Source organism: Treponema sp. UBA6852 (assembly GCA_002449305.1).
GTDB lineage: Bacteria > Spirochaetota > Spirochaetia > Treponematales > Treponemataceae > Treponema_D.
On the sequence record DKDI01000037.1, the window covers coordinates 1 to 55,291 of the forward strand.

At 40.4% G+C, this 55,291-nt stretch carries 50 protein-coding genes and 2 pseudogenes; 39 read left to right on the forward strand and 13 right to left on the reverse strand.

Annotation, left to right across the window (positions count from 1 at the left end):
* Positions 1–299 precede the first annotated feature (299 nt).
* The 6 genes from B3209_RS08265 to B3209_RS08290 all read left to right on the forward strand — a co-directional run bounded on the left by B3209_RS08265 (position 300) and on the right by B3209_RS08290 (position 7,995).
* Positions 300–1,304 carry a hypothetical protein gene (locus B3209_RS08265; protein WP_296690423.1) on the forward strand — a complete coding sequence of 335 codons (1,005 nt, stop codon included), beginning with the start codon at positions 300–302 and terminating at the stop codon, positions 1,302–1,304.
* Between the two features lie 21 nt (positions 1,305–1,325).
* Complete coding sequence (locus B3209_RS08270; protein WP_296690424.1) at positions 1,326–2,207, forward strand: hypothetical protein; 882 nt, start codon at positions 1,326–1,328, stop codon at positions 2,205–2,207.
* Positions 2,208–2,312: 105 nt separating this feature from the next.
* Complete coding sequence (locus B3209_RS08275; RefSeq protein WP_296690452.1) at positions 2,313–4,724, forward strand: SUMF1/EgtB/PvdO family nonheme iron enzyme; 2,412 nt, start codon at positions 2,313–2,315, stop codon at positions 4,722–4,724.
* Between the two features lie 137 nt (positions 4,725–4,861).
* Positions 4,862–6,241 carry a hypothetical protein gene (locus tag B3209_RS08280; protein ID WP_296690453.1) on the forward strand — a complete coding sequence of 460 codons (1,380 nt, stop codon included), beginning with the start codon at positions 4,862–4,864 and terminating at the stop codon, positions 6,239–6,241.
* A gap of 22 nt (positions 6,242–6,263) precedes the next feature.
* Positions 6,264–7,202, forward strand: a complete 939-nt coding sequence (locus tag B3209_RS08285) for a formylglycine-generating enzyme family protein (protein WP_296662951.1) — start codon at positions 6,264–6,266, stop codon at positions 7,200–7,202.
* A gap of 247 nt (positions 7,203–7,449) precedes the next feature.
* Positions 7,450–7,995, forward strand: a complete 546-nt coding sequence (locus B3209_RS08290; protein WP_296662954.1) for an HRDC domain-containing protein — start codon at positions 7,450–7,452, stop codon at positions 7,993–7,995.
* Positions 7,996–8,115: 120 nt separating this feature from the next.
* Here the strand turns inward: B3209_RS08290 and B3209_RS08295 are convergent, their stop codons facing one another.
* On the reverse strand, positions 8,116–8,328 hold the full coding sequence (locus tag B3209_RS08295) for a hypothetical protein (protein WP_296662959.1): 213 nt from the start codon (positions 8,326–8,328) through the stop codon (positions 8,116–8,118).
* A 126-nt stretch (positions 8,329–8,454) separates the two neighbouring features.
* Between B3209_RS08295 and B3209_RS08300 the strand changes: the two genes are divergently transcribed.
* A complete protein-coding gene (locus B3209_RS08300; protein WP_296662962.1) occupies positions 8,455–9,402 on the forward strand; it encodes a reverse transcriptase/maturase family protein in 948 nt (315 codons plus the stop codon).
* 73 nt (positions 9,403–9,475) lie between these two features.
* Positions 9,476–10,570 (forward strand): hypothetical protein, encoded by a 1,095-nt coding sequence (locus B3209_RS08305; RefSeq protein ID WP_296662965.1) that lies wholly within the window; start codon positions 9,476–9,478, stop codon positions 10,568–10,570.
* A gap of 91 nt (positions 10,571–10,661) precedes the next feature.
* Here B3209_RS08305 and B3209_RS08310 read toward each other — a convergent pair whose 3' ends face one another.
* From B3209_RS08310 to B3209_RS08325, 4 genes are all read right to left on the reverse strand, one after another.
* Positions 10,662–11,807, reverse strand: a complete 1,146-nt coding sequence (locus tag B3209_RS08310; RefSeq protein ID WP_296662968.1) for an ATP-binding protein — start codon at positions 11,805–11,807, stop codon at positions 10,662–10,664.
* Between the two features lie 122 nt (positions 11,808–11,929).
* Positions 11,930–12,130 (reverse strand): hypothetical protein, encoded by a 201-nt coding sequence (locus B3209_RS08315; protein WP_296662971.1) that lies wholly within the window; start codon positions 12,128–12,130, stop codon positions 11,930–11,932.
* A gap of 15 nt (positions 12,131–12,145) precedes the next feature.
* Positions 12,146–12,613, reverse strand: coding sequence for a zeta toxin family protein (locus B3209_RS08320; protein WP_296690473.1), 468 nt, complete (start codon positions 12,611–12,613; stop codon positions 12,146–12,148).
* Between the two features lie 64 nt (positions 12,614–12,677).
* Positions 12,678–12,899 carry a hypothetical protein gene (locus B3209_RS08325; RefSeq protein ID WP_296662981.1) on the reverse strand — a complete coding sequence of 74 codons (222 nt, stop codon included), beginning with the start codon at positions 12,897–12,899 and terminating at the stop codon, positions 12,678–12,680.
* Between the two features lie 210 nt (positions 12,900–13,109).
* Between B3209_RS08325 and purM the strand changes: the two genes are divergently transcribed.
* Both purM and purN read left to right on the forward strand, forming a co-directional pair.
* Positions 13,110–14,219, forward strand: a complete 1,110-nt coding sequence (gene purM / locus B3209_RS08330; protein ID WP_295798022.1) for a phosphoribosylformylglycinamidine cyclo-ligase — start codon at positions 13,110–13,112, stop codon at positions 14,217–14,219.
* Positions 14,212–14,838 carry a phosphoribosylglycinamide formyltransferase gene (gene purN, locus B3209_RS08335; protein ID WP_296662984.1) on the forward strand — a complete coding sequence of 209 codons (627 nt, stop codon included), beginning with the start codon at positions 14,212–14,214 and terminating at the stop codon, positions 14,836–14,838. The genes purM and purN overlap by 8 nt, the downstream gene beginning before the upstream one ends.
* Here the strand turns inward: purN and B3209_RS08340 are convergent.
* Positions 14,835–15,551 (reverse strand): tRNA threonylcarbamoyladenosine dehydratase, encoded by a 717-nt coding sequence (locus tag B3209_RS08340; protein WP_296662987.1) that lies wholly within the window; start codon positions 15,549–15,551, stop codon positions 14,835–14,837. The genes purN and B3209_RS08340 overlap by 4 nt on opposite strands.
* A 1-nt stretch (position 15,552) precedes the next feature.
* Entirely contained in the window at positions 15,553–17,025 is a 1,473-nt protein-coding gene (locus tag B3209_RS08345; protein WP_296662989.1) for an OmpA family protein, read from the reverse strand.
* 180 nt (positions 17,026–17,205) lie between these two features.
* Here B3209_RS08345 and B3209_RS08350 point away from each other — a divergent pair, with 180 nt between their 5' ends.
* From B3209_RS08350 to B3209_RS08375, 6 genes are all read left to right on the forward strand, one after another.
* Positions 17,206–19,254: a methyl-accepting chemotaxis protein gene (locus B3209_RS08350; RefSeq protein ID WP_296690455.1), complete on the forward strand. Its 2,049-nt coding sequence runs from the start codon at positions 17,206–17,208 to the stop codon at positions 19,252–19,254.
* Positions 19,255–19,494: 240 nt separating this feature from the next.
* Positions 19,495–19,740: an OadG family protein gene (locus tag B3209_RS08355; RefSeq protein WP_296013290.1), complete on the forward strand. Its 246-nt coding sequence runs from the start codon at positions 19,495–19,497 to the stop codon at positions 19,738–19,740.
* A gap of 29 nt (positions 19,741–19,769) precedes the next feature.
* The gene (oadA, locus tag B3209_RS08360; RefSeq protein WP_296662995.1) at positions 19,770–21,836 is read left to right on the forward strand and encodes a sodium-extruding oxaloacetate decarboxylase subunit alpha; all 2,067 of its coding nucleotides are present in this window, start codon (positions 19,770–19,772) and stop codon (positions 21,834–21,836) included.
* A 110-nt stretch (positions 21,837–21,946) separates the two neighbouring features.
* Positions 21,947–23,317 (forward strand): sodium ion-translocating decarboxylase subunit beta, encoded by a 1,371-nt coding sequence (locus B3209_RS08365; RefSeq protein WP_414718100.1) that lies wholly within the window; start codon positions 21,947–21,949, stop codon positions 23,315–23,317.
* A 69-nt stretch (positions 23,318–23,386) separates the two neighbouring features.
* On the forward strand, positions 23,387–23,728 hold the full coding sequence (locus tag B3209_RS08370; protein ID WP_295795560.1) for a hypothetical protein: 342 nt from the start codon (positions 23,387–23,389) through the stop codon (positions 23,726–23,728).
* A gap of 66 nt (positions 23,729–23,794) precedes the next feature.
* Complete coding sequence (locus B3209_RS08375; protein ID WP_296690459.1) at positions 23,795–24,190, forward strand: hypothetical protein; 396 nt, start codon at positions 23,795–23,797, stop codon at positions 24,188–24,190.
* Between the two features lie 119 nt (positions 24,191–24,309).
* On the opposite strand, the gene B3209_RS08380 is transcribed toward B3209_RS08375, so the two are convergent.
* Complete coding sequence (locus B3209_RS08380; RefSeq protein WP_296690461.1) at positions 24,310–25,155, reverse strand: DUF5718 family protein; 846 nt, start codon at positions 25,153–25,155, stop codon at positions 24,310–24,312.
* A gap of 210 nt (positions 25,156–25,365) precedes the next feature.
* Between B3209_RS08380 and rplU the strand changes: the two genes are divergently transcribed.
* The 8 genes from rplU (at position 25,366) to rsfS (ending at position 30,374) form a co-directional block, all read left to right on the forward strand.
* Positions 25,366–25,680: a 50S ribosomal protein L21 gene (rplU, locus tag B3209_RS08385; protein WP_013701108.1), complete on the forward strand. Its 315-nt coding sequence runs from the start codon at positions 25,366–25,368 to the stop codon at positions 25,678–25,680.
* Positions 25,681–25,695: 15 nt separating this feature from the next.
* On the forward strand, positions 25,696–26,013 hold the full coding sequence (locus B3209_RS08390; protein ID WP_296663811.1) for a ribosomal-processing cysteine protease Prp: 318 nt from the start codon (positions 25,696–25,698) through the stop codon (positions 26,011–26,013).
* Positions 26,014–26,043: 30 nt separating this feature from the next.
* Entirely contained in the window at positions 26,044–26,304 is a 261-nt protein-coding gene (rpmA, locus tag B3209_RS08395) for a 50S ribosomal protein L27 (RefSeq protein WP_295800265.1), read from the forward strand.
* A 101-nt stretch (positions 26,305–26,405) separates the two neighbouring features.
* A complete protein-coding gene (gene obgE, locus B3209_RS08400; protein ID WP_296690463.1) occupies positions 26,406–27,527 on the forward strand; it encodes a GTPase ObgE in 1,122 nt (373 codons plus the stop codon).
* A 2-nt stretch (positions 27,528–27,529) separates the two neighbouring features.
* The gene (nadD, locus tag B3209_RS08405; protein WP_296690465.1) at positions 27,530–28,186 is read left to right on the forward strand and encodes a nicotinate (nicotinamide) nucleotide adenylyltransferase; all 657 of its coding nucleotides are present in this window, start codon (positions 27,530–27,532) and stop codon (positions 28,184–28,186) included.
* On the forward strand, positions 28,170–28,778 hold the full coding sequence (yqeK, locus tag B3209_RS08410; protein ID WP_295800274.1) for a bis(5'-nucleosyl)-tetraphosphatase (symmetrical) YqeK: 609 nt from the start codon (positions 28,170–28,172) through the stop codon (positions 28,776–28,778). Before nadD ends, yqeK begins: the two co-directional genes overlap by 17 nt.
* 18 nt (positions 28,779–28,796) lie before the next feature.
* Positions 28,797–30,020, forward strand: a complete 1,224-nt coding sequence (locus tag B3209_RS08415; RefSeq protein ID WP_296663806.1) for an LCP family protein — start codon at positions 28,797–28,799, stop codon at positions 30,018–30,020.
* 6 nt (positions 30,021–30,026) lie between these two features.
* Positions 30,027–30,374, forward strand: a complete 348-nt coding sequence (gene rsfS, locus B3209_RS08420) for a ribosome silencing factor (protein WP_296091287.1) — start codon at positions 30,027–30,029, stop codon at positions 30,372–30,374.
* Between the two features lie 4 nt (positions 30,375–30,378).
* Here rsfS and B3209_RS08425 read toward each other — a convergent pair whose 3' ends face one another.
* The gene (locus B3209_RS08425) at positions 30,379–31,371 is read right to left on the reverse strand and encodes a lytic transglycosylase domain-containing protein (RefSeq protein WP_296663804.1); all 993 of its coding nucleotides are present in this window, start codon (positions 31,369–31,371) and stop codon (positions 30,379–30,381) included.
* On the reverse strand, positions 31,371–32,435 hold the full coding sequence (locus B3209_RS08430) for a tetratricopeptide repeat protein (protein WP_296663803.1): 1,065 nt from the start codon (positions 32,433–32,435) through the stop codon (positions 31,371–31,373). The genes B3209_RS08425 and B3209_RS08430 overlap by 1 nt, the downstream gene beginning before the upstream one ends.
* Positions 32,436–32,558: 123 nt before the next feature.
* On the opposite strand from B3209_RS08430, the gene B3209_RS08435 reads away from it, so the two are divergent.
* The 9 genes and pseudogenes from B3209_RS08435 to tnpA all read left to right on the forward strand — a co-directional run bounded on the left by B3209_RS08435 (position 32,559) and on the right by tnpA (position 44,317).
* On the forward strand, positions 32,559–33,005 hold the full coding sequence (locus B3209_RS08435; protein WP_296663801.1) for a hypothetical protein: 447 nt from the start codon (positions 32,559–32,561) through the stop codon (positions 33,003–33,005).
* The gene (locus B3209_RS08440; protein ID WP_296663799.1) at positions 32,992–34,803 is read left to right on the forward strand and encodes a tetratricopeptide repeat protein; all 1,812 of its coding nucleotides are present in this window, start codon (positions 32,992–32,994) and stop codon (positions 34,801–34,803) included. The genes B3209_RS08435 and B3209_RS08440 overlap by 14 nt, the downstream gene beginning before the upstream one ends.
* Before the next feature lie 166 nt (positions 34,804–34,969).
* The gene (yajC, locus tag B3209_RS08445; RefSeq protein ID WP_296663797.1) at positions 34,970–35,395 is read left to right on the forward strand and encodes a preprotein translocase subunit YajC; all 426 of its coding nucleotides are present in this window, start codon (positions 34,970–34,972) and stop codon (positions 35,393–35,395) included.
* Positions 35,388–37,124: a protein translocase subunit SecD gene (gene secD, locus B3209_RS08450; RefSeq protein ID WP_296663795.1), complete on the forward strand. Its 1,737-nt coding sequence runs from the start codon at positions 35,388–35,390 to the stop codon at positions 37,122–37,124. Before yajC ends, secD begins: the two co-directional genes overlap by 8 nt.
* Positions 37,124–38,374 carry a protein translocase subunit SecF gene (secF, locus tag B3209_RS08455; protein WP_296663793.1) on the forward strand — a complete coding sequence of 417 codons (1,251 nt, stop codon included), beginning with the start codon at positions 37,124–37,126 and terminating at the stop codon, positions 38,372–38,374. Before secD ends, secF begins: the two co-directional genes overlap by 1 nt.
* Before the next feature lie 139 nt (positions 38,375–38,513).
* Positions 38,514–39,368 carry a 4-hydroxy-3-methylbut-2-enyl diphosphate reductase gene (gene ispH / locus B3209_RS08460; protein ID WP_296663790.1) on the forward strand — a complete coding sequence of 285 codons (855 nt, stop codon included), beginning with the start codon at positions 38,514–38,516 and terminating at the stop codon, positions 39,366–39,368.
* 63 nt (positions 39,369–39,431) lie between these two features.
* On the forward strand, positions 39,432–40,502 hold the full coding sequence (locus B3209_RS08465) for a hypothetical protein (protein ID WP_296663788.1): 1,071 nt from the start codon (positions 39,432–39,434) through the stop codon (positions 40,500–40,502).
* Between the two features lie 3 nt (positions 40,503–40,505).
* Positions 40,506–43,667 (forward strand): FlgD immunoglobulin-like domain containing protein, encoded by a 3,162-nt coding sequence (locus B3209_RS08470; RefSeq protein WP_296663786.1) that lies wholly within the window; start codon positions 40,506–40,508, stop codon positions 43,665–43,667.
* A 183-nt stretch (positions 43,668–43,850) separates the two neighbouring features.
* Positions 43,851–44,317 (forward strand): annotated as a pseudogene (tnpA, locus tag B3209_RS08475) (IS200/IS605 family transposase).
* A 162-nt stretch (positions 44,318–44,479) separates the two neighbouring features.
* Here the strand turns inward: tnpA and pepF are convergent.
* On the reverse strand, positions 44,480–46,279 hold the full coding sequence (pepF, locus tag B3209_RS08480) for an oligoendopeptidase F (RefSeq protein ID WP_296663914.1): 1,800 nt from the start codon (positions 46,277–46,279) through the stop codon (positions 44,480–44,482).
* Positions 46,280–46,364: 85 nt separating this feature from the next.
* Here pepF and B3209_RS08485 point away from each other — a divergent pair, with 85 nt between their 5' ends.
* From B3209_RS08485 to B3209_RS08500, 4 genes are all read left to right on the forward strand, one after another.
* On the forward strand, positions 46,365–47,690 hold the full coding sequence (locus B3209_RS08485; protein WP_296663912.1) for an SH3 domain-containing protein: 1,326 nt from the start codon (positions 46,365–46,367) through the stop codon (positions 47,688–47,690).
* A 70-nt stretch (positions 47,691–47,760) separates the two neighbouring features.
* The gene (locus tag B3209_RS08490; RefSeq protein ID WP_296690468.1) at positions 47,761–49,695 is read left to right on the forward strand and encodes an ABC-F family ATP-binding cassette domain-containing protein; all 1,935 of its coding nucleotides are present in this window, start codon (positions 47,761–47,763) and stop codon (positions 49,693–49,695) included.
* Positions 49,696–49,949: 254 nt separating this feature from the next.
* On the forward strand, positions 49,950–50,930 hold the full coding sequence (gene galE / locus B3209_RS08495) for a UDP-glucose 4-epimerase GalE (protein ID WP_296664282.1): 981 nt from the start codon (positions 49,950–49,952) through the stop codon (positions 50,928–50,930).
* 76 nt (positions 50,931–51,006) lie between these two features.
* Positions 51,007–52,236 carry a M20 family metallo-hydrolase gene (locus tag B3209_RS08500; protein WP_296664283.1) on the forward strand — a complete coding sequence of 410 codons (1,230 nt, stop codon included), beginning with the start codon at positions 51,007–51,009 and terminating at the stop codon, positions 52,234–52,236.
* Between the two features lie 2 nt (positions 52,237–52,238).
* Here the strand turns inward: B3209_RS08500 and B3209_RS08505 are convergent, their stop codons facing one another.
* Positions 52,239–53,036 (reverse strand): DUF4491 family protein, encoded by a 798-nt coding sequence (locus B3209_RS08505; RefSeq protein WP_296664284.1) that lies wholly within the window; start codon positions 53,034–53,036, stop codon positions 52,239–52,241.
* Positions 53,037–53,172: 136 nt separating this feature from the next.
* On the opposite strand from B3209_RS08505, the gene B3209_RS08510 reads away from it, so the two are divergent.
* The gene (locus B3209_RS08510; RefSeq protein WP_296664285.1) at positions 53,173–54,003 is read left to right on the forward strand and encodes a hypothetical protein; all 831 of its coding nucleotides are present in this window, start codon (positions 53,173–53,175) and stop codon (positions 54,001–54,003) included.
* Positions 54,004–54,125: 122 nt separating this feature from the next.
* On the opposite strand, the pseudogene B3209_RS11750 reads toward B3209_RS08510, so the two are convergent.
* Positions 54,126–55,070: pseudogene (locus tag B3209_RS11750) on the reverse strand (formylglycine-generating enzyme family protein).
* A gap of 31 nt (positions 55,071–55,101) precedes the next feature.
* Here B3209_RS11750 and B3209_RS08525 point away from each other — a divergent pair.
* A partial coding sequence (locus tag B3209_RS08525) for a hypothetical protein (RefSeq protein WP_296690471.1) occupies positions 55,102–55,291 on the forward strand: 190 nt, incomplete at its 3' end.

Genomic DNA, 55,291 nt, shown 5'->3' on the forward strand with positions numbered 1-55,291 from the left:
GATCTCATGTCCGATTTTGAAATATTTCTGAACAATGAAGAAATAAATGTTCCGCATATTTTGTGTATTCTGCAAATATTGACATGGAAATATTTTTGCAATAAAATAGGGCTATGGACTTGACGAGAATTTATCAGTTTGCTAGCCTCTACTGCTCTACTGCTCTACTGCTCTACTGTGGCAGGCGAAGTCTCTTCTAATGTAAATTCTTATAACACATCTATAAAAATTCTTTTAAATGCGGAATCCGCGCGCTTTGGCGTGCGGATTCCGCATTTTTTGTCCCCGGAGAAAATCCAATGAAAAAATCTTTCCTCATTTTGACGGCGGTTCTTTGCTGTCTTGTGCCGCTCTATGCAAAAAAAGCGGCGATGCCGCAATGGGTTCAGAACTACAGAACTGTATATCCGAATTCTGAATATCTTGCCCAGCGCGGAAGCGGCGATACAGCCGAAAAAGCAAGGACTGATGCAACCGCCGCGCTCTCGCGCTACTTCAAGACAAGCGTGAACGCGAATCTTTCAACGACAATGACTTCCGTTACAGCGGCAAATTCTGCGGAGGAGAAAACTCTTGTTGTGGACGATGTGAACGTGCAGTCCGAGGTGGAGCTTTTCGCGCTTGAATACACAGAGCCGTTCTACTACAAGGCGGAAAAAAAGTGGTACTGCGTGGTCTACATGAGCCGCAATGACGCGTGGCAGCAGTACAAGCCTCAGATTGAAATCAAGAAGAACAGCTTCAACGGTCTCTACAAAAATCTTGAAAATGAGCCGGACTATTTTTCCAAAGCCGGAATGTGCGGAAAAGTGTGGCGGAGCGCGACAGAGCTTCTGGAAAAACTTGAGTACGGCAGAATCATAAATCCGAATGAGGAGGCTGCTTATCAGGACGAGCGCGATAAAATCTCAAAAGTTCCGGTGACTTTTGAGGAAAGCAGGCAGAACTGTTCTATATATATCCAGACGCAAAACGACTATGACCGCCTTGCAGAAAGCTCGGTTTCTTCCGCATTTTCGGACTGCGGGCTTAAAGTCTCCAAAAACATTGAGCAGGCAAGCTACATTGCGGAAGTCATCATAGAACTGAATGTGTCGGGCAGCGATCCTGTATCTATAAAACCCGGACTGGAACTTAAAATCCAGAACAAAGAGGAAAAAACGGTTTATTCGTGCGAGGTTCAGACCGCGGAAAAGTCTGTCGCATATTCGCTTGAAAACGCCCAGAAAAAGGCGTTTTCAAAACTGGCAAAGGAAACTGAGGAGGCTGTAAGAAAAGATTTGAGCAGCTTTCTTGAGTTATAGAATTTTCACTTGGAGGAAAAAATGAAAAAGGTAATTTTTGTATGCGCAGCGGCCGCGCTCGCTCTTGGAATGTCAGGCTGCGGTAGCACCAATGTTGTGCCCGACCCGTCGCTCAAGGTGAGCGTTGACGACGATGTGGACAAGGTTGTTGTCATTGACTGGACGGACAGGACTTTGGGCGAAGTTGCAGCTCCGCAGTGGCTCAAGAACATGAGGCGTGGAAATTCCGACACGTTCAAGCAGGCATGGGGAACAGACGCAAACCGCGTTGTAAAGGTGAGCATGGCAACAGGAAAAACAGAAGCGACCGCCCAGGCATTGAGCCGCGCAGGATTTGCCTACACTCAGGCAGCGGAGCTTAGCCAGAAAGTAATCGGACGCGTTGGTCAGGGCTTGAACGATGTGGGGCAGCTCGAGGCGGTTTATGTGGCTGCCAGCGAAACGAAGGCTGACATGACAGGCTTGCGTGAGGAAACAGGATTCTTCCAGAAAGTGCGCACAACAAAGGCAGGAACAAAGGAGCAGAGCGAGCAGTATATCTACTACACAGTGTTCTCCATGGATAAAGGCACTTGGGACAACCTCTGCAAAAAGTATCTTATGGACGTTATGGGCGGCGCAGACTTGACTACAGAAACACAGAAAAAAGTCGGTGCTCTTTTTAGCGAGATGAAGGAAGATGCGGACAAGAAGGACGCTGCAAAACAGGCAGAAGAAGAGGCTCTTTACAAAGCCCAGATGGCGCGTCTTGAAGCGGAGCGCGCAAAAGCAAATGCCGATGCTGCGGCAAGCAACGCCGAGACAGCAAAGACCGCGTTAAAAGCAAAAGAAATGGACGCGCAGGAAGCGCAGACGAAGGCAGCAACAGAAGAAGCTGCGGACTTGGCAAGCTACCTGATGTAGCAATATAACTATGCCCCTGCGGAAACGGCTGGACAAGCCTCCGCAGGGCTTTCTTTAAGAATAAAGAGCAAGAAAAAGCATTATCTTACGAACTAGGAACAGACAATGAAAAAGACAATCCTGCTGGTGAGCGCAATTCTTCTCGCCGGCTTTATATATGCGCAAAATATTGAAAATGGTGTGGCTGTGCAGGTTCTTACGCCTGAAACCGTGAACCTTCCTGCCGGGGACGCAGCATGGCTTCCGGGGCAGATTCAGGATAAGGTAAAAAGCAATGTTCAGGACTACCTTGAGCTTAAGACCGTGGTTGACTCAAAGGCAGAGGCCGCAGTAAAGAAGCTTCAGGCTGAGGCGGAGGGCAGCGCACGAGACGAGAGCACCGCGATAGAGCTTGGCAAGCTCACAACCGCAAAATATGCCCTGTTCACAAAAATCAGAAAGACTGCAAGCGGCTATGTTGTGAGCGCTGACTTCACAGACCTTACAACAGGCGTTCAGAAAGCGAGCGCGACATCAAAGGAATACACCCAGGCTTCTTCGCTTTACGGCTCGACCGGAGCTGTTGACGAGATTACACTGGCGCTTGCAGGCAAGCTTGGAATAAAAATAAGCGACCTTAACAAGAACCTTCTTTCCACAGGCTCGTCGTCGTTCAGCGTGGACGAGCAGCTGGAGCTTGCAAAGCAGAATGAGGCTCAGTTCCAGAAGATGATGAACGAGTACGATGCTGAGCTTTCCAAGCTTATGACAAGCAACGACATAAACGCCATCCAGAACAAGAACCGTATTGAGGCGGAAAAAGCCCTGCTTAAAGAAAAACAAAATGCGGAAAAAAAACGACAGGAAGAACTGAAGGCACAAAAGGCACGTGCCGACGCGGACTCAAAACTTGAGGCGGAACGAAGCATTGCCCTAAAGACACAGCGCGACAAGCTGGCAAAAGATGCCGCGGCAAAAGCTGCGGAGGTGCGCAAGCTAAAGACAGAAAAGCAGGGAGTGCTCGGCCTTATAAGCATGCTTGAAAGCAAGAAGAAGGCGCTCGTGGAGATACGGCAGGGTGTGGAAGCGCGCAGTGTGGAGCTTCATACGCAGATGAAAGAGGACGAGACAGAGCAGACGCTAAAAATCCTTGAGGCAAACTGGGCGAGCGTCGAGATGAAGGACGGAAAGCCCACCGAGGCCGCAAAGCAGCGCAGGGCAAACAAGGTGCTTTCGAACAACGACGCTCTTCTTGCAAAGTTTCTTGCCGACTGCGAGAGCGTAAAGCAGTCTACAATGGCGCAGCAGAACGCGCTTTTGCAGAGCATCAACGCAGACTACAAGAAGCTTGCCGCAGTAAAGACTGTGAGCAGCATGGGAGGCGAGCTAAAGGTGGGCTACGGAACATATGACGGCGACAAGTGCGGCTGGAACGCCTACCTTTCGCTGTACTCGGACGGAATCCTGCTCTTCCAGGACACATTCATTGTAAAGTACGAGACACTCGCAGGAAAGGCAGCCCCTGACATGGCAACGGCGAGCGACGCGCAGCTTGAAGAGTATATAAACAACACCGACATGTACACGTCTCTTTTGGTGCGCGGAGACCCTATTTTGTACTTTGAGCTTGACTACAACGCCATAGCCGCAGCGAAGGACAAGCCCAGCACCTACACATTCTACTTTACAAAGCTGCGCGCAATAAACACCGTGAGCGGCAAAGTTGTACAGACAAGCACGCTCAACGAGGAGCTTGTGCGCGAGATGAAGCCAGTGCAGGATTTGCGGGAGATTCAAGGCGTTGTGGCGGAAGAGAAGGCAATAGACAAAATAGTCAAGGATTTAAGGAGCCAGGGAAAAGGCATAGAGCAAGCTGAAAAATTGGCTGACGATAAATCTTTTTTTGAAAGGTATTATTTTGCAGAGGACTCTAAAAAACGCAGCGGCATTGATTTTGCCGTTATTCCAGGACAAGATTTTGTAATGTCAAAGACAGAGATAACGCAGGCTGTGTATAAGGCTGTCATGGGGAAAAATCCGAGCAGGTTCACAGGCGACAGCTTGCCGGTGGAAAATGTGAGCTGGTATGACGCGGTGGAGTTCTGCAACAGGCTGAGCAAGAAAGCCGGGCTTAAGCCTGCCTATTCTATCAATGGAAAGGATGTTGAATGGAATGACGATGCCGACGGCTACAGTCTGCCTACAGTGGATGAATGGCAGTATGCGGCAAGGGGCGGAGAGAACTATAAGTACAGTGGCAGCGACAATCTGGATGAAGTTGGATGGTATGACGGCAACAGCGGATACAAGACACATCCAGTTGCGCAGAAAAAGCCTAATGGCTACGGCCTGTACGACATGAGCGGCAACGTTTGGGAGTGGTGCTGGGATTCCTACCGCATCAGCTTTCGCTATTACTGCGGCTGCGGCTGGTACAGCGACGCCAACAACTGCGAGGTGGGCGATCGGGACTACTACGACGCCTACCTCAGGTACAACGACCTGGGCTTCCGCATTGTCCGCTCGATAGGCAAGTAATAGGCGAGCTGCGGCGGTGTAGAGCCAGCGAAATGAGGCGTTAAGCCGAATGGAGCAGGCTCGGAACAGCGGCAGCGAGCAGGATGCGGAGGGAGAAATTTTTTATGTTAATTTATTGAAAAAGGAAAATAATAATCATGAATGGAAGAACAGGAATTCTTTTTGGAGCGGGTGCTGAAGTTTGTTTTGGTATGCCAAGCGGAACTGAGTTTGCAATGATGATATTTTCTCCAGAAGAGAAAATTATCGAACAGGCAAAAAAGAATTTTAAAAATTATTATGACAAAGATGACAATGACGAAAAGAAATTTAAAACTTTTGGGGTAACAGAATACAATCTGGTGCTGAAATCGATAATTGAAAATCATATCGACAAATTTCCTGACTATAATGATGAGAATAAAAAGAATCTTGAGAAGTTCATTGACAGCATAAAAAAATTTAAGGAAGAAAAAGAATTAAATAAAAATGCAAAGCCAAGAGCAAAAAAGTCAATTTATACACAGGAAAACTTTTTGTCGCTTGTGCAGACATTGGCTGCATTTTATTTAATAAGAAAAGCGGATGCGATAAAGCAGAATGCTGTAGCAAACTTAGATTTGGGCGATAAGGTTCAAGACCTGTTTAAGGATTCAGTGAACAGCATTTTTTCAATTGACCATGAAAAGTTCCTTAAACTTAAAGCTGAGACTCTTTCGGTCCTGCTGGCGAAAAAAGATAATGAAGAAGTAGAAAATGTTGGCGAAGAACAAATAAATTTGTTTATAGAACTTCGTGATAAAGTAAAGAAAATATATTCAGAAATTTTTGACTATCAGTTTCTATTGAATGAGTACTATGGTTATCTTTTCAAGGAAAACTCTTGCGACAAAAAAGCAAGTTCCTCTGAGACTAAGAAAAACAAAATTGTTTCATTCCTGTTTATAATACAGCAGTGCATAGAGCAGCTTTTTAATGAGAAGAAACCATTTGAAAACACATATTACTCAGATATAAAGAAAAACGATTTGAATCGGTTTGATATTGCTTCTACAAATTATTCTGAGATTGATGGCTTGAATATAACGTTCTTAAACGGCGCAACAAATAAGTATCTTGATTTGAAAAGTTTTGACATTGTTTGCGGTGAGCAGGCAGAAAAAGTTAAGTCCTGCGTTCCGTTTATCTTTCCGCAGACAGCGCTAAAGCCGTTGGTTTCAATAGATTCCATCTCTCCTTTTGTTGATGTTTATAGCAGATTCAAAGAGTGTGAAAAAATCGCTGTTGTTGGATTCGGGTTTAACTATGATGATGTCTTACTAAAATCAATGTTCCATAAACTGATTTTAGAGGGGAAAAGGGTTGTTTATTTTAGCTATGGGGAAAAAGAAGAGGAAGTCCTTAAGAATTTGGAGAAAAAGTTAAATATCGTAGAAAATAGCTCATCTCTGAAAGTAAAGAAAATTGACAAAAATCGAAATGTTATCAAAGACAATAAAAACTGCCAAAACTGGCTTGAATATCTTGAGCAAAACTAATTAACAAGGAGTGTAAACAACTATGAAACTAAAAAAAATATTTTTGATTTTAGCAGGTCTTGTGGCTTTTTCATCAGCTTTAACCGCGAAAAGCGACTATGAGTATTTGCTTGGCAAATTTGGGCCACTTATGGAAGCACGAAAAGCAGAACGAGAAGCAGCCGAAAGAGAAGAAAAAGAAAGGCAAGAAGCAGAGGAGAAACAAAAGAGACTTGCAGAAGAAGAGCGAATTGTAGCTGAAAAAAGAGCTGAGTTAATAAAAAACGCTGAGCATATAAAATCCATAGATGTTTGCTTTGTAAAAATACCAAATCAGAACTATTCGATGATGATGACAGAGATAACTCAAAAGCAATGGCAGACAGTCATGGGAAATAATCCGAGTGAATTTATGGGCGATGACTTGCCTGTAGAAAGCGTGAGTTGGATTGATGCCGTTGTGTTCTGCAATAAGCTGAGTGAAAAAGAAGGCTTGAAGCCCTGCTATTCGTATGAGGAAACTTCAAGTGTTAGAAAGTGGAAATTCTTAAAAGAAGATTTTCGGGAATGGTCTGATAAAAAATGGAAGAAATTTAATGAAAACTTTGTCTGCAATTTCAACGCCAACGGCTACCGCCTGCCTACAGTGGAAGAATGGCGCTATGCGGCAGAAGGCGGAATAAGCTATAAATACAGTGGCAGCGACAATCTGGATGAAGTGGGCTGGTATGATGGCAATAGCGGAAATAGGACACATCCAGTTGCGCAGAAAAAGCCTAACGGCTACGGACTGTACGACATGAGCGGCAGCGTGTGGGAGTGGTGCTGGGATTCCAACAGCGACGGCCTACGCTATTACTGCGGCGGCAGCTGGATCAGCCGCGCCAGCTACTGCGAGGTGGGCGATCGGATCAACAACTACGCCTATATCACCAACAATTACCTGGGCTTCCGCATTGTCCGCTCTTCCAGCAAAAAATAGGCGAGCTGCAGCGGTGCAGAGCCGGTGTAGCGCAGGCGGCAAGCCGTAGCGTAACAGGCACGGAACAGCTGCAGCGAGCAGGCGGTGTTGTAAAAAAAAGACAGATTCCCGCATTGAATGCGGGAATGACATATAACCAATAGCGGGAATGACAAATTAGCAAGAGTGTGAATGTCATATAAGCAAGCCTTATAAAGTTGTATGTCATTCCCCGGCTTGACCGGGGAATCTATGTGGAGGAGAATTTATGGCCTTACTGACCCAGTTCATGACGTTTTTTGTAAGCCCGTTCAGCGAGCCTTCAAGCCACGCGGAGCTTAACAACTTTCTTAAGTCCTGCCGCATAATAAATGTGGAAAAAAGGCTCATAGATGGCGAGCGCGGCACAGGCTGGATTTTTCTTGTGGAGTATTCGGACAACGCAGGAACAAAGCCTTCATACACGATGAGTTCAAAAGTTGACTGGCGCGATGTCTTAAATCCGAGCCAGTTTGCAGTCTATGACCTGCTCCGCAAAAAGCGCAAGGAAATCGGCGAAAAGACAAAAATTCCCCTCTACGGAATCTTGAGCAACGAGCAGCTTGCGCTTATGGCGCAGAATCCGCCAAAGACAAAAGAGGAGTTCATAAAGATAAAAGGAGTGAGCGAGCAGAAATACAAGCAGTTCGGAGAAGAGTTTCTGGAAACAGTAAAATCGGCTTTGCTTTGCGCAGAGCAGACGGAAACAGCTTCGGCGGCTGACAGCGCAAAAGAAGATTCCGCTGAAAATAAAAATCAGCTGGATATATTCTAGGAGATCGAGTGTCATTATCGGGCTTGACCCTGCGATGTTTCTGAAAGAAACTCGGTTGATAATCTATTGCAAATAAAAAAAGCAGATTGTCGTATCAAGGTACGACAATGACAATGAGCTTTAAATATTTAGGAGCAAGCCTCTGGAAAAGTTTTCGGCTGGGATTCCAACAGCAACAGCAAACGCTATAACTGCGGCGGCAGCTGGAACAACAACGCCAACAACTGCGAGGTGGGCAATCGGAACAACAACAACGCCTATAACACCAACAACAACCTGGGCTTCCGCATTGTCCGCTCTTCCTCTAGCTCCGCAATAAACATGATTTGTCAATTTTGCGGAACCGGCTTGTTCCTGTAAACAGATGTTTACGAAAAACAGAATGTTTACGAACAGTTTTTTGCCGTGCTGTGCTGGTAGCGGTAAGAATAAACGCGAACGCTCAGCAGGGCAGCTTTTATGAAACGTGCAGGAAATTTATTTGAGCAGATTACAGACTTTAACAATCTTAGGGCGGCTTACCTGAAGGCCCTAAAAGGTAAGCGGCTTTCAAATTCCGCCCTGATTTTTGACTTAAAGACTGATGAGAATCTTTACAGGATAAAAAAGGAGCTTGAAAGCGGAGAGTATAAAATTGGAAAATACCGCCAGTTCAAAATCTACGACCCCAAGGAGCGGATTATAACCGCCGCACGCTTTGAGGACAGAATTGTTCATCACGCAATAATGAATGTGCTTGAGCCGGTTTTTGAAAAGCAATTTGTTTTCCATACCTACGCCTGCAGAAAACAAAAAGGCACGCACAAGGCTATTCAATATGCGTTTAAAAAGGCTGGAAGCTGCAAGTATTTTCTGAAGCTCGATGTGCGGAAATATTTTGACTCTGTTCCGCATAAAAAGCTCAAGGAGCTTCTTTTTAGAATTATAAAGGACAGAAAATGTCTGGCATTGCTTTTTGGGGTTATAGATTCCTACAGCGTTTCAGACGGACTCGGGCTTCCGATTGGAAACCTTACAAGCCAGTTTTTCGCGAACTATTATCTTTCGCCGCTCGACCATTTTGTACTGGAAAAGCTAAAGCCTAAAGGATACGCGCGCTACATGGATGACATTGCTGTTTTTTCGGACTCGAAGACCGCACTAAAGAACATTCTTTTCGAAATGCAGAAGTTCATAGAGCCGTTCTCGCTTTTGTTCAAGCAGCCGGTGATTAGCTCGTGCAGGGCCGGCGTTCCGTTCTTGGGATATTCAGTCTCAGGCAGGGGAATTTCGCTTTTGGGCAGGACACGCAGAAGAAAGGCAAGAAAAATCAGGTGGCTGGCCTACGAGTTCAGACAAGGCTTGATTGACGGGGAGAAACTTGCGGACAGGATAAGCTGCATGGGGATTTGCAGTTCTTTAATATAGAAAGAAACGTGCGGATTTGTTGAATTCCGTGTGTTTTTAATAGATACAATTTCATTTTAAAAGGAGTAAAAAAATGAAGAATGTAAAAGAGTATTTGAGCAAGGCTGGCGGCTTTATAAACAGGCTGCCTTTTGCAAATCTTGCAGAAAAGTATCTGGGAAAGGTTTCAGCCTTAAAAAAGGTTATTCCGTATGCAAACTATATTGCCTGCGGTGTTGCGGCTTTAATAGTTGTTGCAGTTGTAAGCAACATTGTTGCGCCGGGAATTAAATTCAACAAGTGGATGAAGGTCATTGAAGGCGCTTACGAGGAGGAGACCAGCAATTTTCAGTCTGTTGACTTTATGGGCGAGTACAGCAAGGCTCTTGATGAAGCTGTTTCCCAGATGAACGAATGTTCAGACGACAGAAAAGGCTTGGAAGAGCTAAGAGAAAATAAAAAAGACTATCTTGAGCAGCTTTCAGATGTCAGGGACAGGCTTGAGAAAATGTCAAATGAGTTCACGGACAAGTTTTCCGCCAAAATGAATGAGGCGGGAAACCCGAGCTTTAAGATGTCAAACAAGATGATAAAAGAGTACCAAGACAAGCTTGCAAAGCTTGTTCCAGCTTCTTCTGACTTGATGGAAAATTATTTCACAATCAACTCAGAAATATATGACGACTTCTGCGACAAGTTTGAAGAAAAGTATGCTGAAAAGCTCAATAAAATAAATGAAGCCATAAAAGAAGCTGACAGACAGGCGTATTTGAGCTATCTAAAAAGAACGCTGCCGGGAAAATGGAGATTTGATGATAACAAAGACGACATAAAAGGCTTTGCGGAACTTGTTTTCAAAGGCGACGGAGCGTCCGGAGAGTTCTCTTATTACTATCATAAAGATGCTGGCACAAGGAAAGAAATAGATCTTAGTGATCGTTTGGTTTTTTCTGTAGTTGATGCTCCTATTGAACGAGGATATATCTTGATAAAAGTACCAGAGGAAGAATTCAAATATTCCGGCACATATACAATGCCTGAAAATACTGCATATCTAAAGATTGGTTCTTCTTCTAGCAAAAATACGCCAGAAAAGAAAGCAGGAGATACATTGCAGTCCCGTGTAAGCTTTGAGGATTCGAACACCCTCTATTTTGACGGAAAAATGTTCAAGCGCGCTAGAAAGTAGAAGCTGATTTGTGCAAAAAGAAATTCCCGTGCTGCTTGCACGGGAATGGAAAAACGTTCTGCTATTTATGTTCCGGCTTCAGAGTGCCGAGTTAATTTTCCGTAATAAATCCGATGTAGTTTTCTTTGGTAATTACTGAAAATGGAATCTCAGGATAATTGTTGGAGAATGTAAGCGGACACTTTGCGCCGGATTTTTTTGAACTGTATTTGAATTCAAAGGCGGAAAAAACTCCGTCCTTTTCTTCTATAAAATCAATTTCCTGTTTTTGGGTTGTGCGCCAGAAATAGTACTTTTCCTTTCTGTTGTGAAATGCATTATTCTTGATGCGTTCGCTTATTAGAAAATTTTCCCAAAGTCCGCCGATGTCTGTGCGCAGGCTGCACGGAGAAAAATTATTAATGACAGCGTTCCTTACTCCGTTGTCGTAAAAATAAATCTTTATGCTTTTCTTCAGTTCATTTCGCACATTCCGGCTGTAAGAATGAAGATGAAAGATGACAAATGCTTTTTCCAGCAGATCAATATATCTTTGTACAGTCAGGCTATCAATTCCAAGTAAGCTGCTTAGCTCGTTGAAAGAAACCTCGCTTCCTACCTGCAAGGCTAGTGCCTGAACAAGTTTTTCTATAATAGCGGGTTTTCGTATATCCTGAAATTCAAATACGTCTTTATAAAGATAGCTTGAGACAATGTTTGAGAGAATCTCCTTTTCATCACCGGGATTGTTAACAACATCTGGATAAAATCCGTAGACTAAGCGGGTTTCCAGTTGCCTGATTTCATCAAGCATGGATGAATTATGGACAAGCTCGTTCGTGGAAAACGGAAAAAGATTGTACTCAAATTTTCGCCCAGTCAGAGGCTCATTCAATGTATTGGAAAGATCTAGGGACGAAGAGCCTGTTACCGCGAACTGCACATCTTGGAAATTTTCGTAGAGGATTTTCAAAATAAGCCCGATATTTTTTACACGTTGCGCCTCGTCAATTACAATGAATTTTGACTTTCCGATAAGCGGCCTAAAGTACGCAGATGATTCTTTAGTAAGCATAGAGCGTACATCGCTTTCATCGCAGTTCCAATATTGCGCCGTGTCTAAAAAGCCTGCTTCTGAAATCATTGACTTAAAAAGAGTTGTCTTTCCTACTTGGCGAGGTCCAATTAATATTATAATTTTCCCTTTTCCGATTCTTGATTTAAGAATGCTCTTTAAATCGCGTTGAATTTCACTCATGATGCTAATATAGATGAAAAAGCCCGGCTAATCAATAAATATTATAATATTTTTCGATTATATTCTTAAATTATTATAATATTTTTCGATTAGGCTGACATTGCTCGTTTGACCGGGTAATATTATGACATTTTATTATACTTGGATTTTCCCTCAAGGACATCTTCAATCATTTTGACATCAAACGGTTTTCCGCCTTCAGAAGAAAATATTTTTCTTACAACAAACGTATTTCCTTTCGGAAAACGCTCATATATTTCAAGGCTGTCGGCAAAGCCTGACTCGTATACTGCCTTTATCTTTTCTGGAATCTGTCTTATCACAATGTCATGGTGGACCTAGTCAACTGCCCTTGCAAGAAGCGGATTCGTCTCCCTCATTTTTTCATAGCGTTCCTGGCATGACTTCCAGCTGGTCTCCCTGTCGCATATCTGAATCGCAATTCCTGTCCTGTATCCGGCCTGCTTCATCTTTTTCAAAGTCGAGACAGGTGTCGCGGAAGTGCGGAATGTTCCCTCGACAACAATGTTGTATTTTTCAGATACAGCCTTGTCTATAAGCACTTCTGTCATTCGTCCTGAAAATTTCGATGTGTATTTTTTTTGGGGGGGGGATTCCTCTTTGTAAAGATTCTGGATTTCCTCAAAATGAGGATGATAAGGACGGAAATCATCGCCTGATATGGAAATTATATTCTTGTTCAGCCTTGCAGAAAGCATATTTGTAAGCGTTGTTTTTCCAGCTCCCGGCTGACCGCCTAGAACAAAGCCTTCTGGAGACACCTCTGCCTCAAGAAATGGATTCATCAATTTTATCTGATTCCAGACAATCTTGAACTTGTCATTAAACTATTCATTTGTGCAATTCAGTTCATTGATAAGATACATGGCTACATGCTCCCAGCTGCTTGATTCTTGTGGTCGTGGCCTTATAATCAATATCATTGAAATCTGTATTTATCAGAGTGTGCTTCAGCCGGCACAACGCTCTTTCTGAGTCTGTCCGCTCATCGCTATTATTCCTGTTGTGCAGCATGGCAAGGCTGTAAGAAACAAGCTCCAAGAGAACATCCTTTTCCATTATTGTAGCCATAGGCACGCCTCCAAACACAAATTCTATTCTCCACAGTATTATTTTGTCAAGTTCTGTTTTTAGGGCTCCAAGCGCAGACATGAAGCTGTGGCTTTTGTTTTGCGCAGATTATCTTGATATTCCCGATTTTAATGTGTCAATTTTCTTGTAATTGAACAATAAATAAATAAACTGTATATTATAAAAACAATTTTTTTAAGGAACGGAATCATGGCGGAAAAATTTGACTACAAGAAGGCTGGCGTTGATGTTAACGAAGGCTACAAGGCTGTTGACAAATACAAGAAACAGTCTGAGCGCGCAAGAATCCCAGGGCAGCTTACAGAGCTTGGCGCATTCAATGGAATGTTTGCAGTTCCAAAGAATATGAAGAATCCTGTGATGGTTTCTGGAACAGATGGAGTTGGAACAAAGCTGGACATTGCTTTTCAGATGGGAATCTATGATACAGTTGGAATTGACTGTGTTGCAATGAGCGTTAATGACATTCTTTGCAGCGGCGTAAAGACTTCATTTTTCCTTGACTATATTGCCTGCGGAAAGCTTGATTCAAAGGTTGCCGGCGAGCTTGTAAAAGGCGTAACTGACGGCTGCGTAGATGCGGGCTGTGCTCTTCTTGGCGGCGAAACTGCTGAAATGCCAGGTTTTTACGATGACGGAAAATACGATTTGGCTGGCTTTGGAGTTGGCGTTGCAGATAAATCTGACATTATTAATGGAAGCAAAATAAAAGAAGGCGATGTTTTAATCGGTCTTTCTTCCACAGGTCCGCATTCAAACGGATACTCTTTAATAAGAAAGCTTGTTACAGACTTTGAAGAGAAAATTACAATCGGCGGAAAAGAAAGAAAAATCGGAGAAGTGCTTCTTACTCCTACACGCATTTATGTGCGCCCTGTTATGGACGTTTTGAGCAAGTTCAGGTCAAGTGTTCACGGAATGGTTCATGTTACAGGCGGCGGATTCTATGAAAATGTTCCGCGTATGTTCCCTCATGCAAAAGAAGGCAAAAAGCAGCTTGTTGCAATGATAAAAAAGGATTCTTGGGAAGTTCCTGAAATTTTTGATGAGCTTATAAAGCGCGGCGCAGATCCGGAAAATGTTTTCTCAACTTTCAATATGGGAATAGGATTTGTTCTTGCGGTAAGCAAAAAAGATTCTGCGGAAATCCTAAAAAGATTCAATGCAAATGCAAAGAAATTCGCTGTAAAAGGCGCTCCTGTTATGAAAGCCTATGAAATCGGCTACGTTGGCCACACTGACAAAGTTATCAAGGGCGAGTTCAAGGGCAGCAAGGAAATGACACAGTTCTATGTTTAAGACTGCTGTTTTGGTTTCCGGCGGAGGAACAAATCTTCAAGCTCTTATAGACTATCAGAACTCTCATGCGGACTGTCCTTACAAGATTGACGTTGTTATTTCAAGCACAAAAAATGCCTATGCGCTTGAGCGTGCAAAAACTGCCGGAATTGACTGCGTTGTAAAAAGTCCTTTTTCTGTTATGGGAAAAGAGGCGGCGCAAAAAGCTTTGCGTGAAGAAAAAAATGCTGCGGTTTCTGATGCGATTCTTGAAGAGTGCAAGTTCCGTGGAATTGACGGAATTGTTCTTGCTGGCTACTTGAGCGTTTTGCAGGGAAAAATAATTCAGGAATATAAGAATAAGATTATAAACCTTCATCCAGCTCTTTTGCCTAAATTTGGTGGAGTAGGAATGTGGGGGCATAATGTCCATGAGGCTGTTCTTGCTGCAAATGAAAAGGAAAGCGGATGCACGGTTCATCTTGTGGACGGCGGATGCGATACAGGAAAGATTCTTGTGCAGAAAAAAGTTCCTGTAATGCCCGGCGACACTCCGGAATCCTTGTATGCAAGAATCGCTCCAAATGAACACGAAGCCATTGTTGAAGGCCTTCTTATGCTTTGTTCCGCAAGTCTCTAGGACTTTACAAGGTCTTTTATTACTTCACCTGCGATTATCAAGCCAGCTACGGGTGGTACAAATGATGTGCTTCCGGGAGCTGGTCTTCCTGCATTTCCTTTTGTTTCTGCGGAACTGTCATAGATTATTTTTACAGGCTCTTCCTTTGAGTAAACAACTTTAAGTTTTTTTATTCCGCGTTCTTTTAAGGCTTTTCGCATTGCGCGGGCAAGAGGACAGACGCTGGTTTTGTAAATATCTGAAACTTCAAGCTGTGTCGGGTCGATTTTGTTTCCGGCTCCCATGCAGCTGATTATTTTTGTTCCGCATTTTTGCGCTTCTTCTGCAAGCGCGATTTTTCCTGCGACTGTGTCAATTGCATCTATTATATAGTCGTAGTCTGAAAAGTCGAAAGTTCCTTTTGTTTCCTGCGTGAAAAAAACTTTGCGTGTTTTTACTTGTGCCTGCGGATTAATTTCAAGAATGCGCTCTTTTGCAACGTCAACTTTGTAAAGTCCTATTGTTTTGTGAGTTGCTATAATCTGGCGGTTTATGTTTGTGAGGCTTACAGTGTCGCTGTCGATTAAATCAAAACTTCTGATTCCGCTTCTTGCCAAGGCTTCAACTGCGTATCCTCCAACGCCGCCGATTCCGAACACTGCTACTTTTGAGCGCTTCAGTTTTTCAATTCCGGCCTTGCCAAAAATAAGTTCTGAGCGTGAAAACTGGTTCATGCTATTCTCTTAGAATGTAGCTGCCTTTTGGCATGATTATGATTTCTACACGACGGTTTAATGCTCTTCCCTGCGGAGTGCTGTTGTCTGCCACTGGCTTTGTTCCGCCGAATCCTCTGTACGTGAATAAATTTTTGTCTATTCCGTTTGAAACAAGCTCCTTGATTATTTCCTGCGCGCGCTGAATGCTCAAGGTCATTTGTCCGTTCGGCTTGTTTACGTCTGCTGTGTGCCCTTCAATCAGGATTGTGTATTCGCCTGAAGACGTGGCTTTTTTGAGTGATTCTGCAATTTGTGCGATGCGTGGTTTTTCCTGCGGAAGAAGTTCGTAGGAGTCAGCAATAAAGCGTAAGTTCTGCATTGTAATTTGAATTCCTGTGAGAACTTCGTTCAGGTCAACATCTGGAATTTTGCGCTCAAAGAAATATTTTTTTATCTGGTGATATGCAATGTAATAATTCTTGTCTTTTTGCGGCACAGAAACTTTATGCTCAAGCTGCTCCTTGTCCAAAAGAATTACAACTTTTCCCTTTTTTAGAAGCTCCACATTTTTTTCAACGGAAGCAATTCTTAAATAGTCTTCTTTTGAAATTACAGGATCGCATCTGTTTATTCCATAGACTTTTTTTACGGTAATCCAAAGCGGATCTTTTCCGGCTCTTCCGTCATAATCTTCTATAAAATCGGAGCTTGAGTATTTTACGATTCCTGATTTTTTTGCTATTTCAGGCTGAACCATGTTGCGTTCGTATAACAGCTCCATGTCTTCTGTCCAGACTTTTGGGAACAGACACGGATAAACTTCGCTTTCTATGAATTCTCCGTGGACTGGAAGAGAGCCGCGCGCGTCAAGGACAATTCCTGTGTATTCCCTGGATGCAACTTGATCAATCGGCTGCATTTTTTTGTATGGCGTGTGGTGCTTTACAAGGCTTGAAGAAATGTCGTTCAAGTTGATTGTGTGCTTTGTTAAAAGAAGTCCGTCTTTTGTAAATACTGCTGGAGTTTTTTTGCTGTTGTCTACAATTCTTGTAAGGCTTTCAAGTGTAACCGTTCCGTCTAGAACAAGGTCACCGAGTGTTTTTGCATCGTCCACGTAAAGGGAAAGCAGCGGATTTTTTACAAGAATCGGAAGCTTCATTTCAATTTCTTTTACAGAAGTTGATTTTCCGCTTGGAAGAGGAATTCCGGCTTTTTCAATGTTAAAAGCAACGTCCGAGGCAAATGTGTTTTTTGTCCAGTTTACAAAGCTAGAAGATGTCATTACGGCATCTTTTTCTGAAACGTGTCCTTGCGCTTGGGCTGCCATGATTGATTCGCGCTCAATTTCTATGTCTGAATATGGAACGTAGACAGACGGAACTGGTTCTGTTGTTTCCGTGGAAAAGTCTAATTGCTCTATGTAGCTTTGGCCGAAGATACAGGCGCATGAGATTATTGCTGCTGTGGATAAAATAAAATTCTTTGTATTCATAAAAAGTCCGCTGTTAAATTTTCGGCATTTTAATAGAAAAATCAAGTTGATAAATAGTCCAAACTTCAATTTTTATGGTTGCATATTTTTTTAGTTATGCTATACTTGCGCATTATAAAAAGCTAGGGGTTGTGCTGTATAGGCGGGGGGGGGGACTGATTACTGCATGGGGTTCACACTATGAAAAAAAGATTTTCAATTTCGGCGGTTCTTATGCTGTCGAATATTATTGGGCTTACAGTTTATGCCGCGGCTCTTTCGATTATTGTCTATTCCAGAATCAAAACCGATTTTTCTGAATATTTTAGGCAGACATTAAAAGACGACGTTTCCATTGTTTATGAAGAAATTGATATTTATAAGAAAAGCTGCACAGATTCAACCTTGTATACTCTAAAGACAATCGAAGACATTTACTTGAACTTTGGCTTTTCAAGACCTGAATTATTCCGCAATACTTGTAAAAATTCCATTGCCGCTTCTTTGTTTGATGCCTGTAGTTTTGTTGGAAACGACGGAACTTCAATAAATATAGGAAATATGCATGAAATCGATGGTCAGACTGTAAAAAATGTCTTTCAGGGAAAACGGTTTTCCGGCTTTATTCAAGCTGACGGTATTGTTTCTTATATTTGCGGGCGTCCTTTGGAAGCTAACGGAAAAGTTGTAGGAGCATTCTTTACAAAAAAGGAAATTCTGAACAATGCGTTTGTTGACCGCATTTCAAAATCCACAACCTGCGACTTTACAATTTTTGAAGGATCAAAAAGAGCCTTTACTTCAATTGCCGGAATGCTCGGGACTGAAATTGCCGATAAAACTCCAATTGAAAGAGCTTCTGGTGGCGAAGAAACTTTGTACAACGCAAAAATAAACGGAGAAAACTATTTTACATATTATTTTCCGTTAAAGCAGGACGACGGAACTTTCCTTACAACGCTTTTTCTCGGAAAGAAAGTTTCGCTTGTGCATGAAATTATATTTTCTATTTTTTCGCGGATTCTTATTGCTACTGTTTTGTGCGCAGTTGTAATTATTTTAATTCTTGTGGCTATTCTGATTTCAAAAATTATAAATCCGCTTAAGGCTGTGGGAGATGCAATCAACAACCTTTCTTCTGGAGATGCAGACCTTACGGCGCGGCTTCCTATAAAATGGAACAATGAGTTTGATGATATTTCAGTTGACGTAAATAAATTTATTGAAATGATTCAGAAAATTATCATTGAGCTGAACGAGGCGCAGAATTCCCTTGATTCAATCGGCCAGAACCTTGGAACAAACGCATCTGAATCTGCCAGCGCAACTGCTCAGATTATGGCGAACATTACCGGCGTAAAAAAGCAGTCGGAAAATCTTTCGCTTTCTGTTTCAAATACAACTGGAATTCTTGGAAAATCTGCCGGCAGCGTAAGAGATTTGTCTGGACTTGTTGAAGCTCAGGCTCAAGGAATTTCAGAGTCTTCCGCTGCAATTGAAGAAATGCTTGGAAATATTTCTTCTGTTACCGCAAATGTTCATAAAATGTCTGACAGCTTTAAAGAGCTTGGCGGAACTGTTGACGAAGGAAAAACAAAGCTTGCGAATGTAGATGGTAAAGTCAACGAAATTGCAGCCCAGTCAAAAATGCTTATTCAGGCTAACCAGATTATTTCGCAGATTGCCTCTGAAACAAACTTGCTTGCAATGAATGCCGCAATTGAAGCCGCCCACGCAGGAAAAGCAGGCGAAGGATTCTCTGTTGTTGCAAATGAAATTAGGAAACTTGCGGAAACTTCAAGCCAACAGTCAAAAAATATCAATACAGAACTTAAACAGATTTCTTCTTCTATTAAAGATGTTGTTTCCCTTTCAAAGGATTCGCAGACTGCATTTGGCGAAATTGTTACGCATTTGAATTCAACTGATACGATTATCCGTGAAATTGACAACGCCATGAATGAGCAGGAAAACGCTTCAAGGCAGATTTTTAGTGCGCTAAGCGACATGAGAAGCCAGTCTTCAGAAGTAAATGAGAAATTCAAGGATGTAAACAGCGGAATTGTTGAAGTTTCTAAGGAAATGGATTCTGTTCAGCACGTTTCTTCTACAATTCTTGGAAGCATGGATGAAATGGCGGCCGGAGCAAGGCAAATAAGTTCGGCAGCCCAGAATGTTTCGGATTTGGCGCAGTCCACAAAGGAAAATATTTCTGTAATGGATAGCCGTCTTGGTCAGTTCAGGGTTTAGCCTAAAACTTTAAATCTAAATTTCCGCTTGGAATATTTGAATACGCTTCATTTATTCCGGGCGGATTTTTTTTTGCTTTGTGCGTAACTGTTGTCCATTTGATGAATAAATTCTTTCTATTCTAATTGTAATGTTTTTGAAATTTCTCTATATTATTAACGGTATCTTTTTGCTAAAATGCGGAAAGATTCGGTTAAAAAAAATTCTTTTCCTATAAAATCTTTATTCTTGGGAGGAACTATGACAGTTCTTGAAATGTTCAGTCAAAGTGGAATTCTTACTTTGCTGGGAATGGGTGTGGTTTTCTTTTTTCTGATTATTATGATTTTGGCGATGATTGCGCTTCATGCTGTGGTTCATGCCTTAAAATGGGACGCCGAGCCTGTCGCCGAGCAGCCTGTTGCTTCTCCTTCCGTTCCTGCCGAAGACAATGGCGCTGTTGTTGCCGCTATTGCCGCTGTATTAAAAGATAAAAAAGCGTTGTAATTAATAGATTTTTATTAAGAGGTTGATTTATGTCTAAGAAAATTGGAATTTCTGAACTTGTTTTGCGTGATGCCCATCAGTCTTTGCATGCCACTCGCATGACAACTGCTGATATGCTTCCTGCTTGCGGAATGATTGATAAAATTGGCTACTGGGCTGTAGAAGGCTGGGGCGGAGCAACTTATGACTCTTGTATCCGCTTTTTGAATGAAGATCCTTGGGATCGTCTTCGCAAGCTCCATGCGGCTCTTCCAAACAATAAGATTATGATGCTTTTGCGCGGACAGAATCTTTTGGGATACCGTCATTACGCTGATGATGTTGTTGACAAATTTGTTGAAACTGCCGCAAAGAACGGAATTGATGTTTTCCGCATTTTTGATGCCTGCAACGACCCTCGCAATCTTGAGCGTGCCACAAAAGCTGCAAAAAAGACAGGAAAGCATGTTCAGATGGCAATTTCCTATGCAGTTACTCCTTTCCATACAAATCAGGTTTATGCTGACCTTGCAAAAACTTATGCTGAATTCGGCGCGGACTCAATCTGTATAAAAGATATGTCTGGACTTTTAAAGCCTTATGAAGCCTATGACTTGGTTCTTGCAATTAAAAAAGCCTGTGATCTTCCTATTGAGATTCACTCTCATGCGACAACGGGTCTTTCTGTTGCTACAGAACTTAAGGCTGTTGAAGCTGGCGCGGATATTCTGGACACAGCTATTTCTTCAATGTCTATGGGAACAAGCCATTCTCCAACTGAAACTGTTGTTGAAATGCTCAAGGGAACCGAATATGATACAGGGCTTGATACAAAAGCGCTTCTTGAAATTGCAGCTTATTTCCGCGAAGTCCGAAAGCATTATTCTTCACTTGAATCTTCTTTCCTTGGAGCTGACACACGCATTCTTCTTTCTCAGGTTCCAGGCGGAATGCTTTCAAATCTCGAAAGCCAGCTTAAGCAGCAGGGCGCATCTAACAAAATGGATGATGTTCTAAAAGAGCTTCCGATTGTCCAGAAAGATGTTGGATATGTTCCTCTTGTAACTCCGACTTCACAGATTGTTGGAACTCAGGCTGTTTTCAATGTTCTTTTTGGTCGCTATGAAAGAATGACAGGTGAATTCCGTGATCTTTTGGTTGGAAAATACGGAAAGCTTCCTGCAGAGCCAAATGCGGATCTCGTAAAAAAAGCTCTTGCACAGAACAATATGGAAGAAGTTATTACTTGCCGTCCTGCTGACAAAATTGAACCTGAATGGGACAAAATGGTTAAGGAAGCAAAGGAAAACGGTGGCGATGGAAGCGACGAGGATACACTCACTTATGCAATGTTCCCGAAAGTTGCTCCAAAATTCTTTAAGGAAAGAGCAAACGGTCCTGTTGATGCTGCTACTGCATTTGCAAAGAAAGAAGCTCCTGCTGCTGAACCTGCTTCAAAGGGCGGATCTTACACAATCACAGTTAACGGTTCTGCATATAATGTAACTTCAGACGGAAACGGTTCTGTTACAGTAAATGGAACTCCTTATTCTGTTTCTGTTGGGGCTGGAACTGCGGCTCCTGCTTCTGCTTCTGCTCCGGTTGCTACAGGCGGAGTTGATGTAAAGGCTCCGGTTGCTGGAACATTGCTTAAGCAGTGCTTTGCAAACGGAACAAAAGTTTCTAAAGGCCAGACTATAATAATAATTGAATCAATGAAGATGGAGCTTGAAGTTAAAGCTACAGATGACGGAACAATCACTTATTCTGTTGCTCCTGGTTCACAGATTCAGAGCGGACAGGTTCTTGCCACCATTGGCGGTGTTGTTGTTCAGCCTGCTCCAGTTGCAAAACCTGTTGCTTCTCCTGCAACTGCGGCTCCAGCTGCTCCAGTTTCATCTGGCAATGGAACAAAAGTAAATGCTCCGGTTGCCGGCGTGTTCCTTAGAACAGCAGTTGCTGAAGGCGCTTCTGTAAAGAAAGGCGACAATGTTGTTATTATTGAGTCAATGAAAATGGAACTTGAAATAAAAGCTCCTGTTGATGGAAAAGTTCACTTCCTTGCAAGTGCTGGAACTCAGCTTACAAATGGTCAGCCAGTAGCTGAAATTTGCTAAGATTATCTGCCGCCTCTTTTTAGGAGCGGTGGAAGTTTTTTTAAGGAAATAGTATGCCTGATACAAAGAAAATTAAAAATACAAAAATTGCATTTATTATGCTTTCGATTATGGCAGTTGCTGGAGTTCTTTCATTTACAACAAGAACTTTTGCGCAAGACAAACCTGCTCCAGCTTCTGGAATGGAACGTGTAATAAAAGGAACTGAAAACTGGAATGGAAAATATGATATTTCTATTTCAAAGTTCTTAAAGAATATTGGAAAGTCAACTGGAATCTATAAGATGATTCATCAGCCTACAGCGGAAGAGCTTGCGTTGGAAAAAGCGCAGGCAGAAGCTCAGCTTGCGGCGGAAGAAAACAATCCGTTTGATGAAGCTCCTAAAGCTCCGGGCTGGCAGTCTTTGATTATGCTTGCAATTGGCTTCCTTATTATTTATCTTGCAGTTGGAAAAGGATTTGAGCCGCTTCTTCTTATTCCTATTGGATTTGGAACTGTTCTTGTGAATATTCCGGGCGCGGCAATGGGAGACGCTCCTCATGGAATGCTTCATATAATTTACAGCGCGGGCGTTGGAAACGAATTCTTCCCGATGCTTATTTTCATGGGAATTGGCGCAATGACTGACTTTGGTCCTCTTATTGCAAATCCAAAAACTGCATTGCTTGGCGGTGCTGCCCAGTTTGGCGTTTTCTTTACGCTTTTCGGTGTTGCATTTATGAACGCTTTTCTTGGAACTGACTATACAATGCTTCAGGCTAGCGCGATTTCAATTATCGGCGGTGCGGACGGTCCTACTTCAATTTATGTTTCTGGAAAGCTTGCTCCTGAAATGATGGCGGTTATTGCGGTTGCCGCATATTCTTACATGGCTCTTGTTCCGATGATTCAGCCTCCGATTATGAAACTTCTTACGACAAAAAAAGAACGCCTGATAAAAATGGATCAGCTTAGGCCTGTTTCAAAGACAGAAAAAGTTTTGTTTCCGATTTTGCTTCTTGTGATTTCAATTCTTCTTTTGCCGCCAGCTTGTCCTTTGATTGGAATGCTTGCGTTCGGAAACTTCGTAAAGGAAAGCCATGCTGCGGAACGTCTTTCTAAAACTATGGAAAACGAGCTTATGAACATTGTTTCAATTCTTCTTTCTCTTGGTGTTGGAAGCCAGATGACTCCTGAAAAAATCATTAAGAAAGAATCACTTGGAATTATTGTTCTTGGTCTTTTTGCATTTGCAGTTGCCACAATTGGCGGTCTTGTAATGGCAAAAATCATGAATCTTTTCCTTAAGAAGAAAATTAATCCGCTTATTGGTTCTGCGGGAGTTTCTGCGGTTCCTATGGCTGCCCGTGTTGCGAATAAAGTTGGACTTGAGTACGATCCTTCAAACTTCCTTTTGATGAATGCGATGGGACCGAATGTTGCCGGTGTAATTGGAACTGCAATTGCTGCTGGTGTTTTCATTGCAACTTACGGTGCTTAGTTTTTTATGGCAGAACTGCATTTTATAAAGTGCGGTTCTGTTGTTTTTTTGTGCCTGAATTAAGGTTTTATGCAGAAAAAATTTTTATACACTATTTTAATTGTCTTTTCAGTTTTTCTGTGGATTTTATATCCTGCATTCAGGCACGAGCTTAAAATTTCCAATAAATGCGCCCTTGAATTTGAAAACGATTCAGGCGCAGTTATTTTGTCTTTTTTTGACAATTCCACTGTTGAAGCATTTGTGCATGAAGAAAGAAAATTTGAAATTTCTTTTGCGATTTGCTTTGCGTTTCTGGCACTTCTTGTTCTTGTAATTGAAAAGAATATTGATTTTTCTTTATGTGCGCTGAACGTTCCTGTCAAGAATAAATACATTGATTTTGTAATAAAGCAAACTTCCGTCTTATAAAGTTCCTCATAATTTTTTCACTTTTAATTTTTATGCTTTCTCATTGTTTTTTATGGAGGAATTTTTATGTTGCCTTTTTACTCTGCTGGAAAAATCAGAAATGCTGAAAAGAATTCAATTCTTTGCTCTTTAGTTGATGCGGTCGATTCAAACTGCGTTATGGACAGGCAGCTTGTAATCAGTGATTTGCAAAAGCATGACGAGGCTGCCGGCGAAGAGTCAAAGTTTGGAAATGTGTCTGTTCATGTTGCAATGTCAGTGGGCGTAAAGTCTTTTTGTATTGCGGCAGGAATTTTAAAAGACCGTGCTGAGCTTATAATTTTATGGAATGAAATGTCTGAGCATAATCTTGACTTGATGTCAAAAGTTGCCCAGCTTCTTGAATATGCAGACAAAAAAGGAATGGATGCACTTAAAGCCTTGGATTTTTTAAAGAATAGCATTTGTGCCTGTTCAAAATAAAACCTTAAACCGCTGAATCTTTGCTTTTAAAAATCCGGCGGCTTAATTTAGGGTTTATCAAAACCCTAAAAACGGCTGAGTCAAGGTCTTGAGCATAAGCGTACCTTGACCAGACGTATCTACTGCAAAATTACTTTTTGCCTTAAAACACTTATTTCTTTATCGTTAAAAGAATTTTCAGCCGCTATTTCTTTGATTTCAGCGTTTGAATATTTATATTCAGGATAAAGAATGACAATGCTTTCATCTCCGTCTTTTAAAAAAATTGTTTCCCCGAATTCTGTGTAACGCGTAGCTCCTATTGAAACCATTATCTGTTTTGGCAGGCCTGCTGATGTAAGATAGCTTCCGACATCTTCTGCTGTGCCTTCATCTTTTTGTGTGTTGAATTTTTCTATGAGCCAGTTTGTGAGCTTTTCAAAAATATAGTTGTATCCTTTTACAGGGCTGTCTTCTCCGTATTCAAAGATTTTTCCATCTCTAAAAAGAAAGCAAGCGATTCTGTATTTTGCAATATTCCCGTTTTCAGAAAACTCGTCAATGCTGATTAAATTTTTTGAAAGTCCTTTGCTGCATTTGCCCCAGTTTTTTTTCATGCTGATTTTTTTTGCTCCAGGTTTGCGGATAGAGCAGTCGTTTGAGGCTCCAAATTTCACGGGAACAAGTGATTTTAATTTTCCGCAGTTCCATTCAGCGTTTAAAATCAGAGCGCATTCTGGTTCAATCTGAAGTTTTTCTTCTCCGCACGGGAAAATTATTTTGCCCGAATCAAATGGAAATATTCCAAGAAATTCCGGCACTGGATTTTTTGCATTCGGTATATATGTTGGAAAAATTGCTTTTGGCGCATTTTTTTCTTTTGTCTTTACATTCTTAAACTCAACGGTTTCTCCTGCCTGCTCCAGATGTCCTGTAAAATTTCCTGCGACTCCAAAGCATGGGAGTTTTTCTAAATTAAATTCCATAGTTCCATTCTATATGAAACTCTTGGAAATTTCAATTTTGTAAAACAAGTTTGAAAATGCGGTGTAAATTAAAAACTGAATTTTTTATTTATCGGCAGAAATTCGCTTGACCTTAGTTTATGAAATTTGTTAAAATGTCTTACTAATTGTTGAAATGCTTTCAAGGAACCCGTTACTCCTTGGGGCAAAAAAAATTTAGAGGTTTATAAAATGTACGCAATTGTTGAATTCAAAGGCAATCAGTACAAGGCAGAAAAAGACGCTGTTCTTGAAGTGTCAAAGCTTGATGCAAAAGATGGCGATGTAATCACAATCGATACAGTTCTTCTTGTAAGTGATGGCGATAAAGTTTCTGTCGGTTCTCCTTATGTAAAGGGCGCTAAAGTTACTGTAAAAGTTGGAGAAACTTTCAAAGATAAGAAAGTTCTCGTATTCAAATACAAGTCAAAAAAAGACTATCATCGTCTTATTGGACACCGCGAGCAGTATACAAAGGTTACTGTTCAGGATGTTGTCTTGGCATAAGTGACGGAAGTTCTTTTGGTTTGCGGCAAAGACGGAGCATTAAAGAGTGTAAAAGCTTTTGGGCATGCTTCGTTTGCTGAAAAGGGCAAGGATATTGTTTGTGCTGCTGAATCTATAGTTTTGGGCACATCAGTTGAAATGCTTCAAAATACAAAAGAGCTTGTTTTTAATGCTGACACTTCTACCCGTGGCTTTTTGGAGTTTCGGGTTGAAAAATCCGCAGCCTCTGCTGTGGAACGCTTGAAATGCATTGGGGATTTTATAAGATTTGCTTTTATAAAACTTTCTGCTGAATATCCTGATAATGTGCGGTTTCAAGAAATAATTGAATAATAGTCCGGTTTATGCCGGCGGAGGATTAAAATGGGACGTACTAAAGGCGGTAGCGGTGCTAAAAATGGCCGCGATTCAAACCCTAAACATTTGGGCGTTAAAAGATTTGGTGGAGAAAAAGTTACTGCCGGTTCTATTCTTGTAAGACAGCGTGGAACTCGTATCCATCCTGGCAACAATGTAAAGCGTGGAACAGACGACACTTTGTATTCTGTTGTTGACGGTGTAGTAAAATACACAGAACGCATGAATCGCAAACTTGTTTCAGTAGAACCTGTTTCTGCCAACTAATAAAGAAAGTTTTTGTCTTTAGGATTTGAAATTTTCTAAAATAATTTAAATGCCCGGCTTGGAATAATTATCCTTGCTGGGCTTTTTTTATGGGAGCAACGATGATTCAATTTGCTGATGAGGCTGTTATTACTGTCCGTTCTGGAAAAGGTGGCAACGGTTGTGTTTCATTTAGGCGTGAAAAATATATTCCAAACGGCGGTCCGAACGGCGGTGATGGCGGTCGCGGCGGAGATGTGGTTTTTTGTTTAAAGAAGAATCTTAGAACTCTTGCCCATTTAAGGTATCACCCGATTTTGAAGGCTAAAAACGGCGGCGATGGGCAAGGCTGGAATCGCTATGGAAAAGATGGCGAGGATGTTGTAATTCCAGTTCCTCCGGGAACTACAATCCGCGACAATGAAACTGGCGAACTTATTTATGATTTTACTGTTGAAAGCGAAGAAGAGCAGTTTGTTTTTTTGAAAGGCGGAAATGGCGGTTGGGGAAATGTGCATTTTAAATCAAGCACGAACCAAGCTCCGCGTATTGCAAACAAAGGCGCGCCAGGACAGGAAAGAGTTCTGCGTGTTGAGCTTTCTGTTATTGCGGATATTGGTCTTGTTGGATTTCCGAATGCAGGAAAATCCAGTTTGCTGGATCTTTTTACAAACGCGCGCCCGAAAATTGCTCCGTATCCTTTTACAACAAAAATTCCGAATCTTGGCGTGCTTCATGCTGGCGATGACAAAGATTTTATTATTGCAGATATTCCCGGAATAATAGAAGGCGCATCTGAAGGTGCTGGTCTTGGTATAAGGTTTTTAAAGCATATTTCAAGAACTGCCGGGCTTTTGTTTATGATTGACTGCAGTGATGAAAATTTTCTTGAAGCCTATGATTTGCTTTTAAAGGAACTTGACGGATTTGGCAGGGAACTTACAAAGAAGCCAAGAATTGTTCTTTGCAATAAAATTGACATTGAAGGCGCGCTTGAAAATGCAATGAAAGTAAAGGAAAAAATCCAAAGCAAAGAGCCTGATGTAAAAGTCCTCGCAGTTTCTGTTGCGGCAAGAACAAACATGAATGAAGCAAGAATTGAAATAATTTCGCTTATTGAAAAAATGGAATCGCTCAATAAACCTGTTTCCGAAGAAAATTCCGTGCCTGAAAAAAGTTCATTTTTATCCAGCCGCTCCGTGGACGATTCAATGGAAGTTCAGTTTCCGGGAAGTGAAAACTGAAAATGAAAATTGCAGTTTTGGGTGGAAGTTTCAATCCGATTCATATCGGGCATCTTGCTTTGGCGGACGAAATTTGTCTTTCGCTTGGATATGACAAAGTTTTTTTTGTGCCGGTTTTTTCTCCGCCGCATAAAAACATGAACGGAGCTTTGCCGCCTGAAAAACGAGCGAAGATGGTTGAGCTTGCTTGCAAAGATGATTCGCGGTTTGAAATGGAGCCTTGCGAAATTCTACGTGGCGGAGTTTCGTTCACTTATGACACAATCTGCTTTATTGAAGAAAAATACAAGCCTGAAAAAATAGGACTTGTAATTGGCAGAGACTTGTTTTCAACTTTTCATCTTTGGAACAATGCTGCTTTGCTTGTAAAAAAGTGCGAGCTGATTTTGGCGGAACGACCATTTCAGATTGAAGATAAAAATTTTAAAAACAAAGCGACCGGGAAATATTTTGAAGTGGAAAATTCCGCAGAAAAAGAATTTCGGATTGAAGACGAGCCGCTTTTTAAAAATGCAGTTTTTCTGAAAAATGAGCCGCTCGCCGTAAGTTCAACTAGCATAAGGTTTAGGGCGGCAAATAAAATGGCCTTTCAATATCTTGTGCCTTCAAAAGTTTTCAAGTATATTATTGACGGTAATTTGTATGGAAGCAAAAACTGAACAGCTTATAGAAACAATCAGGAAATATGCAAAGTCGGAACTGAAAGAAAAACGCTTTGAGCATTCTGTCCGTGTCGCGGAAACAGCGGCTTTTATGTGCGGCTTGTTTGGCTGCGACAAAAACATTGGTTATCTTGCAGGACTTTCCCATGATATTTGCAAAAATATGGAAGATTCTGAAATTCTTTCTCTTGCGTCCGAAGATGGGAATTCTATTTCTGAAATTGAAAAAAACAAACCTTCGCTTTTGCATGGAAGAGCAGCCGCAGTTTTGCTTCAAAAGAAATTTTCCGTGAAAAATCCTGGTGTTATTCAGGCTGTTGCGAACCATACACTTGGCGGTGCAGGTTTGTGTCCTCTTGCAAAAATTATTTATGTTGCTGACAAAGTTGAGCCTGGACGCCCGCAGTCAACAGAAGAATATAGAAAAAAACTTTTTTCTATGCCTCTTAATGAGATGACGCTTTTTGTTGTTCAAGAAAATATGGAGTATTTAAAAAACAGACAGAAAAAAATTGCAGATTCAAGCTATGAATTTGAAGCGGATTTAAAGAAGCAGATTGCCTCGGAAAACTCTCTTCGTGCCAGCTAAGTTTTAAGGATTGTAAAAATGAATATTTCAAAAGACCAAAGAAATGGAATTTTTCTTCTTGCTATTCTTGTGATTATTATTGGCGTTGTTGGCTTTGTTGCTTTTTCGCTTCGTGTGGATCCTATTGAAGAAAATCTTAAATTGAATCCTGTTATAAACAGCCTTTGGATTTTAAAGGATGATGAAGGAAACGCTCTTTCAACAGACGTTCTTGTTTTTTACCCTCAGACAGGACAAGCTGCCGCTTTTGACATTTTAGGAAACACAGGCGCAATTTATAAAAGCCTTGGGCGTGTTGACAGAATTGATTCAGTTTACAAAGAAAAAGGCCTTGCTTCTTATAAAGAAGAAATTGAAAAACTTATCGGAAAGAAAATTCCTTTTACAATTGAAATAAAACTTTCAGACTTGGAGGTGCTTACAGACTATCTTGGCGGACTGAATGTTTTTATTTCCTTTCCTGTTGATGAAACAGATGAAAATGGAATGCGCTGTCTTTTTCCTAGCGGTGCTGTTGTTTTGGACGGAGATAAAATCCATGACTATGTTATGTATAAAAGTCCGTCTGAAAATGCAAGCGACCTTGAGGACAGGCGTCAAGCTGTTTTTGTTTCATTGATTTATGCTTTAAAAGAAAACCGCAATATTATTTTTGCAAAGAATAATTTTTCAGTTTATGAAGAAAAAATCAAGACAAACATAGACAAGAAAAATTTCTATAACTTGATGAAAAAAATTTCATTGATTGACACTGAGCGCTTTTCAATTCAGACTATAACAGGAAGTTTAAGAACTGTTGACGGACAGACTCTTTTGTTTCCGTATTATGACGGTCAGCTCATAAAGGATGTTATAAATCAGGCTATAAGTTCTCTTGTTTCAGGCGATTCTGGAAATCAGAACCGTGTTTATGTCCTTGTAATTCAAAATGGAACAACGGAGCAGGGGCTTGCGCGCAACACTTCTTTCCTTTTGCAAAGCGCGGGTTATGAAGTTCTCGAAACAAAAAATGCCGACCGCAATGACTATGAAAAAACTGAAATTATAAATCATATTGGAAACTCTGAAGCTGCAAAAACTTTGGGAAATTTTATTCATTGCTCAAATATAATTGATGAGGAACTTATGCCGGAAAATGCTGATTCCACAAGTGCTGCTCAGGCTGACTTTACAATTATTTTGGGCAAAGATTTCAATGGGCGTTTTGTAAAAGGAAGTTCTTCTTCTAAATCGTCCGAGTGAGGAAAAATGGAAAAAACTGTAAAAGAAATGGCGCTGGAAATTGCCAAGCTGATGGAAGATGGAAAAGGCGCGGATGTTTGTGTTATCGATGTTTCTGAGCTTAACAGCTGGACTGATTATTTTGTAATTGCAACTGTTTCAAGCGGTCCGCATTGGCAAGGTCTTTACAAGGAAATAAAGGATTACATAAAAGACACCGATCTTGAAATCCATAAAATTCATAACAAGACTTCTCAGGGCAATGACTGGAATTTAATTGATTTAGGTCCGATTGTTGTGCATCTTATGAGCCAAGATGCAAGAGACTTTTACGAGCTTGAAAAACTTTGGCATGCAGGCAAAAAAATAATGTAGAAATTTACCGAAGGTTTTCTGCGGCAATTTTTGCTTTGCCAGCTGGAAGCCTTAATCTGTAAGTTGTTCCGGGCGGCGTAGTTTCCTTTAGAAGCTCGATGTTAAGCATTTTTACAGTTTCTAAAGGAATTCCGGCTGCCTTGGCTACAGTTGAAAGTTTTATACTTCCTTTTATTGTAAGGTAGCTGAATTTTTCCGGAGCAACACCTTCAATCCTTTTGTCTGCGACTCCGATTTCAATAGCTCCATAAAAATCTGCATTTTCAACAATGTCCGCAATTGCTATAAGTTTTGGAATATATTCAGAAGCCTGCTTGCTTAGAAGTCCCTTTTCTGATAAAGCCCAATAATCTTTTCCAGGGTTCACTTTTACAATTCGGCCAACTGCTCCTGCTCCCATATTGTATGCAGCGATTGCCAAATGCCAGTCGTTAAACACTTTGAAATTTTCCGCTAGCTTTGAAAGCGCGGCATCAGTTTCTTTCCATGGATCACGCCGCTCGTCAAAATATTCATTCTTTTTTAAATAAGGATGCATGCTGTTTGCCATGAACTGCCAAAGCCCGGTTGCGCCAGAGCCAGACACCGCTGTTGGTTTGTAGTTTGACTCAACAATTGGAAGATATTGCAGATAAAGCGGCATTTTCTTTTCTTTGAGTTTCGCTCTTATATATGGTCTGTATGGAATTGAATCGTAAAGGATTTCAGCAAGCCACTGCCTGTTTGAATCTGTAAGGTAGCGTTCCCTGTATTTTAAAGTCTGCTCTTTAAAAACTCCAGAAATGCCAATGTCCTTGCGTTTTGGCTCTGGAATTATATAGTTCTTTTGAACTGAAACTTTCTTTTCTTTTCCTGAGCCTGAAACGACTTTCGTCTTTGCAGGACTTTCATTTTTTAATTTTGACAAGCCGATTTCAAAATCAGCAACTGGCTCTTCCGCAAAAATAAACGAGGCTAGCAATATTGAAAATATAGAAGATGCAAATTTTTTCTTCATTACAATTTTTCACCAAAGTAAATTCCAGCCCATTCCCAGCGTCCGTGGATTTCCGGGTCAGCTGGAAAATTCACTTTTCTAAAATAAAGATACCAGACATTCACGTAATTGCTCCAGCCTGTTGTGCGCAAATATGCTTCGGTTGGAGAAGACGACGGATCAAGTTCTGCGCTGTAACGGATTCTGTTGCCTCGCATAAATGAGCGCATCGAAAAACTTTCTTGGGCGTTCACATCAGTTTCAACTTGTCGCCAGGACATTGCAAAAAAGTTGACTTTTGACTTATAGCGGTCCAATGCTTTGTAATTGTATGAAGAAATTCCAGACTTTACAGCGGCAACAAGAGCGTCAAGTGTTTCAAATGTCCAGTCTTTTGATGAATTGCTAAAATCTATAAGCTGCTTTGCATTTAAATATGCGTTCGGGTAGCCTGAAATTTGCAGCGTGGATGCGTCGTCTTGGTCAAGAAACTGCGTATATGAGCGGATTGCCTGATTCCATTCGCCTTCCTTTTCGTATTCAAGTGCGAGCCTGTAGAAAAGTTCCGTTGTGCTTACGTTGTTTGGAAATCGGCTTATAAGCTGGTTGAAATATGAAATTCTGTTTGCCGGACTTGAGCTGATTTGAATTAAATGCTGAAGGCATATAAAGTGAATCGATTTTCCCTGTACAATAAGGTCGTTGTAATTGTTTATAATCCGCTCAAAATAATATTCCGCTATCGGCTCAGCTTCATTTTCAAGATAAGCATAAGCTGTCATCAAAAGCCAGTATGCGTTGTAGGAATCGTCTTCATGCAGCTCAACCCAGTTTGTAAGAAAATGCACAAGCGACGGATAATCTTTTACGGAAAGCATATTGTTTGCTATTCTATTTACAACTGCGTATCTTGTTTCGCCCTTTGTTTCTTTTTTTTCAAGTAGCGAAATCAAAAGATTTTGTGTATTCTTGTATTGCTTTGAAAATGCTTCCGGCAGAATTTCTCCTTTTCTGTCTCTTGCGCATGACATGATAATTATGGAAAAAAAAGCCACTGCTGCAGATCTAAAAACTTTCCGAATCATTCTTTTATTCTACCATATAATAGAAAGTATTTTCAATTAAAAATTTGGCGCTCAAAGTTGTTCCTGTATGTTTTTAAAAGCCGTTGTCAAGAATTGAAATTTATCTTATTATTTACTTCGATTATGGAAAATCTTAAGCAGACAAAAAAAGTTTCTCTTGCAGGACTAAGAAAACGCAGCCTTTACATTGCATTGGGATTTATGCTTGTTTTTGACAGCATCTTTTTTGCCTTGCTGAACATAGAATTTTTACATTTGAATTTAAAAGAACTTTGGCCGGTTATTGTAATAAATGCCGGACTTGCTTTTATTGTTTCGGATTTATTCATTTATAAAAAAATAAGGACGGTTTTTCTTTTTCCGTCAGTCGCTCTTTTTGTTTTGGGAATTATTTTCCTGCTTTTTTCGCTTCATGTGTTCCATATTTCGTTTGCAAAATTTATTTCGGTTTTCTGGCCAATAGTCCTTTTTGTTCTGGGAATTCTTCTTATTCTTGTTTATGGAGTTCAAAGAATAAACAGCGAGGAATTTCCGTATATGAAGGATGATTCTTCAGATGACAACTTTTAGAAAGATTGTTTTAACGAAATCTGCGGCCGGATTTTTTAGAAAAGCCAAAATTTCAGAAATAATTTTTTTGCGGAAAATGCGCGGAACTTTTTATCTTGTTTTGTTTGCTACATTGCCATTTGTTTTCTCTTGTGCAAGTTCACCTTCTCCTGCGCCAAAGCCTGAAGAAAATTTGTCCGCAGTTGCGGTTCAGGTTGCTCCTTCAAAAGACAGATCGTTTTTTGCTTCCATAAATAAAGAGACGATGCGCTTGGTGGAAATCGGTTCTCCACAAAGTTTAAGGCAGGCAGCTTCTTCAATTCATAAAAGTTCGCCCGATGACTATTCAGATGCAGAAAAAAGCATCCTTTATATTTCCGCGGAAATTATGAAACTTGCATGGCCGTCTGAATCTATAACTTGGAGTGTTCCGCCTATTGCCAAAACAAATCAGTATATTGGTGCTGTTGAAAGTGCAAAAAAGGGAATTTATGATTTAAGCATGAACCGCTCTGATTTTCTTTCCATTATGCTTCCGTCGCTGGTTCTTTTGACTTCATCGGGAACAATAGAAGACTATTATGAGTTGTCCGAAAACTCTTTGAATTTTGCTCTTGAGCTTTGTCCTGATTCAGTTCTTGCAAATTATCTTATGGGAATTCTTTGTCTAAAGCAGAATAAAAATGAAAAGGCTTTGGAATATTTTAAGCTTAGCAATGGAAAATATTCTGGCGGAACAAAAGAAATTCTTGAGTCGGTGGCAAAGGCTTGTTTTTTAACAGGACAATATGAGCTTGCGCTTTCATTTGGCGAAGAACTTTTGTCGCGATTTCCGCAGGACACAGAGCTTTTAAAGACTTGCGCGTTGTCTGCTTTTCACCTTGAAGACTTTGATAAGACGGAAGGATTTGTTGTGCGCGTTCTTTTGCTTGAGCCGGATAACACAAGCTATGTTTTGCTACGTGCAAAAATCCTCATGGAAAAACAGGACTACATCAGAGCTTCTTCTTTACTCGATGCTGTTGAAAAGAAAAATGCTGTTTCCAAGGAATATTATCTTTTGCGCACACAGCTTTTGCGTGACTGGAGCAAGAATAATACCGCCGCTATAGAAACTGCCGGAACTGCTCTTAGCTTGTATCCTGATGATGTTGAAACTCTGCTTGTTGCTGCACAAACTGCTTCTGTTGCAGGTCTTTCTGTAAATGGAATGACAGCTCTTGAACTTGCTGAAAAAGTTCTTGAAAAAGATTTAAAAAATGTCCAGGCGATGCAAATTCTTTTGGATGAATACATAAAAAAATCCGATTATGCAAAAGCGTATTCTTTAAGTTCACGTCTTATGCAGATTCCTTCAGCGCAAAAAACTTCGCTTTTCAGCCACATTGATATTTGCCTTGCGTTAAAAAAGAACACAGAGGCAATGAATCTTGCGCTAAAAGCTTATGAGGAAAATCCTGCTGATGAAAATTCGTGCATGGCTTACGTAAAAGTTCTTTCTGCTTCAGGGCAAAAAAATTCAGCGATGCAGCTTATTTCAAGCCTTTTGCCTTCTGCTAGTCAAAAAATGAAAAGCTTTCTGTATTTTGAACGAAGCCAGATTCAGGGAACAGAAGATTCTGCTCTTGCTGATTTAAGGGCAAGTTTGACTGCAAACCCGCGCAACAAGGATTCTCTTTACAGGCTTTATGAAATTTACTATGCAAAAAAAGACTGGAGACGGGCGCAGTACTATTTAAAGCAGGTTGTGGCTCTTGATCCGTCGAATTCTTTATATCTAAGTAAAAATTCCGAGCTTGAAAAACTGCTTGGAAGATAATTTTCTCTCGTTGAAAAATCACCTCAATTGCTTATTGCAAGAAAATTTAGAACTTATGAAAATGATTGGTCTAAATAATTCTCTGAATTAATTCTCTTGTAAATTTATGCGAATAATGTTATTCTTCTATACCATTTTAAATTAATTACGAAGGAAGGAATTTAATATGTTGTTTAATTCACTTTTGTTACAGGCAGCTGATCCTGCGGCTATGGGCGGCGGATTTGGAATGTTTTTGCCTCTCATTCTTATCATAGGAATTATGTACTTTTTTATGATTCGTCCGCAGAACAAAAAGCAGAAAGAACTTCAAAAAATGCTTGATGCGCTTCAGAAGGGCGACAAAGTAATTACAATCGGAGGAATCCACGGAACTGTCAGCTCTGTAAAAAAAGATTCAAATGTTGTTACAGTAAGAGTTGATGAAAATACAAAAATAGAATTCAACCGTTCTGCAATTGCAACAGTTGTTTCTGATAAACCTGCTGTAAAAACTGAAGATAAAAAATCAGGAAAAAAGCAAAAAGAAGAGCCAAAAGCTAGCGCAGAAAACAAAGAGCCAGCTGCTTCTGAGGAAAAGAAAGATGAGTAAGAAAAGCCGGCTTTTTATGATTATTGCAGTGCTGGCTGTTTGCTTTGCCTTTTTGTGGCCGTCAATCAGCTGGTACGTACGCACTCCAAAAGAAGACAAGGTTCTTGCCTTGAGTTCTTTGGAAAATATAAAAAATTATTCAAGTTTCAAGGCTAATTCTGAAGTTAGAAAATTAGTTGATGCTGTAAAAGCAAATTCAGAAACCCCAGTTCCAGAAGATTGCCAGTGGCTTGTAAAACAGGCAAAGAAGAATTTCAAGACTGCTGGAGAAAAAGTTCCTGCCACAATTCTTTTAAAAGACGCTTTGAATTCTTTTGATTCAAAATCAGAACTTGCTTCTTTTATCGAAGGAATTTATAGAAAAAAGATTCTTAAGACAAAAGATTATTATAAGAATTCTGTAAAGCTTGGTCTTGACCTTTCAGGCGGAATGAACGTAATTGTAAAGGCTGACCTTGACTCTGTTATTGCAAAGCAGGGCGATGCTGTTTTGGACACTGCAACATTGAAGGCTGATATAATGGCTCAAGCTGTCGAAACTTTGACAAACCGCATTGACCGCTTTGGCTTGAGCTCTCCAACAATCAGACAGCAAGGCGAGGACAGAATTTATATTGAACTTCCTGGTTCTGCAGAAGCTGATCAGATTAATTCGATAATTCAGGGACGCGGAATTTTGAATTTCCGTCTTGTTGACAATGAGGCTACTTCAAATTTCAATGCTTACTATTACAACAATCCTGACACAACTTTTGACATAAGAGGAAATCTTGTTGATTCTTCCATTATTCCAGAAGACTGCGAAGTTTTGGGTTACTACACAACAGACGCTTACGGACTTGATCAGCGTGAAGGTTATCTTGTTGTAAAAAAAGAAGTTGCTCTTGATGGAAAGCACATAAAATCAGCTGATGTCGGTGCAGAGGAACTTACAGGACGTCCTGCTGTTACATTTTCTCTTGATGCTGAAGGCGCTGAAATTTTTGGAAAATTCACTGGCGAGCACGTTGGTGAAAACCTCTGCATTGTCAGCGACAATAAAATCAAGTCAAATGCTACTATAAATACTGCTATTACAGGTGGCAACGTTCAGATTACAGGATTCGGGCAGCGTGAAGCCCAGAACTTGCGTAAAGTTTTGCAGACAGCTTGGCTTGATGTTCCTCTTAGCGTAGAAAGCCAGCAGGTAATTGGAGCTTCTTTGGGAGAACAGGCAATCCGTCAGGGACTTTTGGCAGTTGCTGTCGGTCTTATTTCAATTATGGTTTTCATGCTTATATGGTACAAGGGATCTGGAATAAATGCTTGTGTTTCTCAGGTTTTGAACCTTTATATCATGTTCAGTATTTTGAGCGCATTTAATCTTACAATTACTTTGCCGACTGTTGCCGGTATGATTCTTACAATCGGAATGGCGACTGATGCGAACGTTATTATCTTTGAGCGCATAAAGGAAGAACGTCGCCTTGGAAAAGACAGGGCTTCTAGTGTAAGCGCAGGATTTGACAATGCATTCTGGGCAATCATGGACTCAAACATCACCACATTTATTGCTGCAATCTTTATGACTCAGCTTGGAAGCGGTGCCGTTCAGGGATTTGCAGTGAGCCTTGCGATTGGTGTAGTTTCAACTGTATTTACAGCTTTGGTTGTTTCTCGCCTTATATTTGATTTCCAGACAGAAGTCTTAAAAGTAAAGAATATCAGCATTGGCTGGGGGATTAAATAATGAAAACAGTAAAAAAATTCAGTAAAGCATTTCCTGCCTGCGCTGTTTTAAGTTCAGTTTTGATTCTTTTTGGAATCGCAGGATTTTTTATCCGTGGAATAAATTTCGGCATTGACTTTGTGCCTGGTCTTTTGGAAGAAGTCCGCATTGGTCCGGCCGCTATTGAAATTTCCTACAATGGTTCTGCAAATATAAGCCTTGGAACTTCAAGCACAGCACTGGAACTTGTTATAACAGGAACTGGCGCGGAAAACGAAACTAAAGTTTTTTCTTATGCACAGAATCCTTCGATAAAAGATATTGCAGATTCTCTTTCTAAAGTTGATGGACTTTCGGTTTCTGTAAAAGGCGCTGAAAATGTAAGTTCTTATGGAATTTATTTGGATAGCTCTTCAACTTCTCGTCTTTCAGCGGATATTCCTGTTTTGCTTTATGTTTCAGATGCATCAAAAAATGTTTCTATTGATGATGTTCGTTCTGCTCTTGCTTCTGAAGGTGTTGAAGTAAAGGAACTTGGAGACGATGCAAATAGAAGTTTCCAGATTCGCGCGGCAATTTCAAAGGATGGTGCTTCTTCTGATTCTCTTCAGGCAGGAATTATCGGTTCACTCAAGGAAAAATTCGGCGAAAATAACGTTGCGATTATTAAAACTGACTTTGTAGGCTCTGGATTTTCTAGCAGCAATGCAATCAAGTCTGTTATTCTTGCAGTTGTTACTTTGCTTGCAATTTGGATTTACTGTGCTATAAGATTCCACTGGGACTTTGCAGTTGGTGCAATAATCGGACTTGTTCATGACTGTCTTATAATGTTCTCGTTCATTTCATGGACACAGGTTGAATTTTCTGCGACAAGCTTTGCTGCTGTTCTTACGATTTTTGGTTACTCAATCAATGCCACAATCGTTATTTTGGACCGTGTGCGTGAAAATATCAGTTTGATTCAGACAAAGAAATTTAATGACATATTGAATGCTTCAATCTCTGAAACTTTGTCGCGCTCAATTATTACAACTGTAACAACGATGTTTGCTTCTGTTGCGCTTCTTATTTTTACTTCTGGAAGCATAAAGGACTTTGCAATAGTTCTTACAGTCGGTCTTCTTTCTGGATGTTATTCTTCTATGCTCATTGTTCCAGGCTTTGTATCTTTGATGCGCCGCAATTGGGAGCCGGGAGAATTTTCAAACCACGTAAGGCCGCATAACAGCAAAAATGTTCTTTCGTTTAACTCAACACAGAATGTTTAAAACTTGCTTTAGCCGGAATTTTTCTTCCGCTTGCTAAAGAATAATTTTAAGGCCGTAACTTTTTTAGTTGCGGCTTTTTTCTTTTGTAAGTCAGTTTTAAAAAAATAACAAAATTTTTAAACTGACACTGGAGTTGCCGTTGAAAGTTGTTCGTGCCAAAGTTCTTGGATTTTGCATGGGGGTTAGGCGTGCTGTTGAAACTGCATCTGCCGCTCTTGAAGATTCAGAAAAAAATGGACAGAAGAAAGTTTTTACTCTTGGACCTTTGATTCACAATCCTCTTGTTATGGATTCTCTTGAAAAAAAAGGCGCTCAGATTCTTGAGGCTTCTTCACTTGAAAAAGCCAAAGACGGTTCAGTTGTTGTAATCCGCGCGCATGGAACTACACCGCAAGTTGTTTCTGCTCTTGAAAATCAAGGATCGGAAATTCTTGATGCGACATGCCCAAGAGTTCATCTTAGTCAGAAGAGAGCGGCTGAATGGGCAAAGAAAGGGTTTCTTGTTGTTATTGCGGGCGACAAAAATCATGGCGAAGTTGTAAGCATTTCAGGATATGCGGAAAATCATGTTCTTGTTGTGGAAAGTTCTGAGGAAGCTCTAAAAATTGAAGTTCCTGAAAAAACAGTTTTGATTGCGCAGACAACATTCAGTCCTGTTGAGTTTGAAAAAATCGCTTCGGTGTTGAAACTGAAAAATCCTTTGGTTCAGATTTTTAATTCTATATGTTCGGCGACGATGGAGCGTCAAAATGCATTGAAAGAGCTTGAAGGCAAAGTGGATGCGATTCTTGTCATTGGCGGAAAGAATTCTGCAAATACACGCAGGCTTTTTGAAACTGCGTCCTTAATCTGCGGGAAAACTGCGCTTATAGAAGATGCTTCTGAAATTCCTGATGAAATTTATTCTTTAAAAGTTGTAGGACTTACTGCCGGGGCAAGTACTCCTGATTTTGTAATAGATGAAGTTGAGCGAGCCTTACTTTGTGGCAAATGAGAATTTTATTCCATTTAAAATAGTTTTATTTTTTGTTATAATTTGAATCTGGAGGTCTACTTTATGAAAAAAATAATTTTGACTGCGGCTTTTTTAGCAGGCATGGCTGAACTATTTGCTTATAATCCGCCTTATGGTGGCGAGGATCTTTATAGGCTTGCAAATCCTGAGCTTATGTCTGGTGCTGCGTCTGCCGCTGGCGGTCCGAATTTTACAGTTGTTCCTGCATCTATAACTTATAATCCTGCTCTTACTGCTGGTGAGCAGCGTGCTGATATTGATTTTAGCGGAACTGTTTTTTATAACTTTGACAAAATAAAAATTGAAGGCGGAAGCAGCGATAAAACTGCTGGCGGTGGATTTCAGGCTGGAATGATTGTTCCTACAAAATGGTCTGTTTTTTCGCTTACTGCAAATGCTCTTTTTGCTGATTTCTATGGAATGGATTTGAGAAAGACTTTGGTTTTTCACGCCGGCTTAGCAAAAGAAGTCAATGAAAAACTTTCCGTAGGTGCGAATGTCTATACCGGTCTTTATATGGGAAGCGGCTCTGATTTTTCTGCTGGAATAGATTTGGGCGCGCTTTATAAAATGAATAGCTTTGGCATTTTCACGAACCCAAGATTTGGACTTTCACTTTTAAATATTGGAAAAACTGCTGACTATGAAACGCTTGGAATTGATGAAAAAAAAGAATCTTCATCTTATCCGTCTATGCTTACTCCAAGAGTTTCCTTTGCTTCGACTGTCTTTGAAGTAAAGAAATGGGCTGGCTCGTTTAGCACTGATTTTGCCTTTCCGTTTTTTCAGAATTGTATAATGGATTTAGGACTTGGATTTGAATATAACAAATTTATCCGCTTGTCTCTTGGTTGGCAGGCGAATATCCGCGAAATTACAGAAGGAAAAGCTGACGGTGTGAACAGCATTTCTGTTGGAGTTTCATTAAAACTTGGAATTACTTCTAAGAAATTTTCAGAAACTAATGCTGACTGGGAAAAAAGCGAAATAACTCCTTCTGTTGCAACGCAGACACTTTATTCAGGAATTCAGGCTGTAAGTTTTGGCGCAAGGCTGGACTTGGGATTAAAAGACACTGATGCTCCTGAAATCATTCTTTGGAACGAGGAATAAAAAATGAAAAAAACAACTAGAAAAATTTTTACAGCATTTGCCCTTTGCTCTGCGCTTAGTTTTTCTTCTGAGCTTTTTGCTGAGCCTGGCATTGTTTACATTTCACCTAACAACGATGGAATTCAAGACACTCTTGAAGTTCCTTTGAAAATCCGCGAAAAACGCTATGTAAAAGAATGGAGCTTTGTAATTACTGATGAGGCTGGAAATGTTGTGCGCACAATTGGAAACAAAATTTCGCTTCCGTCAAAATTCACTTTTAAAACTTTTTTCAAGACATTGATAACTCCAAAGCGCGGCGTTGATATTCCTTCCACAATTGTCTGGAACGGATTTTTGGATGACGGTTCGTTGGCGCAGGACGGAACTTATTATTATCAGTTTACGGCTTCTGATGACAACGGAAATACTGCCACAACTTCAAAACTGCCGGTTGTTGTTGACAATACTCCGCCGGAAATCAATCTTGCAAAACTTGAAGGCGCTGATAAAATTTTTGGAGAAGGAAACAAGGCTGTATTGAAAATCAAGCAGTCTGGTTCAGCTGAAAAACTGTGGACTGCAAAAATAACAGATGCACAGGGAAATCTTGTTCGCTCATATAAATGGGAAGATTCTTCTCCATTGGAAATTGAATGGAATGGAACAGACGAAAGCAAGTCCATTATGCCAGATGGCGTTTACAACTACGAAATTACTTCAACTGACTTGGCAGGAAACACTTCTGAACAAGCAAGAATTTCAAATATAATTTTTTCTGCTGAAAAGCCGGAAACCGCAATTTCAATAAATGGCTCAAGATATTTTGCTCCGTCTCCAAAAGGAAGTGTGGCGGTTGCAAGAAAGACAATTAATTTTGCTGTTGCAATTCCGTCTCCTTCTGCAAGTGTGAACTCGCTTACTGACTGGCAGATTTCCATTGTAGGAAAAGACGATGATAAACTTTATTATTCAAAATCTGGAAAAACAAATCCGCCTTCTTCATTCTTGTTTGATGGAAAAAATAATTCGGGTGCAAATTTAGATGATGGAGAATACCGTGCAAAAATAACCGCAAAGTACTTGAATGGCTATGAGCCTGCGGCTGTTTATTCTCCTGTTTTTGTTCTTGACAATGAAGCTCCTAAGGCAGCTGTTTCTCTTCCTGCGAATACAGTATTTAATGGAAAAAATAAATTCCAGATTTCGCAGCAGCAAGTTGCGGAGCCGGCCTATACTGGAGAAAAAACATGGACAGGAAAAATTATTGATGAAAATAATGTTGCTGTAAAGAAGTTTGACTTTGACACAGTTCTTCCTGCTTCTGTTGAATGGGACGGACTTGATGATAAAGGTCAGTTTGTAAAAGACGGAAAATATAAATATGTTCTTGAAGTTTCAGAGCTTGCTGGAAACAGCAATTTGATGGAATCAAAAGAATTTGTGCTTGATACAAGCAAAACTGAACTTGCGCTTTCTGTAAGTCCGGCTGCTTTTTCTCCGAACGGAGATGGAATTCAGGACAAGGTTGTTTTAACTCCAGTTGCAAAAGCTTCCAGCGGAATCGATTCTTATGAGCTTAAGATTTTCAATGGAACAGCTGTAAAGACTTTTAAAGGCTCTGGAAAAATTCCTTCTTCATTTATTTGGGACGGACTTGCTGATGATGGAACAAGGTGCGCAGATGGAACTTATTCTGCTGTTATAAAAACAGTTGCGAATAGCGGAACAGAAGCGGAAGCTGCAAGTCAGGAATTTGTCCTTGACACAGTTGCGCCATCAATAAAAATTTCTGCGCCTTATACAGTTTTTTCTCCGGATGGAATTTCAAGTCGTCAGACTATTCCTGTAAAAGTTGAGGACTGCTCTGTTGAAACAAAATGGAACGCTGAAATTCGTAATGCGAAAAATCAGGTTGTAAAAACTTTTGCCTGGAATAATTCAAAGGCCTTGGATTTTGCATGGGACGGAACGGACGACAGCGGAAACAAAGCGGCAAATGGAGTGTATTCACTTGCAGTTTCTTCAAAGGATGCAGCAGGAAATTCTGGAAGCACAACGATTGCAGGAATTTCTTTGGATGCTCGCCCTGTAACTGGATTTGTTACGGCTGAATACAAAGGCATTTCTCCTAATGCTGACGGAATTCTTGATGCGCAAAAATTCGATATAAAAGTTTCTCTTGCTGAAGGAATTTCTTCATGGAAATTTGACATTGTTGATTCAGCTAATTCTGTTGTAAAAACTTTCTCTAGAAATGACAGTGAAAATCTTCCATCTGCAATTACTTGGGCTGGCGATACAGCGGATGAAAAAATTGCAGAAGGTACATTTACTGGAAAACTTCATGTTGAGTATGCAAAAGGAAATGTTGTAGATGCATCTTCTTCAAGTTTTATTTGTACTGCAATTCCACCTGCGCTTTCTGTTAGAACTGCTCCAAAATATTTCAGCCCGGATAACGATGGCAATGATGACGACTTGTTCATTGAGCTTGGATGCCAGACAATTGCTGGACTTAAGAATTGGAGCTTTACAATTAAAGACAGAAACGGAAAAGCATTCTGGAAAACAAGCGGAAAATCTTCAATTACAAAAAGAATCATTTGGGATGGACGCGGAAACAATGGAGAAATTGTTCAGTCTGCGGAAGATTATCCGTTTGAATTTACAGCTTACGATGAGCTTGGAATGTCAAGTACAGCTCAAGGCGTAATAAATGTTGATGTTCTTGTTGTCCGCGATGGCGACAAACTCAAAATGCAAATTCCTTCGATTATATTTAGAAGCAATGAAGCTGATTTTGGTGTAAGAACCGTTGATGCGAATGGAAAAATTATTAAGCCTGGAATTACTCAGGCGCAAGCTGACAACAATGCGCGTGTTCTAAAGCGTGTTTCTGAAATTCTTAAAAAATTCAAAGATTACAAAGTTACTATTGTTGGACACGCAAATAGAATTTCTGACAACTCTGCGGAAGAGACAGAGGAAGGGGTTTGGGGCAAGGCTTTGATTTCTCTTTCTGAGCAGCGTGCTGAATATGTAAAGAGCAAACTTGTGAAATTCGGAATTAATTCTTCTCGGCTTTCTGTTGAAGGAAAGGGCGGAACAGAACCAGTTGCAGACCGCAAGGATACAAGTGTGAACTGGAAAAACCGCCGTGTAGAATTTATTCTTGAAAAGTAAATTTGATTTGTGTGTCGAGGTATGTACTCGACTGTGATGCTTTATGAAGCGAAGCGGAATATTTTCACAGACAACCACCCGCTATGCGGGTGCGAGGCAGAAGCTTATAGCAAAAAAGCTTTCCCCGAAGGTGTACAATAAGATTGTTCAAGTCTATTGCAAAACACCAAGGAGGAAAGAAGAATGGCAAATATAAGAGACTCGCTGAGCCATACAAAATGGCTTTGCAAATACCACATAGTATTTACACCAAAGTACAGAAGAAAAGCAATATATGGACAGTACAAGGAAAGCATAGGGGAAAATACTGCGGCAGCTGTGCAACTACAAAGGCGTGGAAATCATAGAAGGGCATCTGATGAGCGACCATATCCATATGCTGGTGAGCATACATACCACCCAAGTACAGCGTGTCGCAATTCATGGGATACCTGAAAGGCAAGAGCAACCTGATGATATTCGACAGGCACGCAAACCTGAAATATAAGTTCGGGAACCGCCATTTCTGGGCAGAAGGATATTACGTAAGCACAGTTGGCTTGAATGAAGCTACAATTGCAAAGTATATCCGCGAACAAGAATCTCATGATATTGCGATGGACAAAGTTAGTGAAAAAGAATACGAAGACCCTTTTAAGGGTAGTAAGTAGTACCAAAGGCTCTTTAAGAGCCTGTGAGTGACAAGCTGCAATAGGCTTGAACGTATGTGAAAGCTTGGGACTTAAGTCTCAGCTTGAGACCCTAGCCTTATAGGCTAAGTGCAAACCACCCGTTTGACGGGTGGTTTGTGATTTTTTTATATGCCGAGTTTTTTACATAAGTTCTTTTTCTAGCTGATCAACAAGTTCTTTGAATGTGTCAAGAGCTGCTTGTACAGGTTCTGTGCTTTCCATGTTTACGCCTGCGACTTTTAAACTTTCAATTGGGTATCTTGAGCCGCCGGATTTTAAGAATTTAAAGTAGTCATCATGTTCTTGTTTTCCTCCGTTGACGACTCTCTTTGCAAGTGCAAGGGCTGCGGAAATACCTGTTGAATATTTATACACATAGAATGCATTGTAAAAATGCGGGATGCGAAGTCCTTCCATGTCGCTGGATTTTTCAAATTTCATTGCAGGTCCGAAGTACTGCTCTAAAAGTTTTCTGTAAATGCTACGGATTGCTTCTGTGCTTAAAGGCTCGTTGTTTTCTACAGCTTCATGGCATTTAAGCTCGAACTCTGCAAACATTGTCTGGCGGTGCAAAGTTGCAAGAATGTCGTTGGCGCGCATAGATAAGAGATATTTTTTCATTTCATGATTTTTTGCGTTTTTAAGAAGATACTCAAACACAAGTTCTTCATTAAATGTGGATGCGACTTCAGCTTCAAAAATTGTGTATTCATAAGACATGAATGGATTGTTGCGGACGCTGTACCATGAATGCATTGAATGTCCGCCCTCATGCGCCATTGTGTAAACATCACGCAATGAAGTGTCTTTGTAATTTAAAAGAATATACGGATAGCCTTCATAGCAACCGCTTGAAAATGCTCCAGAATTTTTCCCTTTGTTTTCGAATCTGTCAACCCAGCCTCCTTTTAGTCCGCCGCAAAGTGTGTCTGTGTATTCGTTTCCTAAAACTGCAAGTGCGTTTCTTACAATCTCAACAGACTCGTCATAAGAAATTTTTGACTTTACAGATTTTACTAGCGGAACATAAACATCATAGTGCCTAAGTTCTTCAACTCCAAGAACTTTTCTGCGAATTTTATAATACCTGTGCAGGGTGTCAAGATTTTTGTGGACTGTTTCTATAAGATTTTTATAAACACTCACAGGAACTTTATCACCGTAAAGAGCTGCTTCCAAAGATGAATTGTAGCCGCGTGCCCGTGCATGAAAAATATCATTTTTTACAGAACCTGAATACAAGGCTGCAAGGGTGTTTGCGTGGCTTTCAAATACTCCGTAGAATTTTTCATAAGCTTCCTTGCGGATTTTTCTGTCCTGATTTTCTTCAAAGTCGCTCCAAGTGCTATGCGTGAGCGGAAGCTGTTTTCCTTCAACTTCTACAGTTCCGAAATTCATGTCAACATCATTTAAAAGTGAAAAAACATTTGAGGCTGTCTGACCTGATTCAGACTGAAGAGCCATTATGCGTTCTTCTTTTTCGCTTAAAATATGCGGCTTGGCATGAAGCGCTTTTTGAATGTATATTTTGTAGTCTTTAAATTCTGGCTGCTCTATCCAAGAATTTATTTTGTCATCTGGAATTGCAAGAAGTTCCGGTGTAAAAAAACTTGTTTCAGAGCAAGCTGCTGTGTATGCCATCATTACACGGCTGTATTTTTCCTGTGCGGCTCTGTCTCCTTGGTCAGCCTCATTGTTAAGGCTTGCGTAGTGATAGACTTTTTCAATTTGACGGTCAAGCGCTTCATCTGCTTTTAAAGCTTCAAGAAAAATGCTGCTGCTTTCCGACAGTCTTCCTTTGAATGATGCGAAATTTTTTACAAGTGAAGGAATCTTTTTAAGGTCCGCTTCCCATTCTTCATCTGTTTTATAAAGCTGTGTAAGATCCCATTTGTATTCTGCAGGGATGTCTTTTCTTAATGGAATTGTTTCGTCTTTCATGTTTTCATATTATATCAAAAAATATAAAAATTCAATTTTGCTTCATTTGTAGAACTTTATGATAAAATCTTGTAAAATATCCGCCATGAAAAACAGATTCTTTCTTTTTGCATTTTCATTGTTTATGCTGATTTTTTCTTCATGCTCTGGAATTATTGGATATGGAGTTCTATTATGGAATGTCGGCGAAAAAGAAATTCCAGATGGAACAGTTGTTCCTGTTTATTTAAAGTCAAACATTTCTAAAGTTTATGTAATTGGAGTTCCTGAAACAAAAGAAAAAATAGAAGTTCCTCTATGGAAACTTTCCGTTCCTGAATCAAAATCTAAAGCATTGAAGCGCGCACAAAAATATTCTGAGTACAAAGGAAAATACGCTTTTTGTGTTTTAGACGGACTTCCAATCCGCGCGGAGCAAGTGAACACTTCAAAGCAAGTTTACCGTCTGCGCAAAAATGAAGTTATCCGCACGCTTTATAAAGGCAAGGGCGTTTCTCCTACAAACGGCGGTGTTCCTCTTCCTGGTGAATGGCTTCATGTTATTACTGACAACGGAACTGAAGGCTGGTGCTTTAGCTACAATCTTAGGCTTTTTGAAATGAACTTGGATGGAACTTACGGAATTGGATCGGAAGTTGTTGAGTCTCAAAAAACTGACGAGACTCTTGAAAAAATTCTTTCAACTGCCTGGTATCCTGAATATTACAGAGCCATGATTTCTAAAAAGCAGATTGACTTGAATTACATTGTTCCGGGGTACGGTTTTGATTCAGGCTATAGTTCTGGCACTACAAAAATCAGTCTTCCAAATTTAAATGTAAGTTTTCCGTATTCTGAATTTGAAAAATCCGACAATGGAGATTACAAGGCAAAAAATGCTCCTGTTGAAATTGTTCCGCGGAATTCAAAATTCATAATTGTAAAATACACAGATGAAGGCGGGAAACCAAAGAGTTACAATTTTGTTTCGCTTGATGGAAATGTAAAAATTGATGAAATAGTTTCTGCAGAAAAAAACAAGCGGCAAGGTCTTTATAAATCTATCCAATCTCTTGGACCTGATTTCAAAAGCGGAAACTATGGAACGCTTTCTTTTAATGATGGAAATATTTTCAGATGGAGTGGATTTTCTAAACTTGTTCCGTCTGTAATTCCTTCAGGCTCAAAAGGTTTTGGAATTGTTGAAATGAAATATTTCCTTGACGGAACTCTTAAATCTTCGTGGGACGGAGTTGCAACATTCCATTTTGAAAATGCCAGCCGTGAAGTCAATTTCCTTTATAAAAAAGAAGTAAACGGACTTAGGCTTGCTTATGCGAATATAGTTGAAAAATACGACGATAGTTTTGGAAGAAAATATTATTCAGTTTCTCTTCCTGCGAATTCTATGGTTTTGTTTTTTCAAAAGTAAAATAACTGAGCCAGTTTCAAAATTCTAAAAACTCTAATTCTTTCGACTGGCTTATAAAAATAGGTTTTTTATGGCGTTTATTCAGTTTTCAAAAGTTTCTCTTGCATTTGGCGACAGAGATATTTTAAAGAACGTTTCTGTAAATTTGCAAGCAGGAACAAAGGCTGCTCTTACCGGCGCAAACGGAGCGGGAAAGTCAACTTTAATAAAAATAATGGCTGGCATTTCAGAACCTGATTCTGGAGAACGTATTGCTCAAAAAAATGCGCGCATTGCATATCTTCCGCAGAGCGGGCTTGTTCATTCAGGCTGCACTTTAAAGGAAGAGGCGGACAAGGCGTTTGACTGGGGATACGAAATTCAAAATAAGGCAGATTCTCTTGGTGAGCTTTTAAAGTCAAATCCTGAAAACTCAAACAAGATTGCAGTTGAGCATTCAGAACTTTTGGCTGAACTAGAAAACAGCGGCTGGTATAGGCGTGAAGTTCTTGCTGAGCAGGTTTTGCTTGGCCTTGGTTTTGAGCGTTCTGATTTTACAAAAAGGACTGAAGAATTTTCTGGCGGATGGCAGATGCGTATTGCGCTTGCAAAAGCCCTTATGTGTGGTCCGGACATTCTTCTCCTTGACGAGCCTACAAACTACCTTGATATTGAGGCGCGCAATTGGCTTGAAAAATTTCTTGCAGATTTTAAAGGCGGATTTTTGCTTGTAAGCCATGACCGTTATTTTTTGGATCACACAATAAATGAAGTCTATGAACTTTTTAATGGAACTTTAAAACGTTATCCTGGAAATTTTTCGCATTACGAGGAAGTGCGCAAAGTTGAACTTGACTCTCTGATTGCTTCCTATGAACAGCAGCAGCAGGAAATTCAGCATCTTGAAGAATTTATAAAGCGTTTTGGATACAAGGCGACAAAAGCTGCTCAAGCACAAGAGCGTCAAAAAATGCTTGATAAAATTCTTGAAAACAAAATTGAAATTCCAGAGAACCTTAAAAAAATTCATTTTAGTTTTCCAGAAGCACCTCATGCCGGCCGTCTTGTTCTTACGTTGGAAAATATTTGCAAAAATTACGGCGGACCTGATGTAATAAAAAATTTGAATCTTGTTGTAGAAAACGGAGAGCGTCTTGTTGTAGCAGGAAGAAATGGAGCCGGAAAATCAACTTTGCTTAGAATCATTGCAGGAATTGATCAGGATTTTTCAGGATCAGTAAAACTTGGTGCAGGAGTTTCAGTTGGATATTTTAGTCAGGACAGCGCGGAAAAAATAAATGGCAGTGAAACAATTCTTGAGCGTTTGGAAAACAATGCGCCTCTTGAACTTGTCCCTAAACTCCGCGATATGCTTGGCGCGTTTTTGTTCCGTGGCGACGATGTTTTTAAAAGCATCAATGTGCTTTCCGGTGGAGAAAAATCCCGTATCGCATTGCTTGAACTTTTGCTTCGTCCTGTGAATCTTCTTGTTCTTGACGAGCCTACAAACCATCTTGATATGCATTCAAAAGATGTTCTGCTTGAGGCTTTGAAAAGTTTTGGCGGAACAATTGTTTTTGTAAGCCATGACCGCGGATTTATTGAAGATCTTTCTACAAAAGTTTTGGAGCTTCATCCTGGTGTTTTCAGGGAATTTGTCGGCGACTACAAATATTATATGCAGCGCATTGAAGAAGAACAGTCTGCGGATAGCGAAAAAGTTTTGGATTCAGAAACTAAAAAAGCAGAGCAAAAAACTGAATCAAAACTTTCTTGGGAAGAGCAAAAAAAACGTGATTCTGAGAAAAGAAAAATTCAAAAAGAAGCAGACAAACTTGAAGCCATGATTCTTGAGGCGGAAGAGAAAAAATCGGAACTTGAAAACCAGCTTTCTTTGCCGGAAGTTTATTCAAATGGCGAAACTGCAAAATCTGTTCAATCTCAAATTTCAAAAATTGCTTCGGAACTTGAAGAGCTCAATGCTCAGTGGCTTTGTGCTGCTGAAAAACTAGAGGCGTTTTCATGATGAGAATTTGTGCAATTTGTTGCGCATTTTTTTTTAATATAAATTGAAAAATTACTTTTATTGGATTATTATATTTTCAGTTTAATTCAAGATAGTCTAAATAAAAACTGCCAAAAATAGTGTCAGTTTTTATTTTTACAAGTTTGCGTTGCAAGCTTTTTTATCAACTGCTGTTTCTTACTTTGTTGCGGGACAGCTTAAAAAGTCAAATCGGAAGTTGATATTTTCTCATTGACTTTTTATGGGAGGAACAAATGAAAGTTTTAGTTATTGGTGGCGCTGGATATATTGGAAGCCACGTTGTAAAAGAACTTATGGCAAAAGGCCACGAAGTTACAGTTTTTGACAATCTTTCAAGCGGACTTATCCAGAATCTTTTTAAGAAAAATGAATTCATTGCAGGCGATATTCTTCACCCAGAAGATTTGGACAAAGCGTTTGCCCGTGGATTTGATGCTTTTATTCATCTTGCTGCGTTCAAGGCTGCCGGCGAATCTATGATTTTCCCGGAAAAATATTCAATAAACAACATAAACGGAACTTTAAATATTTTGAATGCTGCCGTTGCCCACAATTGTCTCAACATGGTTTTCTCTTCAAGCGCAGCGACTTTTGGCGAGCCTCAGTATCTTCCGATTGATGAAAATCATCCTAAGAATCCTGAAAATTACTATGGATTTACAAAGCTTAAAATTGAAGAATTCATGGGGTGGTATGACAAGCTTAAGAATCTAAAATTTGCGGCTCTTAGATATTTCAATGCTGCAGGCTACGATCCTGAAGGCGTTATTTACGGACTTGAAAGAAATCCGGCGAACCTTCTTCCTGTAATGATGGAAGTTGCCTGCGGAAAGCGCGATAAACTCAAGGTTTTTGGAAACGACTACGACACTCGCGATGGAACTTGTATCCGCGATTATATTCATGTAACGGATTTGGCTTCTGCTCACGTTCTTGCTTTGGAATATATTGCCAAGAATAAAAAAAGTCTTACTCTTAACCTTGGAACAGGAAACGGAATTACTGTTACAGAAATGCTTGAAGCTACACGCCGCATAACGAAAAAAGAAATTCCTGCAGAATATGTTGGCAGACGCGCAGGAGATCCGGCTCAGCTTACAGCTTCTTCTAAACTGGCAAAAGAGGTTCTTGGCTGGGAACCAAAATACAGCGATGTTGATACTTTGATAAAATCAACCTATGACGCTTACCTAAAGTACTACAGCGAAAATTAGTTTTGCACAAAGCCGTCTGTTGAAACAGGCGGCTTTTTTGTTTTATAATTTTTCAAAACTTTTCTAGGATATAAATATGAATTCTGATTTTGAAAAAATAAAAAATTATATAGAAAACAATACTTGCAGCATGGTGGAGCTTGAAAAGCTTTTGACTTCTATTCCTGCTCTTGCTCCTGAAAATGGCGGCGAGGGTGAAGAAAAAAAATGCGCGGCACTTGAAAACTGGCTTTTGTCAAATGGAATAAAAAAACTTAAGCATTATGATGCTCCTGACTCAAGAGTTCCTGCCGGATTCCGCCCAAATTTAGTCGCTGAAATTCCCGGTGAAAAAAATGATTTTTGTATTTGGGTTTGCGCTCATCTTGATGTTGTTCCTATAGGCGAGCCTTCTTTATGGAATACAAATCCGTGGCAAGCTATTGAAAAGGATGGAAAAATATTTGGCAGAGGAGTTGAAGACAATCAGCAGGGACTTTGCAGTGGAGTTCTTGCGGCACTGAGTTTTGTAAAACAGAATGTTGTTCCCGCTCATACAATTAAGCTTCTGTTTATGGCTGATGAAGAAGTTGGCTCAAAGTACGGAATGAATTTTCTTATACAAAACCACAAGAACATTTTTGGAGCGGATGATAGAATTCTTATTCCAGACGGCGGAGACCATTTAGGACAGACAATTGAAGTCGCGGAAAAAAATATTCTTTGGCTTAAGTTTCATACAATTGGAAAACAAGCGCATGGTTCTCGCCCTGATCAAGGATGCAATGCAAAACTCGCTTCAAGTTATCTTGCTTTAAAAATTCATAATCTTGAAAAAGTTTTCAATGCGCATGATAAAATGTTTGAGCCTTCGCGTTCAACTTTTGAGCCGACAATGCAATATCAAAATGTTTCAGGTGTGAATATAATTCCGGGCGATGATATTTTCTGCGCGGACTGCCGCATTCTTCCGCAGTATTCTCTTGACCAAGTGCGAGCGGAAGTGAATAAAGTGATTCGGGAAACTGAAGAAATTTACGGCGTAAAAATTCAAGTTGAAGAACTTCAGGCAGAACAGTCAAAAGCGACGTCTGTGGAATCTCCTGTTGCAAAAGAACTTTTTGAAGCCATAAAAAATGTCCACGGAATTGAACCTCGCTTTGTTGGCATTGGCGGAGGAACTGTTGCCGCAGGACTTCGAAATGCCGAAATTGATGCTGTTGTCTGGTCAACTATGGATGAACTTGCGCATCAGCCAAACGAGTATGCAATCGTAAAAAACATTGCAAAGGATGCTCTTACAATTGCATATATGGCATGCAGGTAATTTTAAATTTCTTTTATCAAGTGAATTGTTGTCGCAGTGTGCCCAGAATTTCCGAGCCGTGAAGAAAGTTCTGTAAAGCCATTTTTCTTGTACATTGAAACTGCGCTTGAAAACTGCGGGAACGATTCGATATAAAGTTTTTTGTAGCCTGCCAATTTTGCGCGCTCTTCAATAAGACTGAAAAGTTTCGTTCCAATTTTCATTCCGCGTGAGTCCGGGCAAAGATAGAATTTTACAATTTCAGCGCAATCCGCCGGAAGCCCTTCAGTTGGAAAGTATCCGCAGCCTCCAAGAATTTTTCCGTTGTGTTCCGCAATAAAATATTCTGATTTTTTATTTTTGCTGAATGTTTCAAAAAGAAAATCTGTAGCCTTGTCTGAATAAACTGAATTTTCTTTTGGCGCTCCAAACTCTTCAAATATTGCACGGATTATAGAAGCCAGCTGCTCGTTGTCTTTTTTCTGAATCGGCCGGATTATTATTGCTTCTGAAATTTTTCCTTGCATTGAAGCATTTTGCCTTCTTTTTTTATTCTGCGGAAACCAGCCTTTTTGAACTCGCTTTGTCTGCTCTTTAAGTTCCTTTATGCTCCAAAGACACGCGCTTCCCATGAGCGCACATAAAACTGAAACAATTCCGCTTGTAAAAACAGAAACTGCGCAAAATAAAATTCCTGCCGCAAGAAAAACCGGCCAAATTTTTTCAGAAAAATAATATTCGCCTTTTATAACAATCGGATGAAAAATTCCAATTACAAAAAATGACGCAAATGCAATGACTATTCCGTAAAAATTCAACATGCACTTATTTTATAAAATAGATGCGCAAATGTAAAACATTAAAATTTTACAAAATATCTTGACAAATCCCGGGGGGGGTAAAATAGGGGTTGCTCTTTATTGAGAGCCATTTCTGTTAATTCTTGGAGGAATTGTTATGAAGAAGTTTTTGAAAATTTCACTTTGCGTATTTGCTGTGGTGTCCATGTTTTGTGGATGCAAGGCTGACGGTTCGCTTGATGATGAAAAGTTATCTGGCTTGGTAAATTCTGGAAACGAAAATAATAATGAGAAAACTGGAATAAATTGCCTTTCAGCCTACAACTCACCAAGCGGAAATGGAATTCAACTTATGTTTTCCAATCTGCCTGATGGATGTAATGGCGCAGATATTGTGTACAAATCTGAAGATGATGGATATTGGCAGACAACAGCTTATATTGATTTGAGTGGAAATAACAGAACCGTTTATTTTCCTTTTGTTGACAATGGAAAAAAATACAGCTTTTATGCGAATCTTAATCATAATGAAACCGGAAAAGAATCTGTGCGCCTAGGCTACTCGTCTATTGTTGAAGTTGTGGCTAAAGGTGAAAATTTACTAGGTGAAATAAAGATACTAAGCAATCCTCATATTGAAAGGAAATATGAAAACGGAATTCTTAGCTTTGAAGGAATTTCAGTTAAAAATGCAAATTGCTTAGGTGATGTTGTTTGTGAACTTTTTGATGAAAGATGGGGCTGGCTGGGAGCTTATAAAGGCGAACTTTCAGGTGATACTGTTTCTTTTGATTTCTCTGATGAAGATTTGTTATTTTATGATGAAAGAAACTTTCATTATAATAGAAATGGAAGATATAATTTCAATGTCTATTTTTTGACAAAACAGGAAGGGCAAACTGTACGCCTGTTTTTCTACCACACAGTTTATGATTCTGAACCAGGATATGGAAAAAAGGGGGCAAACGACTATTTCACTTATAAATAGCCTCTGTAAAAGAAGCACAAAGGATTTTTGTCAGCACCCCTTGCAAAGAATTTTGGGCAGGGGGCCTTGCAAGAATGTGTCGGCCTGTCTGACGTGCGCACGTAAGAACATGATGTAGAACGCTATTTTGCAGTGCGGACAACGCGGAAGCCAACGGTGCCGTATCGCCTATGTTTTTCTACTGCGTAGTCGATGTACGAAACAGTGCAACATTCCGGGACATCGGCCCAAGAACCGCCATGTGCACCGTCGGAGTTATAGCCCCAGCACCATTCACTTACGTTTCCGCTCATGTCGTAAAGTCCGTAGCCGTTTGGCTTTTTGGTCTTTACATCCCTTGTTTCCCCACAATCCGAACCCAAGAGAGCATCAAAAAGGTAGCCATACCATGCCACTTTGTCTGCTTTTTCGCTTCCGGCATAAGTGTAGCTTTCGCCGCCGCGCGCCGCCCATTCCCATTCTTCCTCTGTCGGAAGACGGTAGCCGTCTGCCGAAAAGTCGCACTGTGCTCCGGAGGTCCATTCGTAAAATTCTCTATCATAAACGTTCGGAGTATCTCCCCAAGGAGTTCTTTTCTACTTTGCCGGGTCTGTTTCTCCGCCAATTGCATAGCAGGGGGTAAGCCCCTCCTTTATAGAAAGCGTGTTGCAGTATACAAGCGCATCAAGCCAGCTGACGTCGGTTGCAGAATTGTTTTTTGCATTGTCACCCGTAAGCTCCTTTCCGCTCTTGTTGCGAGCAGGGACACGGCTTGGGTCGCTTCCTATGACAGCCTTGTACTCTCCGCGTGTTACCTCATGGTCGCTCATGTAGAACGGGGCGATTTCAAGTTTACGTCCGCTTACAAATACTTCTGATTCCGGCTTCCATGTTTCTGTTCCGTCAATTGAAACGGCAGGAATTTTTACAAATCCTTCCGGAATCTTCTGGCTGTACATTACAGACGGGGACGCAAAGGCAAAAACTGCGAGCACAGGCAAAATCTTAGCAATCTTTTTCATAAACTTACCCTTAAAAAGAAATTCCGCTGAAAAAAAATCAGCATTGTCTATTTTACCCCCCCCCATTCGGGATTTATCAAGTGAGCCCGCGGGATTCTTGAATAAGAGAACATCTTTGGTGGTTGTTGCAGAAGATATAAAAAAAACAAAAAAAATGAGAAAAAATCATATCAAGGTGTTGACACGCTCATGGGAAATGCGGTATATTGATGTCCACCTGCGGCAGTCAGCCGCAAGCTTTTTGAAAGGCATAAATCAGGGATGGACAGCAAAAGCAAGAAACGCTT

Coding starts and splice junctions, on each gene's coding strand:
- B3209_RS08365 (WP_414718100.1), top strand. CDS start 21,947: ATGGCAGTTGCTGGAGTTCTTTCATTTACAACAAGAACTTTTGCGCAA.
- pepF (WP_296663914.1), bottom strand. CDS start 46,279: ATGAAAGACGAAACAATTCCATTAAGAAAAGACATCCCTGCAGAATAC.
- yqeK (WP_295800274.1), top strand. CDS start 28,170: ATGGAAGCAAAAACTGAACAGCTTATAGAAACAATCAGGAAATATGCA.
- B3209_RS08375 (WP_296690459.1), top strand. CDS start 23,795: ATGTTGCCTTTTTACTCTGCTGGAAAAATCAGAAATGCTGAAAAGAAT.
- B3209_RS08300 (WP_296662962.1), top strand. CDS start 8,455: ATGAAACGTGCAGGAAATTTATTTGAGCAGATTACAGACTTTAACAAT.
- B3209_RS08370 (WP_295795560.1), top strand. CDS start 23,387: ATGCAGAAAAAATTTTTATACACTATTTTAATTGTCTTTTCAGTTTTT.
- rpmA (WP_295800265.1), top strand. CDS start 26,044: ATGGGACGTACTAAAGGCGGTAGCGGTGCTAAAAATGGCCGCGATTCA.
- B3209_RS08310 (WP_296662968.1), bottom strand. CDS start 11,807: ATGAGTGAAATTCAACGCGATTTAAAGAGCATTCTTAAATCAAGAATC.
- B3209_RS08415 (WP_296663806.1), top strand. CDS start 28,797: ATGAATATTTCAAAAGACCAAAGAAATGGAATTTTTCTTCTTGCTATT.
- B3209_RS08350 (WP_296690455.1), top strand. CDS start 17,206: ATGAAAAAAAGATTTTCAATTTCGGCGGTTCTTATGCTGTCGAATATT.
- yajC (WP_296663797.1), top strand. CDS start 34,970: ATGTTGTTTAATTCACTTTTGTTACAGGCAGCTGATCCTGCGGCTATG.
- B3209_RS08465 (WP_296663788.1), top strand. CDS start 39,432: ATGAAAAAAATAATTTTGACTGCGGCTTTTTTAGCAGGCATGGCTGAA.
- B3209_RS08380 (WP_296690461.1), bottom strand. CDS start 25,155: ATGGAATTTAATTTAGAAAAACTCCCATGCTTTGGAGTCGCAGGAAAT.
- B3209_RS08355 (WP_296013290.1), top strand. CDS start 19,495: ATGACAGTTCTTGAAATGTTCAGTCAAAGTGGAATTCTTACTTTGCTG.
- B3209_RS08505 (WP_296664284.1), bottom strand. CDS start 53,036: ATGTTGAATTTTTACGGAATAGTCATTGCATTTGCGTCATTTTTTGTA.
- rplU (WP_013701108.1), top strand. CDS start 25,366: ATGTACGCAATTGTTGAATTCAAAGGCAATCAGTACAAGGCAGAAAAA.
- nadD (WP_296690465.1), top strand. CDS start 27,530: ATGAAAATTGCAGTTTTGGGTGGAAGTTTCAATCCGATTCATATCGGG.
- B3209_RS08435 (WP_296663801.1), top strand. CDS start 32,559: ATGGAAAATCTTAAGCAGACAAAAAAAGTTTCTCTTGCAGGACTAAGA.
- B3209_RS08425 (WP_296663804.1), bottom strand. CDS start 31,371: ATGAAGAAAAAATTTGCATCTTCTATATTTTCAATATTGCTAGCCTCG.
- secF (WP_296663793.1), top strand. CDS start 37,124: ATGAAAACAGTAAAAAAATTCAGTAAAGCATTTCCTGCCTGCGCTGTT.
- B3209_RS08340 (WP_296662987.1), bottom strand. CDS start 15,551: ATGAACCAGTTTTCACGCTCAGAACTTATTTTTGGCAAGGCCGGAATT.
- B3209_RS08500 (WP_296664283.1), top strand. CDS start 51,007: ATGAATTCTGATTTTGAAAAAATAAAAAATTATATAGAAAACAATACT.
- B3209_RS08270 (WP_296690424.1), top strand. CDS start 1,326: ATGAAAAAGGTAATTTTTGTATGCGCAGCGGCCGCGCTCGCTCTTGGA.
- B3209_RS08490 (WP_296690468.1), top strand. CDS start 47,761: ATGGCGTTTATTCAGTTTTCAAAAGTTTCTCTTGCATTTGGCGACAGA.
- B3209_RS08430 (WP_296663803.1), bottom strand. CDS start 32,435: ATGATTCGGAAAGTTTTTAGATCTGCAGCAGTGGCTTTTTTTTCCATA.
- B3209_RS08440 (WP_296663799.1), top strand. CDS start 32,992: ATGACAACTTTTAGAAAGATTGTTTTAACGAAATCTGCGGCCGGATTT.
- galE (WP_296664282.1), top strand. CDS start 49,950: ATGAAAGTTTTAGTTATTGGTGGCGCTGGATATATTGGAAGCCACGTT.
- B3209_RS08325 (WP_296662981.1), bottom strand. CDS start 12,899: ATGGCTACAATAATGGAAAAGGATGTTCTCTTGGAGCTTGTTTCTTAC.
- purM (WP_295798022.1), top strand. CDS start 13,110: ATGGCGGAAAAATTTGACTACAAGAAGGCTGGCGTTGATGTTAACGAA.
- B3209_RS08280 (WP_296690453.1), top strand. CDS start 4,862: ATGAATGGAAGAACAGGAATTCTTTTTGGAGCGGGTGCTGAAGTTTGT.
- B3209_RS08275 (WP_296690452.1), top strand. CDS start 2,313: ATGAAAAAGACAATCCTGCTGGTGAGCGCAATTCTTCTCGCCGGCTTT.
- B3209_RS08290 (WP_296662954.1), top strand. CDS start 7,450: ATGGCCTTACTGACCCAGTTCATGACGTTTTTTGTAAGCCCGTTCAGC.
- B3209_RS08345 (WP_296662989.1), bottom strand. CDS start 17,025: ATGAATACAAAGAATTTTATTTTATCCACAGCAGCAATAATCTCATGC.
- B3209_RS08320 (WP_296690473.1), bottom strand. CDS start 12,613: ATGAATCCATTTCTTGAGGCAGAGGTGTCTCCAGAAGGCTTTGTTCTA.
- B3209_RS08285 (WP_296662951.1), top strand. CDS start 6,264: ATGAAACTAAAAAAAATATTTTTGATTTTAGCAGGTCTTGTGGCTTTT.
- obgE (WP_296690463.1), top strand. CDS start 26,406: ATGATTCAATTTGCTGATGAGGCTGTTATTACTGTCCGTTCTGGAAAA.
- B3209_RS08485 (WP_296663912.1), top strand. CDS start 46,365: ATGAAAAACAGATTCTTTCTTTTTGCATTTTCATTGTTTATGCTGATT.
- B3209_RS08470 (WP_296663786.1), top strand. CDS start 40,506: ATGAAAAAAACAACTAGAAAAATTTTTACAGCATTTGCCCTTTGCTCT.
- oadA (WP_296662995.1), top strand. CDS start 19,770: ATGTCTAAGAAAATTGGAATTTCTGAACTTGTTTTGCGTGATGCCCAT.
- B3209_RS08265 (WP_296690423.1), top strand. CDS start 300: ATGAAAAAATCTTTCCTCATTTTGACGGCGGTTCTTTGCTGTCTTGTG.
- B3209_RS08305 (WP_296662965.1), top strand. CDS start 9,476: ATGAAGAATGTAAAAGAGTATTTGAGCAAGGCTGGCGGCTTTATAAAC.
- secD (WP_296663795.1), top strand. CDS start 35,388: ATGAGTAAGAAAAGCCGGCTTTTTATGATTATTGCAGTGCTGGCTGTT.
- purN (WP_296662984.1), top strand. CDS start 14,212: ATGTTTAAGACTGCTGTTTTGGTTTCCGGCGGAGGAACAAATCTTCAA.
- rsfS (WP_296091287.1), top strand. CDS start 30,027: ATGGAAAAAACTGTAAAAGAAATGGCGCTGGAAATTGCCAAGCTGATG.
- B3209_RS08510 (WP_296664285.1), top strand. CDS start 53,173: ATGAAGAAGTTTTTGAAAATTTCACTTTGCGTATTTGCTGTGGTGTCC.